The sequence below is a fragment of the Microcoleus sp. PH2017_09_SFU_O_A genome, assembly GCF_020738625.1.
Classification (GTDB): Bacteria; Cyanobacteriota; Cyanobacteriia; order Cyanobacteriales; family Microcoleaceae; genus Microcoleus.
Genome location: NZ_JAEQCF010000048.1, coordinates 1 through 57,671, shown reverse-complemented (window position 1 = coordinate 57,671; position 57,671 = coordinate 1). Strand labels below are relative to the sequence as shown.

Genomic DNA, 57,671 nt, shown 5'->3' with positions numbered 1-57,671 from the left:
CGGATGCTGCTTCGGGTGCTGGCTGGGTTTCAGTTTTAGGTTCTGGAATGGGGTACTCAGAGATCTGCGCTTCGGGATCGGGAGTTGGGGATGCTGAAGGTTCAGGATCTGGGGCGGGAGTCTCCGGGCTTGGGGAGGCAGAAGGTTGGGCGCTAGCTGTTGAGTTGTCGATCGGTTCTGGTATGCTGCTGTCTGACGTGGGTTTGGGGCGCTTGTTGAGTTGGAGTGGAACCAGAGGGCTGCTTTCGACAGACGGCTGCCCGAACATCGGCCCTGACAAATCACGGGATTTGAGCAAATCTTCCAAAGATGGGAAGGATTGAGTTGTGGATCTGTTGTTGCTGGCACTGATGCTGTGGTAGCGCCAGGCCAAGTCAAAACCCATCCAGCCAGCAATTGCAGCCGTGACGACAAACGCCAGCAAGGTCAACGGCAGGGGGGGAGGTGCTGGCAATCGCAAACTTTGCTTGTCTGTTCTCTGTGCGGGTAATCGCTCTGTTTCTTGCAGCATAGTAAGCCAATTTTCCACTGTCTGGGGGCGTTTCTGGGGGTCGGTTTCGAGTCCCTGAAGGATTGCTCGCTCAATGCCGGGGCTGAGGTTGGGCTGAAATTGCCGCAAAGAAGCCAGGGGAATGCGATCGCGCAGGGGTGCTGCTACGGGTGGTACGCCGGAGAGCAAGTAGTAAAGGGTGGCTGCGATCGCGTAAACATCTGTGGCAGGCGTACATTTACCGTCATAGAGGTATTGTTCGAGCGGCGCGTATCCTGGGGAAAGCAAGTTAGTGTGAGTTTGTTTCGTGTCGGCGATAAAGTCGCGAGCAACACCGAAGTCTATCAACATTACTAGATGAGAATCGGCTCGCCGGATCATATTTTCTGGATTGATGTCTCCGTGTAGCAATCCGCTGTGGTGAACTGTACTTACCGCTGAGGCTATTTGCCGAATGTAGTGCAGGGCCTGGGCTTCTGGTAGCGGCTGACTGGTTTCGACTATTTGGGCGAGAGTTTGGCCCGGAATGTAGTCCATCGCGATAAAAGACTGTCCGGCTTCTTCAAAAAAGTCAATTACCCTGACGATGTTTGAATGCTGGCATCGAGACAGGCGCTGGGCTTCGGCAATAAACTGCTGCTGAAACTGGGCAGAGGCTGGGTGTTGGCGCAGACTTTCGTTGAGGGTTTTGAGTACGACGGTTTGGTTTAATTGGGTGTGGGTAGCTCGGTAAGTGATGCCGAACCCTCCTCTGCCTAAAGTCGCGTTAATTGTGTATTTGCCCTTTTGCAGGACTGTTGCTGGCGCTAAGTTCATCTTTAGTTGATGCCGGTTCCCAAACTATGCTACCGCCTTTGGGTTATGAAAGCAGAGTTAGGGGTGAGGTTCGATCGACGATCGGCGCCCTAGGGCGTCGGTTTTGCTCTGCCAGGTCATCTTTGCCTCTGGCGGTTATTTTATCTGTAGCCGTCGTCTCAAAACTTAACACAATTTTTTGCCAATAAAAATCCCGCTCTTGTGGAACGGGAAAGCCATCAGGGTGCATCTATATGACTATGACTATAGCCCATGGGGGGTATAACCCCTCTTGCCTTTATCAAATCTTTACCAATCGCAGGCTTATGTAAAGATTTAGGTTTTTATTTGACTTGTGGTCACTGTTATGATATATCTTTTCAAAAAGATGAAGTATTGACCAATCAATCCCTCAATCCCCAATCTCAAATCGAAAAATGGAAAATCTCAACTTGTACCTCCAGAAAGCTGAGAAAGTCTATAGAAGGGAGTCCTACTTATACCATTTATCAAAAGTAGTGCTACAAAACAAGTGTTCGGTTTGTTCGATCGACTCTGTAGGTAAGATTCGTTGCCGCTCGAAAAGTGAATTAATTTTAGGGATTGTTGATGTATCCGCACCTTACGAATAATGTTGCCAGAGTTTTGAAAATTCATATTACAAACATGGTTGTTTGGTGAAAGCGCAATGGCACAGGTGCGTCGCTACTTGAAAATAGAAAAGTCTATTTTTTTGACTAATTTTTAATAGCAGTGTACCTTATACTATTTTTCTAAATATCCGAGCTCTCATATTCGCGGACGTTGTTGGGAAGAGAGCCCTCTTGGTTTCAGTGGTTATATAACCTGTCAGTCATACCTCACCTTTTTGAGAAAGGCTATACGACGACAAGAGATTGTAATTTATAGACTTTCCGTATTTTCTAAAGTCTGTTATAAATTTAAAAAAATGGTATTAGGACTCCAGCGTATTGAACTTTAATCTTCCTTACAATAAAAAATTTGTTTAAAGCCTATGGGTTTGGCGTATAAATTAAAATCAGACGATTCATTACCCCAATCCTCGGGCTTCCAGGTAGAAGTTGCTGTCAATTGTCAACTGTCAACTGTCAACTGAATTACCGTGCTTCGGCAAATGGTGCAGCAAATACCAAAACACCGCTATATTTGCGATAAAAACCACCAGCTTAAGTACGGTAAAACCATGAAATAACTCATATATTTCGGGCGGGATACTGATACCTACCAGCGCTAAAACCAAAATAGTCGCCCACCCTTTTTCGTACCACAAACCAACTGCTTCAAGAGCAGTTAAAGCGGCATAAAGTCCTGCTGCAAGTCCGCTAAATAGTAATGTTTTAGGCTTTACACTTAGAACTTTATCTAGTAGAAGCTCAATTATTTTTAATTTACTTTCCAAGAAGTACGATTCCGAAAAATCTTCCAAGGCTTGATGATTCTTCAGCGCTAAAAGTAAAGCGACGGAAGTTACTGTCAAGAGGGCTGCTACAAAAGTTTTGTAAACGACAATTGCGATTAAACCAGGAGGACGCTGTTTTTTCACGTAAATTCTCAAAAAATCTAATAATGTGCGACGATCGGCTTGTGAATAAGGAAGAAAAAAGTTCGGCAACGAATTCGCTGGCGCGAGATTTAACGGATATAAGATGGCTGTGCGGCAACGAGTCAGTGTACCCGATTAACGGATACAAGATGACGGTAAAATTCAGCAATTATTAGCCGATATATTTACAAAAAATAACGTGCTGCTGACATATAGCCTTTCTCACAAAGATGAGGTATGACTGACAGCTTATATAACCTCCCAGACAAAGAGGGCTGAAGCCCAACAACGTACCTCATATGAGAGCTAGAGCCGCTATAGCAGACTAAGATTGAGGGTAACGTTGTGCTAAGAAAGAGATCGCGCTAGCCCGATCGCCCAAATCGCCATCCAACGCAGCCGCCAACAAATCATCCAACATTACCTTAAACCCAGGCCCGGGCTTGTAACCCAAAGCCTTCAAGTCATTGCCGTTTAAAGGCGGCTCAACATTCGCCAACCGGGTGATATATTGCCAAATCTGGCGGCGGGCGCTGCGGGGGCTTTGCAGGGCGATCGCAATTAACAGCGGCAACTCATAATTCCTCAACAGAAACACTAATTGACTGGGTAAATTACACTTCAGTAAACCCTTTGCTAATTCCTGATTTCCAGCTTCCAAAACTTCCAGCCGCTTAATACTGTCAGCAGGTAACTGAAGATTTGTAGCCACTTTAACCCGATATTCCGGTGCTAAATAAGCAATCAAAACTTCCAGCCGCATCAGCCAATCTGGAATATTGATAATTGGGAATTGGGAATTGGGCATTGGGAATTGGGCATTGGGAATTGGGAATTGGGCATCGGGCATTAGGAATTGGGCATTGGGAATAGTTTGTTCCTTCTTCCTTCTTCCTTCTTCCTTCTTTCCTCTTCCTTCTTCCTTCTTCCGACTTCCCTCTTCCTTCTTCCGACTTCCCTCGGATTTCTTCCTTCCATTCAAACATCGATCGAGCAAACGCAGTCGCCGCCACAACGGACGATCCAAATCTAAAGTAGGATGAATACAGCGCAAAGCTTGCAAATCTCCCAACATCTGCAAAGCAACCTGCCAATAAGGAGCTTGCAAAATGTACTTCAATTCACTTTTGAGGCGAGTTTCCAAAGCCGGAGCTCTGCCGTTTTCCCCCTGAATTCGGTAATAAATTCCGCTTTCCAAAGCGTGGCGGATGTATCCTTCAGTCTGCGATTCAATGGAAAATCCCAGCCGTACCGCAAACCGCACCGCCCGATAAATCCGCGTCGGATCTTCGATAAAACTGTTAGCGTGCAAAACTCGAATTTGCCGCGATTCCAAATCTAGCAAACCGCCAAAAAAATCCAACAATTCGCCGCTGCGGGGAACTCCCAACCGCACAGCCAGCGCATTAATAGTAAAATCCCTGCGGTACAAATCTTGGCGGATCGAACTCGCTTCAACTTCAGGATTTGCAGCCGGATAAGGATAAAATTCAGTACGAGCCGTAGCAATATCCAGCCACAGCGAACCGAAAGCAGAGTCTTTGTGCCACAGCAGCGCGGCGGTTTGAAATTGACCGTGAACGTCTAAACGCGAGTCTGGGTATAATTTCTGGAGCGCTGAGGCTAATTCGACACCGGCACCGGAATCGTCGGTACCGCAGTTGCCATCAACTACCAAATCAATATCAGTTAGGGTAACAGGCAAGATGCCTGTTCCACAAGAGTTTAATGTTGTGGGGTGGGCATCTTGCCCGCCCTTGGTGTCATTCAAAGCTAATAATAAATCGCGGACTGCTCCACCGACAATATAAAGTTGCCAGCCGCGCTCTCGTGCAATGTTGGCAGCGATCGACAATAATTGCCATAATTCGCTACTAATGCCCGATCGCAACAACTGCTCAACCGACTCAGATACAGGATAATCGGACAATTGAGAATTACTGCCCCTATCGCGGGCTTTTTGCTGGTGCAATTCCCGCAACACGTCAGTGCGAGTCACAATTCCCACGAGTTGGCCGTTTTCCAACACTGGCAAACGCCCGATATCGTATGTCACCATTAAAGCTTCAATTTCTGGCAGCAAGGTATCCGGGGCGATCGTTTTTAGCTGCGGAGTCATGTAACCCTTAACCGGAGCGTGACTGAAACCGTGGTGGAGGGCGATATCAATGTCGCGGCGCGAGATAATGCCTGCCAGTAGATCGCCCGTATCGACCACTGAAAGTCCAGAATGTCCGTAACGTAGGAGGATACGGTGAGCCTCTCCCACGGAGATTTCCGGGCGAATGCTCCTCACTGGGGATGACATTAATTCGCGGGCGGTGGGAGGGTGCGGGATTTGAGCTTTGAGTTCGTCGGCTAATTGATTTAAAGTCAGCAGGGCGTCAACATCTCGGGTGGCGAGGGATGCGGCGCGGGCGTGGCCTCCGCCGCCGAAAGGTTTGAACAATTCGCTGAGGTTTGTGCCTTCGATACGCGATCGACCGATAATAGCTAAGCGGTTGGAAACTGGCGATTGGGCGATGTTGCGGTTGTCGTTTTCGCTAAATTTATAAACATTGCCTAAAAGTAGAGCATCGGTTTCAGTTAAATCCAACAAGCGAGAAGCTAGCGCCGAAAGTCCGGGCACGTAGGCTTCAGTAGAAAGTAATACCCAAGCTACTGTATAACCGTGCAAGGTTTGCGATCGCAAATTCTCCAATGCTTCTCTGAGCAAATCCTGCAATTGCGGAGACAAACCGGGTTCTACATATTCAGAGATTACCCGCAAACTTGCTCCTTGTTCCATCAACCACGCCAAAGCCATTGCATCTCGCGCGGTTGCGCCGTCGAAGGTGAGGGAACCGGTATCGACGTGGATACCGAGGGCCATGACTGTGGCTTCTGAAGGTAAAAGCCGGGATACTGTATCGCCGTTTTCTGCTGAATTTTTGAGTTTTTCGCGGAGTTTTTCGACAATTAATGTGGTGGTTGCGCCGACAGCTTCGATTTGGGTAACAGTCGCGGGGATGTCCAAATCGGCTTGCAGGTGGTGGTCAAAAACCGCTATTTCGTTGAGGTGTGGCAAATCCAGCCATTCGGCGGCTTTTCCTAAACGATCGCGCCCCGAGGCATCTACTATAGTAATCGATCGAATTTGTTGCGGATTGACCGATCGACGTTCGATCAGCGGGTACTCGTCGCGGTGTAGCGCCAAAAAATCCCGCACTGTCGGGTGACAACCCCCAGTCAGCACAATTCTGCTACCGGGGCGCAGCACGCAAAGTCCCACCGCTGCTCCCAAGCTGTCAAAATCTGCTGTTGTGTGGCACAAAACTAAGTCCATAGCCGAAAATCTCGCATCTCTCACCCTCACATTAGCAATTTCTGGGGCTTTGATACCGGGCGATCGCACTATAGCAAAACTTACGCATGGGGCTAGAAACCGGGTTTAGGTAAAAAAATTGCGACGAGGAACCAGAAATCACCTAATAAACCCGGTTTCCGAGGTTTAATGCGACCTCGACTGCTTAACTCAGCCTTCAGCCTGTCTTGAACCCAGTGTTCTGTCAAGTAGCGAACAATGATAAAATTGATGTAAATCTCAAGAGCCGCTGGCGCCTGTTCGCGCAACGCCCGAATTTGCAAAGTCTCTTTCGTATCAATCAACCGACAATTTCTGGATTAATATCGGGATACAGTCAGTCGATTGTAGATTGTAGATTTTAGATTTACTCCACAGATCGATCTGGGAGATGCAACTTTGGTCTAAGATTTTGAAATCTCCACGACGTAAGTCGGGGAAGTGAACCCGTTTTTAAATGGGTCAAAAACTATAATCTGGAATTTTTATCCAGATTATTACAAACTATTTCTCGTCAACGCACGGCTATATCGAAAGGAGAAAAAATGTTATCAATTCTGTTTCAATTGGTTTTACTGGCTCTCGTACTGCTGTCTTTTGTGATGGTAGTTGGCGTGCCTGTTGCTTATGCCTCTCCCCAAAACTGGAATCAGTCTAAATCCTTGATTTTTGTAGGTTCAGGTCTGTGGTTCTTGCTGGTTATTGCAGTGGCTGTATTGAACTTTTTGGTAGTTTAAGCTCGCCCATCGCTCTCGAATAAAGAAGGTAAAAGATAGAAGGCTGAAGGCATTAACCAGAATTTTGAAGGTATTCGGTATTCGGTACCCACTAAAAAATTTCCAATCCGCGCGATCCTGTATGTTTGTGCACTTGAGATTAAAATCAGATGTTTCTGCTTTCTAAACTTTACCTTCTGGCAAACAAAAATCTAAAATCTAAAACCTAAAATCTAAAATTAGAGCACTATGGCAGTTTTCGAGGGAAATTTTACTCAAACAGAATCTTTGCGATTTGCGATTGTCATCGGTCGTTTTAACGATTTGATTGTCAACAAACTTTTGGAAGGATGTCAAGATTGTTTGAAACGCCACGGCGTTGATATCAATCCTCATGGAAATCAAGTTGATTTTTATTGGGTTCCCGGATGTTTTGAAATTCCTTTGGTGGCCCGCAAAGCTGCTCTTTCTGGCCGCTACGATGCGGTAATCTGTCTGGGTGCGGTAATTCGCGGTCAAACTCCGCATTTCGATTTTGTAGCTGGTGAGGTTTCTAAAGGAATTGCTGCTGCTGCTTTTCAAAGTGGTGTCCCGGTGATTTTTGGCGTGGTGACGACTGACACGATGCAGCAAGCTTTGGAAAGGGCGGGAATTAAGAGCAATTTGGGCTGGAATTATGGGATGAGTGCTCTGGAAATGGGCACTTTGATGCGTCAAGTTAATAGTTTGGGTGGAAGTTCTTACGATCGATTACCGGAGGCTGCTGCTGTTCAAGTGCTCCCGGGCGATCGGGCTTAATATATCTTCTCAGATAACTCGGCGATTGAAATCGCGTCTACAAAAACAAAGTCCGCGCAACGCGAGACTAAGAAATAAAGTAGGTAAGGAAAGCTACGAATAGTGTCACCGCGAAAAGATTCTCGATCGCAGAATATCACCGTTTGGGAAAACTGGGATTTTTCGCTCCCGATGAGCAAGTAGAATTGATTCGCGGAGAAATTATCATCAAAGCTGCTAAAACTACGTTTCATTCTGTTTGTAATTCGCTACTATTAGGAGAGTTGTGCACGCTGGCGATAAAAAAGGCGATCGTGCGCGGTCAAGAGCCGATAATTTTATCTACTACAGATAGCGAACCAGAACCTGATGTGGTTATCGCCCGCAATCGTTCCGATCGTTATTTAGCTTCTCACCCGGAGCCTGCGGATATCTTGTTAGTAATTGAGGTTTCTGATTCTACTTTAAAGTACGATCGCGAAACAAAGCTATCTCTCTATGCCGAATCTGGAATTGCTAATTATTGGATATTTAATTTAGTCGATCGTCAACTCGAAATGCACAGCGAACCTTATCAAAAAAGACAAGGTGATTTCAATTATCGATCGCAAAAAGTCGTTCTGCAAAATGAGGCTGTCGTAATTCCGGGGTTTCCCGATTTGTCTCTGGATTTGTCTTTGGTGTTTCCAGCCTAAGCTGAATTGACTTTAAAACACTCCCTGAATTTTCAGTATAATTTTATACATTTATTGTCAATCGCGATCGCCCTTTTGGCTTACTGAGTATCCTAGAATACATAAACTTCCTCAAATACTGATTTATCTGTAAATTTTTTAACTAAAAATCGCCCATTATCTAATATTCCTCAACAGTTTTATGAGATTTATCTAAATTTGGTTGCACAAATATGAGAAATTCGTTATGTTAAGTTTTGTGTAAGCATTGAGGCCGTCTCAACTCGATCCTAGGATGGCTTTCAGTACAAATGCTGTACAAACAGTATTTAACGTATTCTTAACAAACAGGTTTGAAAGTGAACTTTCAGGTCAATTGTTAACGTAATATTAAATAATTAATTTGTCCAGTTAATACCTAGGAAGCTTACCAACAAAGGGATTGATAATTTTGAGGTTCGCCCGGATACTTACAGTTACTTACCAACATGAAAGTGAAAAAAATTTATGGGTGACATTCAAGCTACGTTTACAGCTACCGATCGCGCTTTTCACATTGAAGGGTACGAAAAAATTGATTTCAGTCTACTCTATGTAGATGGCGCTTTCAAACTCGAAAATCCAGAAATTGCGGATAGCTATCGGCAATTTGGTCGCTGTCTAATGGTTGTAGACCAGACAGTGTATGGTTTGTACGGCAAGCAGATGCACTCTTACTTCCAGTATCACGAGATAGATTTAACCGTCTTTCCAGTGAGTATCAAGGAACCAGATAAAACCTTAACCACCTTTGAAAGCATCATAGATGCCTTTGTTGATTTCGGACTGGTGCGGAAAGAACCTGTATTGGTGGTTGGTGGTGGATTGACTACTGACGTAACAGGTTTTGCCTGCTCCTCCTATCGCCGTCGGACTAACTACATTCGCGTACCAACAACCCTAATTGGGCTGATTGATGCGAGTGTGGCGATCAAGGTAGCTGTGAATCACGGTAAACTAAAAAACCGCCTCGGTGCTTACCATGCTTCGCAGAAAGTAATTTTAGATTTCTCCTTCCTGAAAACTCTGCCGATCGACCAAATACGCAACGGCATGGCAGAGTTAATTAAGATCGCGGTTGTTGGCAACAAAGAAATCTTTGAATTGTTGGAAAACTACGGCGAAGCATTGCTGCACAGCCACTTTGGGTATCTAGATGGCACATCAGAACTGCGAGAAGTGGCGCATCGCTTAACCTACAATGCGATTCAATCAATGCTAGCCTTAGAAGTACCAAACCTGCACGAGCTAGATTTGGATCGAGTGATTGCCTATGGTCACACTTGGAGTCCGACGCTGGAACTAACACCGGAAATTCCGATGTTCCACGGCCATAGTGTCGCCATCGATATGGCTTTTTCAGCGACTATTGCTCAACAACGGGGCTACATTTCGATCGCCTCGCGCGATCGCATCCTAGGATTAATGAGTCGCCTCGGACTAGCAATTGATAGCCCTCATCTTACATCAGAATTGCTCTGGAAAGCAACAACATCCATCGCCCGTACCCGTGACGGTCTCCAACGTGCGGCGGCTCCATGCCCCATTGGTGACTGCTTTTTCATGAATGATTTGACTCGGACTGAGTTAGATGAAGCCCTAGCGGTGCATCAAAAAATCTGTCATGGCTACCCACGCAATGGCGATGGCGAGAATATGTATGTGGTACTGAACAAAGTTGGAACTCCTTCCACCGCAGGGGTATAAAGATGAGACCTGTTACCCCAGTTGGGATTCTAGCGGCTAAACTCGAAAGTCTAGTCCAGCAGGTAGAGTCTCAAGATGCGATCGATTCAGCTTTCAAGGCAGAATTACAACAAGCCTATGAGTTGGCAAATGGTCTCGATCCTTACCTGAACCTTTGTACCACAGCCGAATCTCCGGCATTAGCCACCTTAGTCAAGCGCACCCAATCAGAAGATTGGAGTAAGCGATTCTCCGACGGCGAGACAGTGCGCCACTTGGAACAAGAGATGCTCTCCGGCCATGTGGAAGGGCAAATGCTCAAATTTCTCGTCCATCTGACGAAGGCACAGCGCGTGCTGGAAATCGGGATGTTTACTGGCTACTCAGCACTAGCGATGGCTGAAGCCCTGCCGGTTGATGGAGAAGTGGTAGCCTGCGAAGTCGATGCTTACGTCGCTGAATTTGCCCAGAAGTGTTTCGACGAATCGACTGCTGGCCACAAAATATCAGTGAAGGTGGCACCGGCTTTAGAAACCATGAAACAATTGGCTGCTGCTGGAGAAGTGTTCGATTTAGTGTTTATCGATGCTGACAAAGGTGGATACACTGACTATCTCGACTTACTTCTGACGACTGGTTTGTTGGCGCCCAATGGCTTGATTTGTGCCGATAATACTCTGATGCAGGGACAGCCCTATTTGTCGGGTACTGCTACTGCTAACGGAGTTGCGATCGCTAAATTCAACCAGGCTCTGGTTGACGATCCGCGCGTAGAGCAGGTGTTAGTGCCATTGAGAGATGGGATTACCTTGATTCGGCGCGTTTAGAGCGTGTTTTCTTGTCCCGGATCTCCCCCTAGCCTCCCTTAATCAGGGCAGGGTGGGGGATTTAGGGATTTGATATAATTCATCTGCGTTTATCTGCGTTTATTTACCTGTATCTGCGGTCAAAAAAAAGATAATTTTGCAACCGCAGATGACAATGGATTCACGCGGATTCACGCCGATGAAGAGAAGAGGGATATGAATAATTCCGATCGCGAGTGCAGAGTCTGTCACCAAAATCGATATCACTCATCTGCGTTTATCTGCGTTTATCTACCCGTATCTGCGGTCAAAAAAAAGATAATTTTGCAACCGCAGATGACAATGGATTCACGCGGATTTACGCCGATGAAGAGAAGAGGGATATGAATAATTCCGATGAAGGGCGGATTTGATATTACGTTTAATTAGAGTGCCTACTTACTATAAAATTATGCTCGAAACAATTTCAGTTGCAGCGATGCCATCTGAACAGAAAATAAATGCGGGGAATCGGCGCTTCCAAACAGCACTTAAAACAATAGCAACTCTGACTTTGTTGCTATTAGTAATGCCCCTAAATCTAACTTTGACGATAATAGCCTTACTCAGAGCCATACTTACTAAACCGTTCCAGTCGCGATCGCCTACAGCCACTCCGCAAACGATTTTGATCAGTGGCGGTAAGATGACTAAGGCATTACAGCTAGCGCGATCGTTCCACAAGGCCGGTCATCGGGTAATTTTGGTTGAAACTGAGAAATACTGGCTGACAGGTCATCGTTACTCTTGGGCAGTCGATCGCTTTTATACAGTACCAAATCCCCAGACAGAGGAATACCCGCAAGCACTCTTAAAAATCGTCCAACAAGAGGGAGTTAATGTTTACGTGCCCGTTTGTAGTCCAGTCGCCAGTTACTACGATGCCGAAGTCCAAAGCGTACTTTCTCCCCACTGTACGGTAATGCACGTAGATGTCGAAATGCTGCAAAGATTGGATGATAAATATACATTTGCCGCCGCTGCGATCGCATTAGGGCTGCGAGTCCCGAAGTCTTACCTAATTACAAATCCCCAGCAAGTAATTGATTTTGACTTCACTGGTGCAAAGCGTCCATATATTATCAAAAGTATTCCCTACGATTCTATCCGCAGATTAGATCTCACTAAATTACCCTGCGAAACCCCAGCCGAAACTGCCACTTTTGTCAACTCTTTACCAATTTCCGAGAGTAAACCTTGGATTATGCAAGAGTATATTCCGGGACAAGAGTTCTGCACTCACAGTACCATCCGTGATGGTCATGTTCAGTTGCACTGTTGCTGTGAATCATCAGCATTTCAGGTAAACTACGAAAATGTCGATCGCCCGGATATCGAAAATTGGATTCGTCTGTTTGCCAAAAGTCTCAATTTGACTGGACAAGTTTCCTTTGATTTCATTCAGGCGGCGGATGATGGAGAGATTTATGCGATCGAATGTAATCCCCGCACCCATTCAGCTATCACGATGTTTTACAACCATCCCGATGTCGCCAAGGCTTATTTAGATCGCGACTCTTTACCACAAACTGTGCAGCCCTTGGCATCTAGCCGCCCGACTTACTGGATTTACCACGAAATTTGGCGATTGGTGACTAATTTGTCGTCGCCAAAGCTAGTTTCTGAGCGGTTACAAATTATTGTTCAAGGTAAAGATGCCATCTTCGATTGGAACGATCCATTACCATTTTTGATGGTGCATCATTGGCAAATCCCATTATTGTTATGGGGAAATTTGCAGAAGCCGAAAGAGTGGATTCGGATTGATTTTAATATTGGCAAACTTGTGGAAATAGGAGGAGATTGAGTATGTCAGTATTACGGGTTTTGCATTTAGTTGGATCGGCAGTCAGTGATTTTTACTGTGACTTGTCACGCCTTTACGCCCAAGATTGTTTGGAGAATACGGCTAATTCAGCACTGTATGAATTTCATATTGCCTATGTTTCTCCCGATCGCACCTGGCGTTTTCCGACATCTCTCGATAAAAGTGCGATCGAGGCCGCTCATCCCATGTCTTTAGCGGACGCTGTGCAGGTGCTGACCGACCTCCAGATTGATGTAATGATCCCCCAGATGTTTTGTATCCCAGGCATGACTCAATACCGCAGCTTGTTCGATCTGCTGAGTATTCCTTATGTGGGTAATCCCGCAGAGTTGATGGCGCTGGTGGCTGACAAAGCGAGGACTAAAGCAGTGGTAGCAGCCGCTGGGGTAAGTGTACCGTTGGGAGAAGTTGTCCGTGCGGGCGATCGAACTTTGATTGATTTCCCGATCGTACTTAAGCCAGTGAATAGTGATAATTCCATTGGAGTGGCTTTCGTGAAAAATGCTGCTGACTATGATGCAGCTTTGCAGAAAGCATTGACTCATTCAGATGAAGTGCTAGTAGAAAAATTCATTGAATTGGGTAGAGAAGTTCGCTGTGGAATCATCGTCAAAGCAGGCGAGTTAGTCTGTTTGCCACTAGAAGAATATGCTCTAGATGCCGATACAATGCCGATTCGGAGTTATGCCGATAAGCTGAAACAAAATGACGATGGCAGCTTGGGTTATGCCGCTAAAGATAGTACCAAATCGTGGATAGTTGACATCAGCGATTCGGCAACTGAGAGAGTTTGGGATATGGCCAGAAAATCTCATATAGCTTTGGGTTGTCGCGATTATAGTCTATTTGATTTTCGGATAGATCCGCAGGGAAAACCTTGGTTCTTGGAAGCGGGGCTTTACTGTTCTTTTGCTCAGAAAAGTGTACTTTCTGCGATGACGAAAGCATCGGGAACTTCTCTGGATACTTTTTTTGAAAGTATGTTGCAAAATGCTTTATGTAAAATCCCAAATAACTAAGGAATGATATAGAGGAGACGGCAATGCCGTGTCCCTACAGTATTATTGTGGGTAGGGACACGGCACTGCCGTCTCCTAATTTCTTGAGGTCGATCGACGCGATCGGTATTTTGATATTATGGACGCGAGACTATACCAAACTTCACTTCCTATGTCAAGGATTACGAACAACGTTGTCGTAAATCCTTGTGTAATATTTGAGCTTTCCGCATACTAATCGCTAGACAGAGGAAACCACAACATGATCCAAACCATATCGAAAACAATCACGTTTGATGAGTTCGTTGCCTGGTATCCAGAGAACTCTGTCCATAAGTACGAACTACACAATGGAGTAATTGTTGAAATGCCTTTAGGAACTGGCCGCCATTCCCGCGTTATAGGTTTAACCAGGGACGAAATCAGCGCAGAAATCAGGCGACTGAAATTGCCTTGCTTTATCCCCGGCGACTGCCTGCTCAAACCCGTCCGCAACGAGGCGGGCTACCTGCCAGACGCAGTTGTCCTAGACGAAGCAGCTCTCACAAAAGAACCGCGCTGGGATAGGGAATCCATCATCACGATGGGGTCTTCGGTGCGACTGGCTGTAGAGGTCGTCAGTACCAACTGGCGGGACGATTACCATCTCAAATTCGCCGACTACGAAGAAATGGGCATCCCCGAATACTGGATTGTGGACTACCTCGGTTTGGGCGGCCGCAAGTTCATCGGTACTCCCAAACAACCCACACTATCGGTTTGCCAGTTGGTTGACGGCGAGTATCAGGTAAAACAGTTTAAGGGCGATGACATAGTTGAATCGCTGGCTTTCCCAGAGTTGAGGTTGACTACCGAGGTGATTTTTCGAGCCGGTCTGCCTCCAACCGAGCCGAGCTAGAACGACTGGGGGGCGATCGGATATTAAAAGAATATCAAAAATTGTACTTTGTACATTGTGTAATCTTCTAGCTTTCCGCATACTAATCACCAGACAGAGGAAACCGCAACATGATCCAAACCATATCCAAAACAATCACGTTTGATGAGTTCGTTGCCTGGTATCCAGAGAACTCTGTCCATAAGTACGAACTACACAACGGAGTAATTGTTGAAATGCCTTTAGGAACCGGCGACCATTCGGAAGTTACGGGTTTTCTTTCCAGTGAAATCAATTTTGAAATCAGACGGCTGCAATTGCCTTACTTTATCCCTGGTGATTGCCTAATTAAACCCGTCCGTGACGAAGCAGGTTATCAACCAGACGTAATAGTCCTAGACAGAACCGCACTTGCAAACGAACCACGCTGGAAAAAAGAATCCGTCATCACGATGGGATCTTCGGTGCGATTGGCTGTAGAGGTTGTCAGTACGAACTGGCAAGATGATTACCTGGTTAAAGTAGCTGATTATGAAAGATTGGGTATCCCGGAATATTGGGTTGTGGATTATGCTGCTTTGGGCGGCAGACGCTTTATTGGTAATCCGAAACAACCTACTATCTCGGTTTATCAGTTGGTTGACGGGGAATATCAAATCAGCCAATTTCGGGGAAATGACATAGTTGAATCGCTGGCATTCCCAGAGTTGAAATTAACGGCAGAGAAGATTTTTCTTGCTGGTTTGCCGAACTAACCAAAGCTGTTATTCCTAGACTTTCTGGTGTGATATAATCTGAAAAAGTGCGATCGATATTTATAAAAATTTATACCGTGCCGTAATGACTACGCCGCCGAATCCGCTGACTCCGACTCCGACACCATCCCAATCGAGTCCAACTCCTGTAGTGCCATCTCCTCCAGTAAGTACGAAATTGGGTACATTCACGCAAAAGTTAGTGATGAATGTTTTAGAGGTTGTCGATCAGGTGTTATATGGGTTAATGGGTCAACTTGGGAGAACAGTTTTTGGGTCAATTCAGGATGCGATCGCGATCGGTATTCTTTTAAAACTTCCCGGTTTAATCGGTGAAATTATTATCGGTAAAGATTTTTCAGGTTTCGATATTTGTCTAAAAGAAAGCCCTTGGGGTGTATCTCGTTATGCTTGTTTCATTATTGTAGCTTCTGATTTTTTGTTGTGGATAGTTCTCGCAGGTCGAATTATTGGTAGATTTTGGGCAGATTTAAAAGATTTGAAAAATAATCCCTAGGAGATATTTGATATGACTTTAGTCAACCGGAAACAAATTAGTCTTTATGAAGAAGCTGAAGCTGGATTAAATTCTTTAGTCAAGCAAACGGCTCAAGTTGGTGTTGGTTTGTTGGGGATACTGTTGCTGACAGGAGGAAGTCCGCCAGCTTTGACAGTAGGGTTAAGTGTAGTTGGGGGAATTGCGTTTGTTGCTTGGAGCGAAGAGAAGCGACTGACTAAATTTTATGCGAGGCAGACTCAGCTAATACAGAATTCTGTCATTGCGAGTGAAACGAAGCAATCGCAACTCAAACATCATCCTGTCATTGCGAGTGGAACAAAGCAATCGCAAATTCCTAATACCAGTGAGTCTGAGCCGACTAAATTTGAGGGACGACAATCGCAACTTCCTAACTCTAGTGAGTCTGAATTGCTTGCAAATGACATCAAACAAATCCTTGAAGCAGATACAGATAATTTATCGGAATTGATGAAACAGGCTGGTCTAAATCCAGATAAAGATTTAGCAGGAGCTGATTTAAGTAGTGTTAAAGCAGTTGGCTGCAAATTGAGCCGATTCAATCTCAGTGGCGCTGACTTAGATAATACCGATTTGAGTCGTACCGATCTGAGTTTTGCGAACTTAAGCAATGCTAAACTAACAAACGTAAAACTTTGTCGCGCTGACTTAAGTGGTGCTGACTTGAGAAATGCTTTGCTAATGGATGCCGACTTGAGTTTTGCCGACTTAAGCGATGCGGACTTGAGCGGTGCCGATTTGATTAATGCTGACTTAAGCAATGCCAATTTAAGCAATGCCAATTTGCACAATGCTAATTTGACAGCGACCAACCTGAGTACCGCCAATTTGAGCGATGCTAACTTGAGCAGTGCCAACTTGAGTGATGCCGATTTGAGCAATGCCGATTTGAGCAATGCCGACTTGAGCAATGCCAATCTGAGCACTGCCAAAGTAGAAAGTTCTCGATTTGGTAACAATGCCGGACTATCTGAAGATGCAAAGTATGAACTACAAAACCGAGGTGCAATCTTCCCGCAAGATTTCCCGCAAGACGAACGGATACTTGAATACGAGCTATAATAGTTGGGTAACTTTGGGGTAAGTAAAAAACTAACATGAATCAAACTTCTACAGTTACGATCGCCAATACATCTTATAAAATCCTCGCAGAACTCTCTGCAAACTCTGGAAAATCAATCCAAGCAGTTCTCGAACAAGCGATCGAACAATACCGAAGACAACAGTTTTTAGAAGCAGCAAACCAAGCTTATATTGCTCTACGCAATAACTCCGAAGCTTGGCAAGAAGAACTTGAAGAACGATCGGTCTGGGATATTACTTTAGAGGATGGTTTAGAATGACCTCAGCAGCAAAACCATCACGCGGTGATATATGGCTGATTGACTTGAATCCAATACGAGGACGCGAGCAGTCTGGCAAGCGTCCCTGTCTGATAGTATCTGTAGATTCATTCAATCAGGGTGCTTCGGCATTAGTCGTTGTGCTGCCAGTTACATCTAAGGATAAGGGAATCCCCTGGCACGTTGAAGTTAACCCTCCAGAAGGAGGACTTAGACAGCGAAGTTTCATCAAATGTGAAGATGTACGCTCAATTAGTATAGAAAGACTTTTTGAACTGTGGGGCGCAGTTTCTCCAACAACATTAATGATGGTAGAGGAAAGACTGCGTATTCTTTTAAATTTATAGAGAATCATCATATAAAATAATTCTGTACTGTGATAGATTTCCAGCGCAGAAACTCCCAAAAATCCGGTTTATTTGGTTTTGATGCTGAATTCCCGGTTCAAATTCACGCAACCTTGCAATTTTAGAAATTGTGTGATACCATAAAACGTTCTTGAAAATAGCGCAACAGCAAATATTACTGCATGGCAACGAAGCCAACGATCGCATTTACTCACCTCGGTTGCGAAAAAAATCGCATTGATACCGAACACATGATTGGCTTGCTGGCTCAAGCAGGCTATGAAGTCGATTCTAATGAAGAATTAGCCGATTACGTCGTCGTCAATACTTGCAGTTTTATCCAAGCTGCGCGAGAAGAATCAGTCCGCACCCTGGTAGAATTGGCCGAAGCTAATAAGAAAGTAGTCATCACTGGCTGCATGGCACAGCATTTTCAGCAGCAATTGCTGGATGAATTGCCCGAAGCCGTCGCAATTGTCGGCACTGGTGATTATCATAAAATAGTCGATGTGATGCAAAGGGTCGAAAAGGGCGATCGAGTTTCCCTCGTCTCTAGTGAACCTACTTACATCGCTGACGAAACTACTCCTCGCTATCGCACAACATCGGAAGGTGTCGCTTATCTGCGAATAGCCGAAGGCTGTGACTACCGTTGCGCTTTTTGCATTATCCCGCACTTGCGCGGAAATCAGCGATCGCGCACCATAGAATCTATTGTCGCTGAAGCTAAGCAATTAGCCTCCGAAGGGGTAAAGGAAATTATCCTAATTTCTCAAATTACCACCAACTACGGCAAAGATATTTATGGCGAACCCAAACTAGCCGAATTACTCCGCGCTTTGGGCGAAGTAGATGTACCTTGGATTCGGATGCACTACGCCTATCCTACAGGTTTGACTCCGCAAGTTGTGGCGGCAATCTGCGAAACTCACAACGTTTTGCCATACTTGGATTTACCTCTACAACACTCGCACCCGGAAATTCTGCGGGCGATGAATCGGCCTTTCCAAGCTGGGATCAATGATGCCATAGTCGATCGCCTGAAAGCATCAATTCCTGGTGCCGTGATGCGGACAACTTTTATAGTCGGCTTCCCTGGCGAAACAGACGAACACGCAGCACACTTGCTGGAATTTGTCAAGCGCCACGAATTCGATCACGTCGGAGTATTCACATTTTCCGCCGAAGAAGGCACCCCAGCCTACAGCTTGCCAAATCAACTCCCAGCAGAAAAAATGGAAATTTGGCGAAATGCAGTTATGGCGGCACAACAACCTATATCATTAAAAAAGAATCAAGAATCTGTCGGTCAGGTAGTTGATGTCCTGATAGAACAAGAACAACCAGAGACAGGTGAGTTGATTGGTAGATCCGCCCGGTTCTCCCCAGAAGTAGACGGACTCGTCTATGTGACAGGAGAAGCACGGCTGGGATCGATCGTACCTGTGAAAATTACAGACGCAGATTTCTACGACCTTCATGGTCAAGTAGAAATCGCTCGAACTGTCTCGTTAGCTAAAGCAGTATCAGCCCCCCGCTAGGAGCGTAGCCTCGCGTCGGGATGAGTGCCAGTGAGTTGACGATTCCACTCCCGCGAGTCGAATTCCAAGCCGTGCTGTGGAACAGCGACGGGGTGGATGAGGAAACGAGCAATTCTTCTGATAAAATTGGTACATCTTGACCACCAATGCCGTAAGCGAAAACCAAGCTCATAGGTACGTGTTGCCAGAAAAAGTATGGGTCTTGGAAGGACTCCTGCCCGGGCGAGGCAATGTAAGACCAATAGAATTACGGAGTTCTGGCGGCTGTTGCCAATGAATTGGGAAGCCCGTGCTCTACCGCAGGTCAGCGTCGGGTAGTTCACTGTTTTGTTTCTGAATGTAAAGAGTTATGCTAATATAAAGTCAGAAACCAGCGGGGAGAATTTGAGATTGCTTCGCCGTCCGCCCTACACCACAACGGTATCCCGAAAGAGTGTTGAGATGGATAGGCGGTAACGGTAGTCCAAAAACGGATAGAAGCCGCCGACGCCAGGAGTAGAGAGATTAAAATTTTAGACGCTAGTTCAAGCTGCCAGATTCATCTGTGGAGTAAATCTAAAATCTAAAATCTAAAATCTAAAATCGACTGACGGTCGCTACATACCCTGTTGAATCCCGCAGGCGACGGATTGCGGGATAGCGCCTGAACCAACAAAACTGTAACTACTATATATGTAGTAAAGTGGGGCTGGTCATCATCCTCACTATAAAATGCCCTAGAGAGAAAGCTTGCAAGTACCTCAAAGGAAGTCCAATGTACTGTTTAAAGAATGTTGGAAGCCGATAACCCCACCGCTGGCGGTTGGTATCGGTGATGTCAGAAAATCAAAGACGGCTGTCGAATCGGTAAATTAGTCACCATCGACGGAGCTGCCCTATACTCGATTGCTATTTGAAAAGGTGCGCGCAGGCGCAGCACCATACAGAACTCACAATGAGTTCCTGCCCTAGAGCAGAAATCCGCATCCGAGTTGGGCAACTTAGAAGGCTAAGACTCGTTATTAGGAGAATTAATGAATTTATTGTTTGAAGGTTTGGGTCTTTCCGAAGAACTCGTTCTCCATCTGGAAACACTCGGCTTTACAGAACCTACTCCCATCCAAGTACAAGCAATTCCGCACCTGCTAGCAGGCCGCGACGTTGTGGGTCAAGCTCAAACTGGAACGGGCAAAACGGCAGCATTCTCGTTGCCCATCTTGGAGCGGATTGATTTAGATCTAACTGCGGTGCAAGCATTGGTGCTCACACCGACTCGTGAATTGGCCATGCAGGTAACTGAAGCCATCCGCGATTTGAGCGGTATCAGCAGCGACGGCCCGGTAAAAGTCGGTCGCTCTCTGCAAGTTCTGACCGTGTACGGCGGTCAATCGATCGATCGCCAAATGCAGCGTTTGAAGCGCGGCGTTCACATTGTTGTCGGTACACCCGGACGCATATTGGATATGCTCAGCCGCGGCAGCCTGAAACTCGACAAGGTACAGTGGCTGGTTTTGGATGAAGCTGACGAAATGCTGAGCATGGGCTTTATCCAAGATGTGGAAAGAATCTTGGATGCTGCACCAAAAGACCGTCAAACGGCATTTTTCTCGGCGACGATGGAAGCTTCTATTCGGAAATTGGTAGCGCGGCATTTGCGGAACCCAGTCAACGTCACCGTAGAACAACCAAAAGCAACGCCGAAACGCATCAGCCAAGGCGTGTATATGGTTCCCCGCGGCTGGTCTAAGGCAAGAGCTTTGCAGCCAATCCTAGAAATGGAAGACCCGGAATCGGCGCTGATTTTTGTGCGGACTCGGCAGTCGGCGGCGGAACTTACTAGCCAACTGCAAGCAGCAGGCCACAGCGTTGACGAATATCACGGTAATTTGAATCAGGCACAGCGGGAACGTTTGCTGCATCGGTTCCGCCAATGTCAAGTCCGCTGGGTAGTGGCGACTGATATTGCTGCGCGGGGTTTGGATGTGGATCACTTGACTCACGTTATTAACTACGATTTGCCCGATAGCGTAGAAAGCTACGTTCACCGGATCGGACGCACGGGCCGGGCCGGCCGCGAAGGAACTGCGATCACGCTGATTCAACCAGTGGATCGCCGCAAATTGCGCTTGATTGAACGCCACGTGCGATCGAGCTTGACTGTACGAAACATTCCGACACGGGCACAAATTGAAGCTCGTCAGTTGGAAAAGATGCAGGGTAAAGTTCGCGAAGCTTTGGCTGGCGAACGAATGGCATCTTTCTTGCCTCTGGTGTCTCAGTTGTCCGAGGAATACGACTCCCATGCGATCGCCGCAGCAGCTTTGCAAATGGCCTTCGATCAAAGCCGTCCGGCTTGGATGGGCGCGGATTACGCTCAACAAGAAGATCCCCCTATTGGTGGAGAAAACAGCGTCAAGCCAATCTTGATCAAGAAGCGGGCTAAGACTGGCGCGCCGACTAATTCAGTCGGTTCGAGCGTTCCTGCTCCCGTTCCCCAGAACAGCTAATTAGTAGGGTGCGCGCTGCGCGCCTTATTTTCTAACTGGTAGGGTGCGAAATTCGCACCTTATTTTTTTATGTGTGGAATTAATCTATAGGTACGTTGTTGCGCTTCAGCGCTCTTTCATAGATATAAAGAGCGCTGAAGCGCAACTACGTACCTAGACTGCACGCGATCCTAAATACTTGTTTTGAGCAAACCTGAAAATCCTCTGAAGCAAGAAGGACTCTTCGTCCGAACGATCGAACTTCTAGACGTTGATTTTTGGAAGGTTGTGTAGTATTTTAGTTGAGCTGCGTGCCGACAATAATCTTTTGCACGCGATCGCCCTTCAGTTCCAAAACCAAATTAGAAGCCTTTTGGTCGTTGCTGTAAGTCAACCGACTCACTCCACCCTGCACGGATTGCGAGCTGTAACCGTAAGTTTTAAGGACTTTTTGACTTTTATCTCCTACCTTAATACTACTCGTTGTTACGTACTTGGGATTCGTAGTAGAAATTAAATAAACTTTGCCATTCCAGGCTGCTACCGTCAATTTCGAGTAGGTTAGCGTGCGAATCTTGCCACCCATAGCCTTGCTACCCGGTTTAGTTTCATCCCGCTGCGGTTTGCCCAACTTGCGTTTAGCCTCTTCTACAGACATCCCCAAACGAACTGGGCCAATCCCCAAGCGCGAATAGTCGATCGCCGCCGGCTTTTGTGTGGCGTTCAACATACTTTCTAGAGCCACAACAGTTTGATTCATACCCACAACAGGGCGAATTAAAGCAGCAAATCCGAAGCTCGAAATTGCGATATTGAGCATGATGCCAGCAACGGCTGTTGTCACAAACAATCTTACCATTTTTTTATACCTTTATTTTGCAGTTTATTCCTGCAATACCCTGTTATATCCGGATAAATACTAATGATTGCGGGCGAATACAATTCGCTCCTAAACAGGCAAAGTCCGCCTGCGAGGACTCAAGCAGTAAGGATATTCATCCCCAAAAATATAACATAGAGAAACCCGGTTTCAGCAGGGGGCGTACCCCCGTGTTCGTCTTGATTCGGGGTTTCTGAATACCAACACCATTTTACGTTTAATTAGCGCGAATACTTCATCACCGGAATGGGTGTGATATCCTAACAAAAGCCCTTTCTCCATAAAATTTGCAATTTAGATGACCGCCATAGATTCCACTAAACACCAGAAATCTAAAGCCCTGAAACCGGGCAGCCGCCGCCCCGCTAAAGAACTTTGCAGCGAGTGCGGTTTGTGCGATACATATTATATCCATTATGTCAAGGAAGCTTGCGCTTTCTTAACTCAGCATATCGCAGAACTGGAAGAGGAGATTCACGGGCGATCGCGCAATCTCGACAATCCCGACGATTGGTACTTCGGCGTCAGTCAAAATATGATGGCGGCTAAGAAAAAAGAACCAATAGAAGGCGCTCAGTGGACGGGAATTGTCAGCTCAATTGCGATCGAAATGCTGGAAAAAGGCATTGTTGAAGGTGTTGTCTGCGTTCAAAATACCAAAGAAGACCGCTTTCAACCGATGCCTATAATTGCGAGAAATCGCGAAGAAATTCTCGCTGCAAAAGTCAACAAGCCAACTCTATCTCCCAACCTTTCAGTGTTGGAACAAATCGAGAAGTCGGGGATGAAACGGCTGTTAGTAATTGGCGTCGGCTGTCAAATTCAAGCATTGCGTACAGTCGAGAAACAACTCGGTTTAGAAAAGCTCTACGTTCTCGGAACTCCCTGTGTAGATAATGTTAGCCGCGCGGGCTTACAGAAATTCCTAGACACGACTAGCCGTTCTCCTGAAACGGTGGTATCTTACGAGTTTATGCAAGACTTTAACGTTCACTTCAAACACGAAGATGGTTCTACGGAAAAAGTGCCATTTTTCGGATTGAATACAAAAGAATTGAAAGATGTGTTTGCTCCTTCTTGTTTGAGCTGTTTTGATTACGTTAATTCCTTAGCAGATTTAGTGGTGGGCTACATGGGCGCACCTTTTGGCTGGCAGTGGATTGTGGTACGAAATGATACCGGACAAGAAATGTTAGACTTGGTAATGGATCAGCTAAACACTCAGCCGGTGATGTCTCAGGGAAACAGAAAAGAGGCTGTTCAACAAAGTATTCCGGCTTACGAGAAAGGTGTGACTTTGCCGATGTGGGCGGCGAAGTTGATGGGGGTTTTTATTGAAAGAATTGGGCCGAAGGGTTTGGAATATGCCCGTTTTTCAATTGATTCTCATTTCACTCGCAATTATCTGTATGTGAAGCGGAATCACCCGGAGAAATTGGAGGCTCATGTGCCGGAATATGCTAAGCGAATTGTGGGGCAGTATAAGTTGCCAGAGGTTTAAGCTGGTAGGGTGCATGATATTATGCCCTGTTAATTACTATTAATAAAAAATGTTTGTAGTGAGGACTTTAGTCCTCGGATGGATGCGGACTAAAGTCCTCACTACAAACCAGTTTTTTTGTGGTAGCTAACTGACGCGCACTACTCCTTGGGCGATTGAAATTATGCAACTCCAAAGCCTGTATATTCGCGCGCGTAAGTTGGCTGAAGTCCTAGCACAATATCCTCTTTGGGTATTCCCATTTCTACCAATTCGTCAGCAATCTGCCTGTCTGTTTGATTTCGCTGAATCCAGATTTTGCCATTTTTAATATCCAAATGAAACACACAGTTATACACGCGGCGGTGTGTGTCCCATCCTAAATCGATGACAAGATAGCGATCTTTTTCTTTGTCAAAAATTGTTTCTACTTCAATTTCTCCGTTAATTGGTGCTATCTTGCTGTCTTCAATTAGCAGCTTTTGAATGCACTGACGGTAATGCTCTAGTCGATCCATTTGACTATTGCCTCCTGAGTTGATTTTAAATAGATATGTAAACTTGTAGGGTGCGTCAGCTAGAAGCTGCTGGATGATTCAACAAATAATCCTACTGACGCACCCTACGAGTCTACGCCTGAGCCGTCAGCTCCTTGCAGTAAACTATTTTGTCATGGCCTGCTTTGTAGAAGTCGCGAATCCGCGCTTCTTCGTCGTAACCGCACTTGCGGTAGAACGATCGCACGCGATCGAACTCCGGGAGTCCCGACGTTTCCACCAGCAACACGCGCCCGCTCCGCGCCATCAAGGTTTGTTCCATGTAGCGCAGCAATGTCGCACCGCGTCCTTGTCCCTGGCGATCGGGTAAGATGGCGATTAATTGCAAGTTCCACGTGCGATCGGTCATTGGTTCGAGCTCGCAGTAGGCGACACCCACGGGCCCGCCGTCGTCATCGGTAATCCAGAAGCGATCGCCATCGTTGTTAGTGGCGAAGTAATCGGCTAGCACATTCCTACAAATCAGCAGCGTGTTCCTTCAACTCGTTCAAAGAAACGTATTCCAAAGTTAAGACATGAGTCGCCGACAAAACCACAAGTGGCGCACATCCAGCATCCATTGCTTCCTTCCAGCGCGAAGCACACAAACACCAACAATCCCCTGGCTTCAATCCCGGAAATTTAAAATCGGGAACCGGGGTACTCAAATCGTTTCCCATTCTTTTGGTGTACTTCAAAAACTCTTCTGTCACTTTTGCACAAACGGTGTGAGCCCCTAAATCTCCGCCACCCGTATTGCATTTTCCGTCCCGATAATAGCCTGTCATGGGCGATGTGCAGCAAGTTTCTAATTTTGTTCCCAGCACATTTGTCGCTTCCGTAACCATCGCAACTCCTCCACACAACTCTGCGATCTAATTTTACACAAAAGGTGGTTTTTTATATATCTTTTTCCATTGCAAAGTTAATAAATTTTTGTCCTCTCCGCTCTACTTCTTGTTTTCTAATCAGAATAAATCCCTGGGTTTCAAAAAAAAGTCGAGCTGTAATGCTGGCTTCGGTAAATAACTTTCTAAGTCCTAACTCTTTGGCTTTTAACTCGATTTGTGTTAAAATTAGCGTCCCAACTCCTTGTCTTTGAAAGTCTTTGTGACAGTAAAAGCGATCGATATGGCCGTTGATTTCTAATTCTCCAAAACCTGCGATTGTATCGCCCTCTGCTGCTACGAAGGTAAATTTACTGCTTAAACTTTGCATCCACTTTTGAATGTCGGTATCTGCTGGCGCCCAAGCATCTACTTGGGCTGTTGTGTAATCGCGGATATTTACTTCGTGCACGGTGTCGTAAAATAGTTTGACAATTTTTTCAGTGTCGCCGATTTCGTAGGTTCGTACTTTCATGAGATTTAAGGTGCAGATTCCCACGATCGATTCGGGGCTTTTATGTGGAGATTGATGGCGGGGTGTTTTGGATTTCTGGCTCAAATCGCCGCGACAAATTGACTCCAAAGATAATTTTACTGCACCCCTTGACAAGCTCTGGTAGTCTGTGCAACATTAATTATAACAACTGTTCGATATACTTATATTTTCCAATATCAGCCGTCAAAAGCTTTTTGTGTATTCGTTTATACTATATCGGATGTTCGATATAGGAATATTTGGTCGATCGCCCTTAAATCTCCGATAACCTAGGATCTAGAATCAAAAATCTGAAGATCGATCCATGCCAAAAATAGTTGACCGCGAATTGTACCGCAAAGAATTACTGAACAAAAGTTTTGAGCTTTTTGCCGAAAAAGGCTATTCCTCCGTCACAATGCGAGAAATTGCCTCAGGAATTGGAGTTTCTACAGGAACCCTTTACCACTATTTCCCGAGTAAAGAAAGTTTGTTCGAGCAGTTAATTGTATATTTGAGCTATGAAGATACAAAAGAAGAAGCACTGGCTGAGTTAGGAAATCCACCAACTCTCGGAGAAAAAGTTGAACAACTGATGAATTATCTCAGCGGAATTGAAGATTATATGCTGAAGAATCTGTTAATTACCTTCGAGTTTTGCCACCAAAAGACTCGCAAAGAGATTGATAGCAATCAAGCACTCCAGCTAGCAGGAAAGCGTTATGAAGAGGCACTCATTTGCTACCTGGGTATCTCCGATCCAGCGCTCGCTAAATTTGTCATTTGTTATATTGACGGTTTGGTGGCAAGAAGATTTTATCAAGGCGAAAGGATATCTTTTACAGAACAAGCGAATGTATTAAAAAATATATTACTCGCTTATTTAGAAAAAAAACAATCGCACATTTAGGAGGAATATGAATTTTCAATTTTTCATCAAGCCTAAAAATCCATTGGTAATGGGATTGGTAGTTGCTGGCGCTGCTATTAGCATCGGTACAACTTTTTACGGTATTTCTCAGTTTGGATCTTTAGCTAAAAATGCTGAACCTTTACCCGTAGAAACACCGCCGCCCAGGAAAATCACGGCTTTGGGAAGACTGGAACCGCTGGGGGAAGTGATTCGCTTGGGGGTGTCGCAGGCGTTGGATGGCGATCGCGTGGCGAAGCTTTTAGTCAAAGAGGGCGATCGCGTGAAAGCAGGGCAGTCGATCGCAATTTTGGATGCGGGCGATCGGCTAAAATCTGCTTTAGACGAAGCCAAAGAAAAAGTCAAAGTTGCTGAAGCCAGTTTAGCAAAGGTAAAAGCCGGGGCAAAGTCGGGAGAACTTGCAGCACAATCTGCGACAATTGGCAAGCTAGAAGCCCAATTGCAAGGAAACCAGGCGGCACAACAAGCAACAGTCGATCGCATTCAAGCGCAATGGAAAGGAGAAAAAACCGCACAGCAAGCAACCATCAGCAGAATAACCGCACAATGGCAAGGAGAAAGAAAAGTACAAACAGCCACAATTAGTCGCATAACTGCACAATGGCAAGGAGAAAAAACAGCACAAACAGCAGCAATTAACAAATTAAAAGCCGAGTCAAATAATGCCCAAACCGAATACCTGCGGCACAAAGAACTTGTTACCGAAGGCGCAATTTCTAACTCCGTCATGGACAGCAAACGACTGTCATTAGAAACAAGTCGCCAGGAACTTAAAGAAGCCGAAGCAAATCTCAGCCGCATCAACAGTACGGCCAAGCAGCAGCTTAAAGAAGGCGAAGCAAATCTCACCCGAATTAACAGTACAGGAATCCAGCAACTCAACGAAGCAGAAGCAAATCTTGCCAGAATTAACAGTACAGCAATCCAGCAGTTAGCAGAAGCAGAAGCAACACTTAAGCGCATCAAAAATAGTGGCAGCGAAGAACTAAAAGAAGCCCAAGCAACTCTCGACAAAATAGGCGAAGTGCGCCCGGTAGATATCCAAGCAGCCCAAACCGAAATCAACAGCGCCATCGCCCAAGTCAAGCGCGCCGAAACCGAATTAAATCAAGCTTACATCCGCACTCCCAACGCCGGAAAAATCCTCAAGATTCACACCCGCGCCGGGGAAAAAATTAGTGATGACGGCATTGCAGACGTAGGAGAAACTCAGCAAATGGTAGTCGTTGCCGAAGTTTACCAAACCGACATCAGCAAAATCAAGGTTGGGCAAAAAGCAGGTGTTACCAGCCAAGCATTTTCAGGAGAATTGCCGGGAACTGTTAAAGAAATCGGCTTAAAAGTCAGCAAGCAAAACGTGTTTAGCAACCAGCCAGGAGAAAACTTGGACAGCCGAGTTGTGGAGGTGAAAATTCACCTGAATCCTGAAGCTAGCAAAAAAGTTGCGGGATTGACAAATTTGCAGGTACAAGTAGCAATTCAAAATTAGGGAGATTGAGAAACATGGGAGAATTGGGGCCAGATCCAAACCGACCGTATCCGATGGTAGACCAGCGCCGGGTTTGCTTTATCAAAAACTTTATTAAATCGCCCAATATTATTGTCGGCGATTACTCTTACTACGACGATCCGATCGACCCGGAAAATTTCGATAGAAACGTACTTTACAATTACGGGAGTGATAAATTAATTATTGGTAAATTTTGTGCGATCGCCACCAACGTCAAATTCATCATGAACGGTGCAAATCACAAACTCGATGGCATTTCTACCTATCCATTTCCAGTCTTTGGGAACGGCTGGGAAACAGCTATGAATCTATTAATCGAACTACCAACTAAAGGCGATACAATTATTGGTAATGATGTTTGGATAGGTTACGAATCGGTGATTATGCCGGGAGTTAAAATCGGCGACGGTGCAATTATTGCTGCTAAATCTGTTGTAGTAAAAGATGTTCCCGCTTACACCGTTGTCGGCGGAAATCCCGCTGGTTTAATTAAGCAGCGTTTCAGCGATGCTGAGGTGGCGCAATTATTACAAATGCGCTGGTGGGATTGGGAAGTTGACAAGATTTCGCGCCATATTAACTTAATTATGCAATCCGATATTCAAGCGCTGAGTAATGCCGATCAGACTTAGGCAATCGCCGACAAAGAAACCGGATTTTTTACCGATATTAAAGGCTGCGATGCAATATCTTCGCAAAAAACCCGGTTTCTGCCCACCGGATGAGCCCAATTACCGCACTCGCCGACAAAGAAACCGGGTTTTTACCGAAATTAAAGGCTACGATGCAATATCTTCGTAAAAAACCCGGTTTCTGCCCACCGGATTATCCCAATTCCCAATTCCCAATTCCCAATTCCCAATTCCCAATTCCCCAAATATTATGTTTCGCAAAACACCCCTTGCTTGGTTGCAAGTAACCAGAGAAAAAACCCGCCTCGCTGTTGCTATCGCCGGAATTGCCTTTGCAGATATTCTGATTTTTGTGCAACTCGGCTTTCAAGATGCACTCTTCGATTCTGCTGTTAAGCCGCACGAAAGTTTACAGACAGATTTAGTGTTAATCAATCCTCAATTTGAAACTTTTGCTGCGGTAAAACAGTTCAAAAGAGAGCGACTTTATCAAGCACAAGGAGTCGCGGGAGTCAAGTCTGTCACTTCTTTATATATTGGGATGGGACAGTGGCGAAATCCCACAAACCGCACTACGCGAGGAATTTTAATTTTTGGCATAGATCCTGGCAACACAACATTTATTTTGCCAGATGTCAATCAGAATTTGGCTCAACTTCAAAAGTTCAATAATGTGTTATTTGACCAAGCTTCTAGACCTGAGTATGGGGAAATTGCCAATATTTTTAATACACAATCTACCCTCGAAACTGAACTTAACAAACGAAATATTCAAGTAGGAGGAGTATTTACTCTCGGTACTTCTTTCGTGGCTGATGGCAATGTCATTGCTAGCGATTCTACTTTCATGAATTTATTTCCAGAACGCAAACCAGATGAAATTGATGTGGGTTTAATTCAGTTGCAACCGGGGGCTGACATCCTCAAAGTTCAATCAATGTTGAAAGCTATTTTGCCGGATGATGTGAAAGTTCTGACTTTAGCAGAATTTGCGGAAATTGAAAAGGCTTATTGGGGAAATGCTACTCCGATTGGTTTTATTTTTGGATTTGGTACGATTATCGGATTCATTGTTGGTTTGATTATTGTTTACCAAATTTTGTATTCAGATGTTTCCGATCACTTGGCTGAGTACGCGACTTTAAAAGCTATGGGATATAGCGATCGCTATTTAGTCGGAGTTTTAGTTCAGGAAGCTTTGTTATTAGCTATTTTGGGTTTTATGCCGGGAATTGTTTTGGCTAACGGACTGTATTCCCTAGCGCAGTCTGCTACATTGCTGCCAATTGCAATGACAACAAATCGAGCGACTACTGTGTTGGGTTTGACGATTGTGATGTGTACTGGTTCTGGGGCGCTGGCTTTGCGGAAATTGCGATCGGCCGATCCGGCAGATATTTTCTAAGCTGTTGTGGCATTTTAATTTAATTTTTGGGCGGGCTAGAAGCCCACCCCACAAGAGATGGAAGAAACAGGATTGCCAAAATTAAATGTGTACCAGCTTAGAACCAAACAAAATACCTCCATTAATTGTGGCACGGGCGTCTCGCCCGTGACTTATAGAAAAAACACAAAAAATCACCATGCAAACCCTAAACTCTCCCGCCAACTTCGACGAAACCATAACAAATCAAGCTGTAATATCTGTCAAAAATCTCAACCATTACTTCGGTAAAGGTTCCCTGAAAAAACAAGCTTTATTTGATATTAATCTCGATATCAACTCTGGGGAAATCGTAATTATGACGGGGCCTTCTGGTTCGGGTAAAACAACTTTACTGACGATGTTAGGCGGCCTGCGTTCGGCTCAAGAAGGGAGTCTCAATATTCTGGGGGAAGAAATACGCGGCGCTAGTAAGAATCAGTTAACTAAGTTGAGAAAGCAAATTGGTTATATTTTTCAAGCGCATAACTTGATGACGTTTTTGACGGCTAAGCAAAATGTGCGGATGTCTTTGGAATTACATAAGGAAATGCTAAATCAGAATATGGATGCTTTGTCAATATCCATGTTGGAAGCTGTTGGTTTGGGAGAACGGGCTAATTATTACCCAGAAAATCTGTCGGGAGGACAAAAACAAAGGGTGGCGATCGCCCGGGCGTTAGTCAGTCGGCCTAAAATAGTCTTAGCTGATGAACCTACGGCGGCTTTGGACAAACAATCCGGGCGAGATGTGGTGGAGATCATGCAGACACTAGCAAAGGAACAAGGTTGTACGATTTTGCTAGTGACGCACGACAATCGGATTCTCGATATTGCCGATCGCATTATCTACATGGAAGACGGACGTTTAGTGACAAATTTAGCCGATCGACCTTAATCAGATGTCAACAAATCTCTTACAAAAGTTCTTTTTATCAAATTTTGGGACGGGCAAGATGCCCATCCCACAATATTTTCTTTTATTGTGGGATGGGCATCTTGCCCGTCCTAATTATTTTTGTAAGATATTCGCTACTTGGCCGGGCCCACGGCCTCGATCGCATCTTCAAGCGCGATCGACACATGAGTCCAATGAGTACCCCCTTGACAAAAAGCCACATAGGGTTCCCGCAGAGGCCCGTCTGCTGAAAACTCCGAGGTGCTGCCATCAATAAAAGTACCACCAGCCATCACCAACTGACTTTCGTACCCCGGCATCGGCCCCGGTACCGGGTCTAAATACGAACCGACTGGGGAATTTTGCTGCACCGCCCGACAGAAAGCAATTAACTTATCAGCAGAACCGAATTCGATCGCCTGAATTACATCCCTGCGCCTCGCCAAAGGAATCGGATTCACCCGATAACCCAACTTATAAAAAACATAAGCCGTCAAATGATTACCCTTCATCGCCTCGCCCACAAACCCCGGGGCCATGAACAAACCCTGAAACAGCAAGCGGTTCAAATCAAAAGTCGCGCCCCCGCTGCTGCCGATTCCCGGCGCTGTCAAGCGACAAGTTGCCGCCTCCACCAGATCGGCCCTCCCGGCCACGTAACCACCCGCAGGGACGATCGTACCCCCCGGATTTTTGATTAAAGAACCCGCCATCAGATCTGCACCCACAGCAGTAGGTTCGCAATCATCAACAAACTCGCCGTAACAATTATCAACAAAGCAAATTGTGTTACGATTCTGATGTTTGACTAGATCGACGATTTTTTTAATCTCAGAAATAGACAGACTCGATCGCCAAGAATAACCGCAAGAGCGCTGGATCAAAACCAGGCGAGTTTTTGTTGAAATAGCAGAGCTCAGTGCCCGCCAATCCACAGTTCCTTCGCGAGTTAGAGGCAACTCACGGTAGCTAATGCCGAACTCAATAAGTGAACCTTGACCTTGCCCCCGCAAGCCGATCACTTCTTCTAAAGTATCGTAGGGAGAACCAGCAACTGCCAACATTTCGTCACCAGGACGTAGGATGCCAAACAGAGCACAGGCGATCGCGTGAGTACCCGAAACAAACTGTACCCGCACCGCTGCCGCCTCGGCCCCTACCACTTCGGCAAACACCCCGTCCAAAGTCTCCCGCCCTAAATCATCGTGGCCGTAACCCGTAACACCTGCAAAATGGTGGACTCCAACCCGGTGGCTGCGAAAAGCTTTTAAGACTCGTTGAAGATTTTGCTTGACTGTCGCGTCAATACCAGAAAAAATCTGAAAGAGTGCCTGTTCTGCTTCCTGTAGCCGTGAAACGCTATTCATCTATACCTCGCTCACCATTTGCGTGCGCGCTGCTGATTATCGCGTAAATGCGGCCCCTAGTTTGTAAACATAATATCTTCATGACGATTGCAACTTCCAAAAAAACTTCTCCTGATTGGCCTGTTGTAGGCTTTATGGCCTTTCTGCACACCGGCGCTCTATTTGCTTTGCTGCCGGGTAATTTTAGCTGGTCTGCTGTCGGCCTAGCAGTATTCCTGCACTGGGTAACAGGTGGTTTAGGAATTACTCTCGGATTTCACCGCCTCGTTACCCACCGTAGTTTTCAAACACCGAAATGGCTAGAGTATTTTCTAGTTATTTGCGGTACTCTGTCCTGTGAAGGCGGCCCGATCGACTGGGTAGGAATGCACCGGTTACACCACATCCATTCCGACACCGAAGAAGATCCCCACGATTCTAATCAAGGCTTCTGGTGGAGCCACATGGGTTGGATGATCTCAGATTTGCCGATGAGAGTTCAAATCCCCCGCTTTACAAAAGACATTGGCGACGACCCAGTATACAAGTTTCTCCAAGCATATTTTATCCCCATCCAAGTTGTCTTCGGTGTGTTGCTTTATTTATTAGGTGGCTGGTCTTTCGTGGTTTGGGGAGTGTTTATGCGGATTGTGGTGGTGTTCCACTGCACTTGGCTGGTTAACAGCGCTACCCACAAATTCGGCTACCGCACCTATGAGTCGGGCGATGGCTCTACTAACTGCTGGTGGGTTGCTGTCCTCACCTACGGCGAAGGTTGGCACAACAACCACCACGCCTTCCAATACTCTGCTCGTCACGGTCTCCAATGGTGGGAAATCGACATCACTTGGATGACAATTCAACTGCTGGAATCGCTGGGTTTAGCTACCAAAGTGAAGTTAGCAGAAAAATAGGGCGATCGGCAATTTAGTCATTGGTTGTCGGTCATCAGTTCTGGACTAATGGCTCGTGACCAATGCCTAATCCTGTTTTTGCGATCGCTAAAGGTTGGGTTGAACTGAGATTGAATCATCTTGTGCGATCGACCCAACCAAAACCATAATCAGTTATAATAGATTTGGGAAGAAAAATTTTTGTTTGGCAGCCAAAAGTTTTATTTTCAAAATTAAACCGTAAATTTTTCAAGTTTCATCCTAAATCTATAATTCATTCATTTTTGATTCGTTTGGGCAAGTGTGCACCAAAAAAGTTTACTGCTCAATCCAAACTATTATGCGTGAATCCCGGTCAGCATCTCATCACTAATCAAAAAAAGAATGACAATAGCAACGCAAGAAAAACTCCAATACAATTGGAAGCACGTTATTAGTTTAGCAGGACTGCATATCGGCGCTTTGTTCGCACTGCTACCCAGTAACTTCAACTGGACAGCAGTTGGTTTAACAGTATTCATGCACTGGATCACCGGCGGTTTGGGAATAACTCTCGGATGGCATCGTATGCTCACCCACCGCAGTTTTCAGGCACCAAAATTCGTAGAATACTTTCTAGCATTTTGCGGAGCCCTGGCCTGTCAAGGAGGAATAATTGATTGGGTTGGGCTGCACCGTTTGCACCACACCCACTCTGACCAAAATGCGATCGACCCTCACAATGCCCAAAAGGGTTTTTGGTGGAGTCACCTCGGCTGGATGCTATATAAAGGCCCGGCTCACGCTGAAATTCCCCGCTGTACAAAAGACATTGCCAGCGATCCATTTTACCGATTTTTGCAAAACTACTTTCTCCCGATGCAAATCGTCTTTGGCGTGTTGCTTTACTTCGTAGCAGGCTGGTCATTTGTAGTTTGGGTAATCTTTGCCCGCTTAGTTTTGGTATATCACTGCACTTGGTTTGTGAACAGTGCAACTCACAAATTTGGCTACCGCACTTACGAAACCGAAGATAGTTCTACTAACTGTTGGTGGGTTGCAGTTTTGACTTACGGGGAAGGCTGGCACAACAACCACCACGCTTATCAATACTCTGCCCGTCACGGTATGCAGTGGTGGGAATTTGACTTTACTTGGGTAACAATTCAAGTCTTGGAAGCATTAGGTTTGGCTAGTAAGGTGAAATTACCACCTTCCCGAGCGGAAGGTTAGTTATTGTAGGGTGCGTCAGGTGTGAATTTGACTATACGCAGATTAAGAATTTTCCACGCTAAACACCTGACGGTTAGTTAGCACCCCCCTTAGGAATGAGAATTAAATAACTTACAATTTTTATTGTTCTTGTGGGATGGGCGTCCCGCCCATCCCACAAATATGTGTAAATTATTTAATTTTCATTCCTTAGTAACGTCGTTGCTTGCGATCGTCAATCGGCGTGGTGCACTTTGAAAACTTCTAAGGAAACCGATCCTTAACGCGGATTAACGCAAATATTTTGTAAATGCTATAAGGTGCGTCGCTCGCTCGATTGTCGATATTGAGTTAGAAATTTTCTGTGGCGACACACCCTACGACTACGACTGTCAACTGTCAACTGTCAACTGTCAACTGTCAACTGTCAACTGACTAATGAGCCTGTTTTTGGTCGCCCTTGCCGCGCAAATATTCCGCTAAAAACGCCAATCCTCCCGAACCGACTATCAACAGCACGCTCAGAGCATTAATATCAGGTTTCACCCCAGTCCGAATCCGGCTAAAAATTTCCATTGGTAGAGTTGTAGTCCCGCTACCTGCGGTAAAACTCGCAATCAAAAAATCGTCCATGCTGAGTACAAAAGATAGCAGACAACCAGAAACAATTCCAGGTATTAATTGAGGTAGCAAAACCTGAATAAAAGCTTCAACAGGCGTTGCACCCAAATCCAAGGCAGCTTCTTCTAAATAAGGGTTTAAATCTGCCAATCTAGTAGAAACAGCTAGAGCGATGTAAGCCAGACAAAACACAACGTGGGCAGCGACAATTGTCCACAAACTCAGAGGAATAGCGAGTGCGGCTAAGAATACCAGAGTCGCAACCGCGCTGGCAATATCTGGAATAATAATCGGCAAGTAGGAAACTCCCTGATATAAACTTTTACCGGGAAAGCGATAGCGGGATAAACCAACTGCCATCAAAGTGCCGAGTACAGCGGAGATGGCAACTGCACAAACAGCAACTGTTAAACTGTTTCTCAGGGCAATTAAAATCCGCGTATCGCTAAATAATTTAACGTACCAATCTAAAGTAAATCCTTCCCAGCCGGCGCTAAAACGGGATTTGTTAAAGCTGTAAAATGTGAGTACCAAAATGGGCAGGTACATATAAAAAAACATCAAAACTGTAAATATTGCCTGCCAAGAAATCTTAAATTTAGGTTTTAAGTACATATCGGGTTGTATTTCCTCCTGTGGATTGTCGGCGGTATTTTCCATATCTCGTTAATCGGGAATTGGTAATTGGTAATTGGTAATCGGGGAATTGGGCATCGGGCATCGGCCAAACAGGGCATCGGCCAAACAGGGCATCGATTTGAAGAGAATTTGTAGCGACTAATTAATGACTAATAACTAATGACTGCTGTCAACTGTCAACTGTCAACTGTCAACTGTCAACTGTCAACTGTCAACTGTCAACTGTCAACTGACTAAACTGCATTACGATCGCCATATTTGAGTAAAAGAGCAATTCCGATACTCACTGCAAAAATTAATACCATACTCAGAGCCGAACCTAGCCCCCAATTTTGAGTCGCCCCCAAAAACTGATTGTAAATTAAACGAGCTGCCGTCATGCTCGAAGCTCCACCAAGCAACTCCGGATCGACAAAATCGCCCAAACAGCTAATAAATACTAGCAAAGAACCCGCTGCAATCCCCGGCATTGTCTGGGGTACTGTCACTTTCCAGAAAGTTTCTAGTGGATTCGCGCCCAAATCCTGAGATGCTTCTAGCAATCTGCGATCGAGCTTTTCCAAGGAAGCGTAGAGAATGGTTACGATATAGGGCAAATAGCTGTAAGCCATGCCGATTAGAACGGCGGAACTTTGATTTAACAATTCTAGAGGAGGGATGCCCAAAAGTCCCAGGAGCGAGTTGAGAACGCCCGTAGGACGCAGAATTGTAATCCAAGCATACGATCGCAACAGCGAAGAAGTCCACAGCGGCAACACAAAGCCCAATAACGTTAAATTCCGCCACTTGGGCGAGACATTGAGCGCGATCCAGTAAGCGACGGGAAATCCCAGCAGTAAACACAGAATAGTCGTTCCGGTGGCAAAAAAGAGCGATCGACCCATCACCTGCAAATTCAGCGGCTCAAACACCCGCAGGTAGTTGCCGATTCCCGAAGGATTTACCAAATCTCCCGGCTTAATATTCGGCACCAAGCTAAGTTGAAAAATCACCAGAGTTGGTATTACTAATAATAAAACCAGGAACAAGCCAGAAGGGCCGAGCAATGCCAGCGGGCCTGTCCACTTTGACCATGGGGGGACGCTTTCAGGCTTGACTGGAGCAGTGGGAGGAATCGGAGGGGGAGCTTTGGTAGAAACAGCCATAAATAATAGTTTGGATTTTTGAGCGGTAGGGGCGGGTTCACCAAAATCTTTAATTTCAAAGCCCGAATTCGTATAAACCCGCCCCCACCCAACGGTAAATCTAAATGTACCAGATCGACTTATTGTCGGAAAAATTGATGCGGGCGATCGACTGTGGGGGCGAGAGTCAGAGATTGTTGGTCAAATTTGCTCCTACAGGTTAGGGTTAACCAGCGGTTAATTTAGTCCAATAGCGATCGTACACTTCCATAAATTTCCCTACTGGAGCCACACCTTCGCAATTTTTCAAAACAGCTTCCGAAGGGAAAAGAAGCTCGTTTTCGCGAACTTCCGGCGTCAGCAAACTATAAGCATCTTCCGAAGGAGTTGAAAAACTGAGCCGTTCGACTAAAGAAGCAGCGACATCCGCTTGCAACATAAAGTTAATCCACTTATAAGCTGCATCTGGATTGGGAGCACCTTTGGGAATTACTAAAGTATCAGTCCACAGAGAAGAACCGCTTTTGGGCACGACATACTTCAATTTGTCGTTATCTGAAATGACTTCATTGGCATCAGAAGAATAGCACATGGCTAGCTTCAAATCCCCTGTCAGCATTTGCGGCCGCCAAGCGTCTGTCGTAAAAGATGCGATCGCAGGTTTGAGCTCCACCAGCTTTGCGTAAGCTTGTTTAACTTGATCTTGGTTCGTAGAATTCAGAGAATAGCCCAGCATTCGCAACGCAGCGCCCATGACTTCTCGAACATCGCTCGCTAGCGTCATTCGCCTTGCTAACTCTTTTTTGTGTTCCCACAAATAGCTCCAATCTTCAGGAGCTTCTTTGAGTTGTTCGCTGTTGTAAATCAAGCCTGTGGTTCCCCAGCTCAAAGGAACGCTGTAGCGGTTTCCTGGGTCGTATACAGGGTTTTGGAACTGTTTTTTTAGGCGATCGAGTCCGCCCAAAATCGAGTGGTCTAATTGGCTCAACAGCCCCAGTTCCGTCATCTGAACCACCATGTAGTCAGACGGGTAAATGATGCTGTAGGCGCGGCCGCCACCTGCTTGAACTCTCGCCAGCATCTCTTCGTTAGAGCTAAACACGTCGGCGACTACGCGAATGCCAGTTTTTTCAGCAAAGCGATCGAGCAAAGCTTTATCGGTATGATTGTACGTCTGCAAGCCGCCAGCCGCAACTGGAAAGGGCTAACCCGGAAATTGTCGCCGCCGAATTTTTTAGGAACTGACGGCGTGTAGAATTAGCCGGGAAAATCCTGGAAATTGGTAGATTTGTCGGAGGCACAGTTCTAATTGGGATTTTAGATTTGGGATTTAGGAATTAGCTGATTTTAGATGTTCGAGCAAACGCAGATAAACGCAGATTAATACTGATGCTATTAGATACTGGTTAGTTTTGTCCAGTAACGATCGTAAACATCTGCAAATTTTCCTAGGGGTGCCACGCCTTCGCAGTTTTCTAAAGTAGCCTCAGCAGGAAAAAGAATTTTGTTTTTGCGAACTTTTGGAGTCAGCAAATAAAAAGCATCTTCTAAAGGAGTTGCAAAACCTAATCGTTGGACTAGGGAAGCCGCAACATCAGCTTGCAGTATGAAATTAATCCATTTGTAAGCTGCGTCTGGATTGGGTGCTCCATTAGGAATTACTAAGGTGTCAGTCCACAGGGCAGATCCGCTTTTCGGCACAATATACCGAAATTTAGGGTTGTTTGCAATTACTTCATTGGCATCAGAAGAGTAGCACATTGCTACTTTCAACTCTCCTGTCAGCATTTGCGATCGCCAAGCATCTGTGGTAAAAGAAGCGATCGCCGATTTGAGTTCTTCTAATTTTTCATAGGCTTTTTTAACTTGTTGTTGGCTTGTAGAATTGAGAGAATAACCCAGCATCCGCAGCGTCGCGCCCATTACTTCTCTAACGTCGTTTAGCAGAGTCATTCGCCTTGCCAATTCCTGTTTGCGTTTCCACAAATAACTCCAATCTTCGGGAGGTTCTTTGAACTGTTCGCTGTTGTAAATCAATCCAGTTGTCCCCCAACTAAAAGGCACGCTGTAGCGGTTTCCGGGGTCGTAAACGGGGTTTTGGAACCGCTTTTTGAGCCGATCTAGTCCGCCAACGATCGATCGGTCTAATTGAGTTAGCATCCCGAGTTTTTTCATCTGCATCACCATGTAGTCTGACGGGTAAATGATGCTGTAGACCTGGGGAACACCGACTTTAAGTCTCGCCAGCATTGTTTCCGTGGAGTCTAACACGTCGGCGACTACGCGAATGCCGGTTTTTTCAGCAAAGCGATCGAGCAAAGCTTTATCGGTATAGCCCGCGATTGTACGTCTGCAAGCCGCCAGCCGCAACTGGAAAGGGCTAACCCGGAAATTGTCGCCGCCGAATTTTTTAGGAACTGACGGCGTGTAGAATTAGCCCTGCAAAACCTGGAAATTGGTAGATTAGTCGGAGGCACAGTTTGATTTTAGATTTTAGATTTTAGATTTTAGATTGGGGAATTGAGGATTGGGAATTGGGAATTGGGAATTGGGAATTGGTAATTGGGAATTCTTCCGATACTTTTTTGCTAACGTTTACTAACAAACACATAAGTTAAATCGCTAAACAGCTTTTCAACCAAGGCGTATCAACCAATGCCCGAAGGAAGATCCCACGAGCACCATTTAGATCTCGGTTCATCTGATTTCCATCAGAATCTTTGATCATTCTGCTACCACCAATCTTTTTGACTTCTCCAGTCCATGAAACAGTCTTTGAAGTGTAAGCTTCGTTGATAGAAGTTAAAGCAACTTTGCCTTGCTCCCAAGCTTTCCACTCTAGATGTTTTTTAAACTGGTAATGACTCAGAGTCAGCATTTGACGAACAGTTTTAGAGCGAATCTTGCGACGTGACTTGCTCACCATCTGAGACGACTCAAAGGATGGAATTAATATCACGTCAAAATTATCAACTAAAAACTTAGCAGTCTTGTGATGCAACTCTTTGACAAGATGTTGAATCTTAGACTTTAATCTGTCCGCTGCTTTCTTGAATCTTTTGCGTTGCGGGCTATTCGTTTTACTCATCCTTGAGATCAACTTGTCTAACCTGAAACACAACTTTTGGATCAAAAGATTAGAATCATTCCCAACCCATCCATAAGATGACTCAGAAAAGAAAGTCATGAACGTTCTAACACCGGGGTCTAAGGCAACCACGCGACCTTGGTTATCGGTCTGACGTGGTTGCACTTCTTCAGATACAACAATGTAATACTCGCCATAGGCAAGGGTCAATCGTCCATCACTGAAGCCTTTGGGTAATGCCTCTTTCAGCTTTGACTGACCCAATTTTGTCGGATAAATTCCTTTCGTCCCAATAGCAGACTTCGGAATATAAACAGACTGTTTTGTATCTTTTCGACTGCGAAACTTGCAGCTACAAATCTTGCCAGTTTTCTTGAAATCTACTTTGGCTTTTTTGACGGCACCACAAGCATCTTTAATGGCAATAGATTTAATTTGAAACGGTACAGGTTTTGCCCAATCAGGCAGCCCATTGAGTATTTCCGTTTTAATTGACATCCAATTGGCTTTAGTGCCTGGTTGCTGCAAGTATTTGATAGTTGCGTTGTAGACAAAACGACTAACTCCAAACCATTGTTTGAGCATTGCCTTTTGTTCAGGGCTTAGGAATAGTCGGATCTTCTTTGATTTTCTGGCTGTAGCTTCTAAGACCGTGCATTCGGCAACTAAACACGTGAAGGATGGCAAGAAGATCGGCTGTAAGTTCGGATTCGCTCGCGTGAACAGGATTTGAGAGAACCACGATTTCTCCACCGTTTTGTTTTGCCATGAACTCGAATAGTTCAAATCCGAATCTACACAATCTGTCTCTACAGGCAACAACAATCGTGAGCTGATCTGGGCGCATAAATCTGACCAGTAAGGCTTGCAGTCCTTTTCTTTTGAAATTGAGTCCAGAGCCGATGTCTTGGATGATTTCCGAGTCGGGGTATCGCTGTCGCATGAATTCGACTTGTCTAGCAAGATCGTCTTTTTGTTTGGTACTACTGACTCGGCAGTAGCAGATGATTGAGCAGATGCTTCCATCTTTTTGGTATGAGTCAACGTCGTAAAGGCGTTGCCCTGCTCCATTTTTGATTGATTTAATCTGCCCTTCATCTGCGTACTTCCTTAACGTGTTTGGATGCAGACCTAGAAATTCGACAGCCTTTCTAAGTGGTATGTATGCCATTCACCAAATATCACCCATCTAGTAGTGTATGTGAATGATTGTTAGAAAAATTGATACTGTGCGTCAACCCCTCTCCCCTCTCCCTTTCTCCCTTTCTCCCTTTCTCCCCCTCTCCATCGTTAGGATCGATCGCCCAAAGCGAGACAATCAGTAGTTCCCCAGTAAGCATAAATCGGCGTCTGCGGGTCTGGGAAAGAACCGCCCGTATTGGGTTGGCGCACCGTAATTTTATCGCCCGACGCCAATTCAACCACGTAATGAACGTGAGTGCCCATGTACATGATATTTTTGAGCCGCCCTTCAAAACAGTTAACCGACAATTCCGGCTGGTAGAGATTCAAATATACTTTTTCAGGCCGGACGCTAACCACCACAGAGTCACCGATGACACCATTCCACATATCCGACTGCTGAACGACTATTTTCAGATTGGCTGATGTGCGAACTGTAATAGTCGATCGGTCGATCGCCTCCACCGTACCAGAAAACAAATTCGTATCCCCAATAAAATCCGCCACAAAAGCCGTCTGCGGGCACTCATAAATTTCTTCAGGCGAACCAATTTGCTCAATCCTGCCCTCGTGCATCACCGCAATCCGGTTAGAAAGACTCATCGCCTCTTCTTGGTCGTGAGTCACCATCACAAAAGTCAAACCCAACTCTTGATGCAAATTCGACAATTCCAACTGCATCTGCTTCCGCAACTTCAAATCCAGAGCTCCCAGCGGTTCGTCCAGCAGCAGAACCGCCGGTCGATTTACCAGAGCTCTCGCCAAAGCCACCCGCTGCTGCTGGCCGCCCGACATTTGACCCGGAAACCTGTTGGCGAAAGATTCCATTTTCACCAATTGCAAAGCTTCCCGTACCCGTTCTTCTACTTCCGATTTCCCCAGCTTTTTAATCCGCAATCCAAAAGCGATATTGTCCCAGACATTCATGTGTCCGAACAGGGCGTAGCTTTGAAACACAGTATTTACCGGACGGCGGTAAGCTGGAGTATTGGTCATCGACTGGCCGCGAATCATCAATTCGCCCGCCGAGGGAGTCTCGAACCCAGCGATTAAGCGCAGCGTGGTAGTCTTACCGCAGCCGGAGGGCCCGAGAATGCTAAAAAATTCTCCTTGACGAATGCTGAGGTCAACTCCGCGGACTGCGGTTTCGCCATTAAATACCTTAAAGACCTTGCGGAGTTCAACGTCAAGCGCTGTATCCTTTGCTGTCGTACCTTGGTTGAGTGCTGTCTGAAACATATTCGCCCGTTCCTGGGGTAATGCACGCTATTTTAATACAGTTTAACTTTAGACTTTTCTGTATTTTAGGCGAGGAATGTTGGAATTGAGAGGTTTTAGAATTTGTTCTTTAGATTCTATCTCAGAGTGTTGCTGGGCAAGACCAAATCTGCTGTGTCCCGCACCAAATTCAATCCACCGATCATCTATTGATTTTCAGGATTTGGCGTGGGAGATGGCGTGGGAGAGGGTGTTTGCGGTTTCTCTGGTTTGGGCGCTTCTGCTTTTTTCCATTCAGACAAAGGTCGTTGGACGGCATTTTTAAAGTCAAACGGTACTAGCAGCACGGGCAAAGTTTCTGCCCCATTTTGAGGTGGGGCTTCCGCCGGGTTGGCTTGGGCGTACAAGAAGCGGCCGCTAAAGTCTGTTTTGCCTAAAACTAGGCGGTGAGTTTCCTGGTTGTCCAGCTTGACTGTGACTGTGGCTTGCGGTTGGTCGAGACCGAATTCTGGCAGTTGAGCGGCAGTAATATCTATTGTGCGATCGCTCTTTCCTGTTCCCAGCCTATCTAGCAAAAAATCCACCGATGCCTGACTCGCGTGTGCTTGCACCGGCAATTTCATTTCCCAGCTAGACTTACCTCCTTTACGAGCATAAACTCGTTCAAAAGTCAATATCTTTTCCGGAGTTTTGACTGTAAAGAATTGTACGCGATCGGACTTGAAAGTAAAAATTTTATGTTTTTCGTCCTTAGCCGCCTCCTGTTTTGGGGACACTTGCGTCTCGTACAAAGAAACCAACCCCGCCATGGTCAACGCAACAGCTATCAATATAAATGTATTTTTCTGCAATTTCATAATAATGAGGAATTCGGCATGGTCAGCAGTCATTAGTCATTAGTCAGCAGTCATTAGTCATTAGATTGTAGGGTGCGTCAGGCTTGAATATTTTGACACCGACTAATAATTTTTCCTCTGACGCACCTACGGGAATTAGTATCAGATTGTAGGGTGCGTCAGGCTTGAATATTTTGACACCGACTAATAATTTTTCCTCTGACGCACCTACGGGAATTAGCAATTGGTGGAAAAACAAGCAAGAAGCAAAGTAGTTATTGTAGGGTGCGTCAGGGTTAAATATTTTGATTTCAGACTAATAATTCCCCCCTGACGCACCCTACGGGAATTATGGATTAGGAATTGGAAATTGGGAATGGGTTGAAAAACAAGAAACAGGCAAATAAATCCGTTACATCCGTTAAATCCCGTACATTGCTCGTTGCCGAACTTGCTTCATAATTATCTTCTTTTCCACCAAATAGCGCCACCAACGCCCAGTCCCAGTAAAGGCCAAATCAGCCAAGCTAAAACCAACAATCCTACTTGGACATCATTCATGTTAATGCGGCGGTTGGTAGCTTTTTTCGGGCTGATAGAAAAGCTTTGCTGGTCTGGTTTGCTCAACCAACTCACTGAATTGAGAAACACGTCGCTATTGAGTTGTTGGTCAAACCAACCGTTAGTCACAAATTGAGATGTACCAATTACTACCATGCGCGATGTTTTTGTAGGAGTAGAAGGCACAGAAGGAGTTGTGCTTGGACTGGGAGATGCTGTGGGAGATGTTGTTGGTGTTGGTGTGGAAGATGTTGTTGGTGTTGGCGTGGGCGAACTTTCAGGAGATGCTGTGGGAGATGTTGTGGGTGTTGGTGTTGAGGAACTCTCCGGCGATGCTGTGGAAGATGCTGCCGGTATTGGCGAAATTGTCGGTACTGCTGGAGGGGTAGCTTCCTGGGAGACAATCACCGAGTAGCTGATTGGGGAAGCTGTCGGCGAGGTTGTTGGAGATGGAGAAGTTGTTGGTGATGGAGAAGTTGTTGGTAATGGGGAAGTTTTCGGCGATGGTGTCGGCGATGACGAAGTTGTCGGCGAAGTTGTCGGCGATGCTTGGGGTGAAGGCGATGTTGTCGGGGAAGTGGTCGGAGATGGCGATGTTTTCGGCGATGGCGATGTTTTCGGCGATGGCGATGTTGTTGGCGATGGCGAAGTTGTAGGAGATGGTGAAGTTGTCGCCGATGGCGAAGTTGTCGCCGATGGTTGGGGTGAAGGCGTGACTGGTGTTGGTGAGGCTGAGGGGTTTAACGGAGTGCTCTCAGAACCCGATCGCACCAAAGCCACACCTAATAATAACGGGCCTTGTCGATCGGTCTTCGGATCGAACTCCAATTTTTTAGTCGTCAAATCGCTTTCCGCCCAACTTTCCTGACTCGTCCAAATCAGCGGTTTTTCCTCTATCCCTACTACAGGCGAAGTTTCCAAAGCGCGTGCAAACGGATAAAATGAAATACCGCTACCGAAACTTTGAGTAATCGGATGTTCCCCGTAACGCCTGACTGTGGGAACCGTCGCGCCCAGGCCGAATCTTTGACCACTACCCGAAGCATCGATGGCCAAACGGGAGTCTAGTTTTACACCCCATTCTTGCAAAAATTTGTCTAATCCCGTATTAATTGCCGGGTCTACCATTAAGAATAAACTGCCACCGCGATCGAGATAAGCTTTTAGTGCTTTAATTTCTACATCCGAAAAAGGTTTATCCTGTCCAGGAACAATTAAAGCATCTGCATCTTCTGGAACTTCTTTGCGTTCGCTCAAATTCAGCGTTTGAGAGTTATAGTATTTATCTTTCAGAGCTTTTTCAGCTTGCTGAATTCCGCCTTGACCTTCTTTCAGCGGGCGAGCTCCTTTGCCTTGCAAAAAGTAAACTGTAGGAGTACGAGTGCTGAGAATTTCTTCTAAGCCATTTGTAAGTTTTATCTCCGAAAGACCTTGATTCGGGTCACTACCAAAAGCAGTACCACCTTTTTGCAGCACTTGTTTTTTTTCACCGGATTGCAAGTAAATTTCTCCGATGCTGGTAATACTAAACTCCCGGATTTTTCCCGGTTGGGCCTGGGGGTCAACAAACTCGTATTGAAACTTTTCGCCTCCCTCGCGTTTGTAACTTTGCAGCAATTCTTTAATTTGCGGATTTTGGATGGGGTCAAATACCCAAACCTTGACTGTTTGTTGCAGGTTTCGCAGGATTTGTTGAGTCTGGGGGGCGAGGGTAAATTGTTGGCTTTCGGTTAAGTCGATGCGGAGGGGATAGCGAAAGGCTATGAAGTTAATTACTCCCAGAATCACAAAGACAGCGAGGGTAGCAATCAGGGCGTTGGTACTCGCTTGAGTGGAACGTCGCCCCCAAAAGCCTTGTTCGTAAGTCAAGGATAGCAGCCAAAGTGCGATCGTCACTATTCCGGCAATAACTAAACCGACTGTCAGGGGTTCCCACGCTGCGGATACAAGTGCTGCTGTTACCCCCGCTGCGGTGAGGAGAGGGCCCAGCCAAAAAACGTATTTCCAATTTGTTTTGGTAATTTTCATAAGCTAAATATTGTTTGTGTGAGCAAATTCCGGTTCAAGAATGTTATTCTATATTGAATTAGTCTGCTCCAACCAGGCTGTTAAATCTGAGAGACTATTGAAATCCAGGACGGCATCTCCTAATTCTTCTAATTCCTGTAATCCTAATTGACGGATAGAGTTTTCTAGTTCCGGTTGGATTGTGCCTAAGCGTCGCACAAGTTGACGCAATATTAATGAGAGTTGAGCAGTTTTTGTCAGTTGTTCTCTTGCTACTTCTATCGCAATCTGCTGGTCTTGAATCCACTGTTCTTGGTTCTGCAACTCTTTTAATTCTTCTTGACTAAAATTGTCCTTCTTGGCAATTTTAAAAGCTTTCTGAATTTCGGGAACAGCACTCAGTGTTTCGGGGACTGTCTCCAGAATACTGGTATTTTGGAGAAAGTAAATCCATTGGTCGGCTCCTGTTTCTAATTGTGCTAATTCTTTACTGAATTTTGGCAGCTCCACAAATACTAATTCTATTTCAGTATCTGGACAATCAAATTTTTGCTCTTTTTCTTTGAAAACAAACCTAGTCATAAATTCAGGCTGATTTTCAAACATTTCAAAGTCGGCAATTTTCAAGGAAGTTACTGTTTTTAGTCTTTCATAGCGTTCTTCTCCTGTTAATTGCCCGCTGTAGGCTTTGGCAGCATTGTACAACACTCTTTTCTCGAAGGAAGGCACGTTGAGCAGTTGGATTTCAATCAGGGCGATTCTGCCACCGTTAATTGTGGCTTTGACATCTAGGTGTGTGTCTGGGACTCCAAAAGTTTTATTTCCCGGTTGGGAGTCGATTATTTCTAAGTCTTTAATGACAGGCTGTGCTTCATAAAGGATGGCGTTTAAAAAATTAATGAGGATGTATTTGCTGTCGCTGGAACCGAAGATCTTTTTGAACGCAAAGTCGATTTTGGGATTGATAAATCTCATTGTTTGATTTATTTGGTAGAATCATTTACCCTGAAAATATAACCGAATGTTGAAGGAAGAAGGAAGAGAGAAGAAGGAAGAGGGAAGAGGGAAGAAGGAAGAAGGAAGAGGGAAGAAGAAGGAATAAGTCAGTAGGCAGATTAATGCCCGATGCCCGATGCCCGATGCCCCATGCCCCATGCCCCATGCCCCATGCCCCATGCCCCATGCCCGTTGTTTTTAAGAACGCTGATATCGCAAAGCGTCGATCGACTGTGCTGTGAGAAATACTCCTAGAATGATGTAACTGGCAAAGATAATTATACTGCTAGTATCAAAAACTCCCTTGACAAGATTAGTGTAATGTGTTAGGAGTGAAAGCTGTCCTAATGCTGCTCCGAAGGGCCCGCCGATACCGACGGCGGCTGCATCGATTACCCACAGAAATAAGACTAGAGCGAAGGTGAGGATGGCGGATAAAATCGTGCTGTCTGTAAGGGATGAAATAAACATTCCGAGGGACAATATTCCGGCTGCTAGTAAGATTAGGCCGCCGTGTCCTAGCAGCACGACGCCGGGGGGTACGGGTGGGGTTGAGGAACTTAGGGCGATCGCCTCGCAGAAGAGCAGTGGCAGCAACATTGTGGTATAAAATGTTAAAACGCCGAGGAGTTTGCCGGTAGCAACGACCCAGTTGGTTAAGGGGGATGTGGCTAAAAGTTCTAAGGTGCCGCGCTTGCGTTCTTCTGCGTAAAGTCCCATGGAGAGTGCTGGTAATACGAACAGTGAAAGGGAACCCATGATTCGCAGAAAAAGTTGCAGGAATTCATAGGCTATGTCGATCGCAGGTTCGGTAATTCCCATTCTATCTCGCTGGGTGATTTGAGGAATTAGGCCGTCGGGGGCGAGGAGAATGGCGATTAAAAAGTAGCCGGTGATCAGCCAAAAGACTGCTGCGATAGCATAGGCAAATGGTGATGCAAAATAGCTTTGCAGTTCCTTGCGGTAAATGGCGATGATATTACTAATCATTACTAACATTTAGGAATTGGGAATGGTTCAACAGTTGACAGTTGACAGTTGACAGTTGACAGTTTGAAAGCTACTTCTACCTAGAAGGATGAGGATTGGAGTAATGAATAGTCTGATTTTAATTCCTCCGTCACTCGTGTTCCGGCTTTCAACCAATTATTTCTGGTAATTGGGTATTGGTAATTGCTTCATTCTGAGTCGCCTCCGGGTCGTGTTTCGCTGTCGTTGCTCTCTTGTTGCTTTCTTTCTATTTTTCGCTTTCTGTTGACAGGTGGTTGTTCTCCTTGAGAATCGCTACTCGGTTGTGCCCTTTTTTTAACTTGCCGATTTTTGACAACAGGTTCGGCTTTAGGTTCGCTCGACTCCAGGATTTCTGCAACAGGTTCTGCAACAGGTTCGGATTTTGGTTGAGGAAGCTCGATCGACTCTGCAATTTGGGTCACAGGTTCGCGAACAGGTTGGCTCGACTCTAGGATTTCTGCAACAGGTTCGGCTTTAGGTTCGATCGACTCTACGATTTCTGCAACAGGTTCTGCAACAGGTTCGCTCAACTCTACGATTTCTGCAACAGGTTCTGCAACAGGTTCGGATTTTGGTTGAGGAAGCTCCCTCGATTCTACGATTTGGGCCACAGGTTCGGATTTTGGTTCGCTCAACTCTACGATTTCTGCAACAGGTTCTGCAACAGGTTCGATCGACTCTACGATTTCTGCAACAGGTTCCAGTTGAGAAAGCTCGATCGACTCTACGATTTGGGCCACAGGTTCGGATTTTGGTTCGATCGACTCTACGATTTCTGCAACAGGTTCTGCAACAGGTTCGCTCAACTCTACGATTTCTGCAACAGGTTCGGATTTTGGTTGAGAAAGCTCGCTCGACTCTTGTCTTTCGACAATTTGCAGAAATTCTGCAACAGGTTGCATTTCTGGTTCTATATCATTGATTGTCTCTGATGTTTCTGCAAGTGTTTCGGATGCTGAGTGAGAATCATAAAGCGACTCTACTGTTTCCGCTTCTGGTTCTGATGCTGGCTCAGCAAGCTCGATCGACTCTGGGATTTGGGCCACTTCCCGATTGTCTACAATCGGTTCTGGTTGAGAATGTGCGATCGACTCCACTGTTTCTACAACTGGTTCTGATCCTGAATGAGAAGGTGCGATCGACTCTGGGATTTGGGCCACTTCCAGATTGTCTACAATCGGTTCTGGTTGAGAATGTGCGATCGACTCCACAGTTTCTACAACTGGTGATTCAGAATGTGCGATCGACTCTACAGTTTCTACAACTGGTTCTGATCCTGAATCAGAATGTGCGATCGACTCCACTGTTTCTACAACTGGTTCTGATCCTGAATCAGAATGTGCGATCGACTCCACTGTTTCTACAACTGGTTCTGATCCTGAATCAGAATGTGCGATCGACTCTACAGTTTCTACAACTGGTTCTGATACTGATTCAGCATCATAGAGCGACTCTTGCCTATCTGACTCTAGTGTTTCTAAAACTGGTTCGTCCGATACTGGATGAGCATCATAGAGAGATTCTAGTGTTTCTAAAACTGGTTCGTCGGATACTGGATGAGCATCATAGACAGATTCTTGCCTATCTGAAACTAGATTTTCCACAATCGGTGCTGATTCCGATTGATGAGAGTCGGCGATCGAGTCTTGAATTTCTGTCGCTGCTTGTAGATTGCGATCGACCTCGGGTTCGCTGTGAACCAGACTTTCTTCCGGTTTCTTTTGGGCCGCTGTCAGCCGTAAAAACACATCTTCCAAAGTAGCGCGATTGCGGCGCATTTCGCAGAGTCCGAATCCTGAGGCGATAATAGCTGCGGCGATTTCTCGTCCTGGTTCCACCTCCGATTCGCATTCTGCCCGCAGGCGGTAGCGACTGGCTAAAAATTGCTGGCTGGGAATCAATTCGATCGATCGAACTCCCCGCACATTTTCCAAAGAAGGCAACAGCAGACTGTTGAGCAAATCCGCCTCACCTTCGACTTCGACTTCGTAACCTTCCCCGGTGGCCAACTCTCCCATCAAACGTTCGGGAGTACCAGCGGCGACGATTTGACCGCGATTGATGATGGTGACGCGGCTGCAAGTCATGCTGACTTCCGGCAGAATGTGGGTAGAAAGGATAATAGTGTGTTCGCCTGCAAGACTTTTGATTAAGTTGCGGACTTCGATGATTTGTCGCGGGTCGAGGCCGACGGTTGGTTCGTCCAGGATAATGACGGGGGGATCGTGGACGATCGCCTGTGCAATACCAACTCGTTGCCGAAATCCTTTAGAAAGTTTGCGGATTAAAACTTTGCGTTTATCAACCAGGCCGCAGCGTTCGATCGCGGATGTGACACGTCGGGCGCGATCGCCTGCAGGGACTTGCTTGATCCGCGCCACAAAAAATAGAAACCCTTCCACGCTCATTTCTGGATAAAGCGGCGGGTTTTCCGGAAGATAGCCGATCCGCTGTCTGACAGCCATCGAATTTTCGTGAACGTCGAGGCCAGCGATCCGGGCGGTACCGCTGGATGCCGGCAAATATCCCGACAAAATCCGCATGGTTGTGGTTTTGCCGGCGCCGTTGGGCCCCAAAAACCCGAGTATTTCTCCTGCTTCGACCGAAAAAGACACGTCCGCGATCGCTGCGGTCGAACCGTAAGTTTTGCTTAAGTGTTCTACTTCAATCATTTGTCAAAGTCATGTCGATTTTAGGTTTGAGATTTGAGATTTGAGATTGACTCCGCCAACCACAGGTCGGACGCCTGTTCCACAACCACAGGTGGGTTAGAGCCGATTTCTCACATTAGCCTGCCAGAAACCCAATCTATCACAACTGATGATTGTACTTGGAAGCGGGACACTTGTTTTAGGTCGATCGTCTGGCGCCGGCTAGCGTTGAGCTTGCTGTTGCTGGTTGGAAAATTCTCACATAAAAACAGGCAAGATGCTTGTTCCACAAAGAAAAAAGTGAATTTTGTTGTGGTCATTCTCCCCGCTTTGGATCGTATGGCGGGCGATCGCGTTACAAGAGAACCGAAAAATCTGTCAAAGTACCGTCTTATGAATGATCGAAGCCAAGCATAATTTCACTTTAAAAAACCCATGCTACGAACAGTTAGTAAGCGATGCCTTCTTCTGCCCCGTCTTCTTCCACAGACTTCTTTCCAACCCCCAGCCTGCTAAACCCGACTTTTTCCAACTCAAGGGGGCTACAAAAGTGCCGACTTTTCTATACTGAAAAATTTGGGCTTCCCTGACATCATATGAATAGGTTAAGTTAATCAAGTGAAAAAGGGAGTTAATCAATGCGTTTTGGATTTTTGAGTTTTGGTTTGCTGGTTCTCTCAGGAGCGATAATTGCCGTAGATGTCGCACCTTCTTTAGCAGCAGCAAGCGCCCAAACAAACAGAGAGTTGTCACAGTCGCAGGCACAAGAGCGATCGCAGCAGCTAATTGCCTGTGGTTGCACTAGCAGAGGTTGTAGTAGCTGTAGCCGTCCTACTCGCGGTGGTCGTAGATAGGATAATTAGCAGCTATCGAGTGACTGCTGTTTTTAGATAGTTGAGGATTGGGCATAAAAGAATAGTCTTTTTTCAGTCCAATCCTCTGTTTGTAGAACTTAATTGGTAGATCGATTCACCAACAAACTTGCTTGCTGCTACTAAGGAACGAAAATTTAATAACTTACACATATTTGTGGGATGGGCCAGAAGAACCCGTCTTTTCTGGACGGGCTCTTCTGGCCCATCCCACAAGAACAATAAAAATTGTAAGTTATTTAATTCTCATTCCTAAGCTTTATTAACGGGGAATACTCCAAATCCTAACAGAACTATCTGGACTGCCACTGGCAAGAGTCTGCCCATCGGGGCTAAAAGCAACAGAATAAACCGAATTTGAATGTCCGGTGAGAGTTTGCAATAATTCGCCAGTATGCAGGTTCCAAAGTCTAATGGAGCTATCATAACTGCCGCTTGCCAGAGTTTTCCCATCCGGGCTGATAGCCAGACACCAAACCCAACTTAGATGTCCAGTAAGAGTGCGCTGCAATTCCCCTGTTTTCGGATTCCACAGTTTAATACTATTTTCAGCAATACGGCTAACTTCGTTCCAGCCACTACTGCTAACAAGGGTTTGACCGTCAGGACTAAAAGCGACAGACAAAACTTGCGCTGAATGTCCTTTAAGAGTGCGAATTAATTTCCTACTATTCAGACTCCACAACTTAATAGTCAGATCGTCACTGCCGCTAGCAAGGGTTTTGCCATCAGGATTAAAAGCGACCGAAGTAACGTTGTTAGTGTGTCCGTAAAAAGTATAAAGCAGCTCTCCTGTGTTAACACGCCACAGTTTGATTGTTTTGTCATGGCTGCTGCTAGCGATGGTCAGACCATCCGGGCTAAAAGCAATCGATCTAACATCGCTAGAATGACCTTTGAGAGCGCCCAAAAGCATCCCAGTATCTAGATTCCACAACTTAATTGTTGTGTCCTTCTCATTTTTCGCATCCTCCTCCAGTAGCGGCCCCGTAGCTAGCAATTTTCCATCCGGACTGATTGCAACCGACCAAAGCTTTGATGAAGCTCTAGATAGTTTTTTAATGACTTTCCCTGTACGCCAATTGTAAAGTTCGATCGGTTCATCGTAACTACCTCTGACAAGGGTCTGTCCGTCAGGGCTAAAAGCAACTGAGGTGACTGCATCAAATACTTCCGAACCTCCTTTCAAGGTGTTGATTAGAGAAAGATTTTTTAAAGGTGCAGGAGGTTGACCTTGTAAAGGAACAAATTTAGGTAAAATTAATACACTGACGCAGGCAAATGCTGTTATTCCAATTCCGACTAATGCTTTCTTAGTTTTAGCAAATGACTTCAGCCACTTTCTTTCAGTATTCAGCGGGCTAATTCCCTGTAACTCAGTCGGAGGAACTGCCGACAACCCTTCTTCACTAGGGCATTCAATCTTAGCTATAGCCTGTAAAATTGCTTCGGGATTTTTCGGTCTATTCTTCGGATAGAAAGCCATCAGCTCATCAATTAAATCTGCCAGCAATCCCGAAATTTGTGGTGCTTGATCTCGCCAAATCACCTCTTGATATAGCTCGTCTTCAAGGTCAGTTGGATTTTTTCCGGTTAAAAGAAAGACAAAAGTGCGTCCCAAGGCATAGAAATCGGATTGAGGCAGCGCTTTGCCTTTTATTTGCTCGAACGGAGCGTAGCCTTTGGTATATATCTTTGTAACTTCCCCCTCATTCTCGTCCGCAATTTTTGAAAGGTAAGTGTTTGTGATTATCCGCACTGCTCCAAAGTCGATTAACACCAGTTGACCGTCAGGTTTTAATATGATATTTGCTGGCTTAATATCTCGGTGAAAATAATGCTGCTGATGCAAGTAAGCTAGAATATTTACCAGTTGCTTTAACCAATTAATTGCTTGTTGTTGGCTGATGGGTTGATAATCTATCTGCTTTAGCCACTGCTGCAAATTATGACCGTAAATTTTATCCATCACTAGACAGTAAAGCGTGTTTCCTCCTTCTTGATAGAGAAAATATCCGTCGGGTTCTACTTTAGGAATTCCTGGATGATCTAGTCGTATTAAGACATGAGCCTCTCGCTCAAACAGGGATACTGCTATTTGTTTTTCCTGCAAGTTTGAACAATTCTCAAAATGCAGAACTTTGAGAATTTTTGGCATCCCTTGATCCTCAACAATATCAAAGATTTTGCCAAATCCTCCGCGAGTATCCAAATCTAACTCTTGCACAATACGATAGCGATTTTGAAGTATCAATCCAGGCTGAAGCATGGCAAATAAAATATGCTTTATTTCAACTCTTCGGACAGTTTTCGATCGCCAACCGTAGAATCAGGGTTTCAGGGCGATCGAGAACGAGGGGAACGCTAACAAAGCACACTATAGGCTTTCGGGAAAATCAAGGATTTCAGACTACGACCTAAAAATTGTTATTTGTTACATACAATAATGATTAATAACATATTTCCTAATTACAGGCTGTAGCCTAAACAAGTCTTGACCGATTTCGGTTTCGATCAGCGATCGCCAACTTAATGACTCCAAAGCATTCATTAATGTTGAGCTAGATATATCTGACGAAATCTCCGATCGCAATTGATTAAAGTCAACAGATTTGTTAAGTATAGCTAATTGACACATTACTTTTATTTCTAAATCAGTTACACGTTCAAACATCTGGGATAAAACTACCTCTATTTGACCTCCTATAAAAATCGTACCTGTTCTGAGAAAATCAGAAGTTTTACCAGCAAATAAAGTGATAATTGTTGCTGAAATCATCCATAGTGCTAAAGGATTTCCTTCGTACCTTTCAATAAAATCATTCCATTCTTTTTCTTTTACTAACCCTCGTTCGAGAAGAATTTGCTGTGCGGGTTCATTTTTCAAGCCACTCACTTTATGAGAGCGAACAAGGCGAGTTCGATTTTCTAATAATGAAATGTCGATAGATTTTTCTGAAGTTGTCAATACCAAGCAGCTTTTATGGTTCAATTCACCTACTTTTTTGAAAAATCTACCGTAATCCTGATATCCGTCTCGATATCTGCCAGCCAACAAACCTGTTTCCATAATTGTCTCGACTCCATCAATTATTACCAAACATCGGTGCGCGTTTAAACACTCGATCGCTCGCGAGATGGCATCAGAGGGTGTTTCTGGTAAATTTGTTTCCTCTTGGCTACAGATAAATCGGATGATGTCTTTGAGGACGGTATGTATGGGTGGAGTGCGATCGAGACTTCGCCAGATAATGAAATCAAAATCATTTTGAATTTCTTGTGCCAGTTTGACAGACAGAGACGTTTTGCCAATTCCCCCCATGCCCAACAGTGCCACCAGCCGACAGCGGTCTGTTACAATCCACTGCTTCAGTGCGGTCAATTCTTCTGTACGTCCGTAGAAAACAGAGACATCAGGGGCTTCCCCCCAATCTTGTCGAGAACGGGCGATCGCTGATTCTGGCAATTTTTCGGGCAGCGGAAGAGTTGGTGAGGAGCGATCGTCTTCTGCAAGTATATTCTTAAAGCTTTTTTTCCTAACCTCTTTCCCCAGTGCAGATGACAGCAGTTGCCAGAATTCGGAACCTAACTCCTTAGCATAACTCAGGTTGCAGTTACATTCACTGGAAATTTGCTCGTAAGTCTTATCTTCTAATACCTTACGAAATATGTTTTTTTGCAGATCGGTTGGGGATCTCCCCGTCCGAGCATGAAAAGACGCCTCTGCAAGTTCTAACGCAGTGTCAACGTTCATATTTGGGAGTTATGCAAAAATCATACTTCAGTATAACCCATTTTCCGATCGTCCTACTTTTTCCAACTCTTGCCGACCAACTCAGCCAAAAGCGACTTTTATCGACAAAATTGAGCTGTGAAACAACCCACTTTACCAGACTGAAAAATTATTGGTTTTGAAACAACATAGTAAATGTCAAGTCAATCGATGAAAACAGGAGTAACGATTGTGCCTTTACCGACAACCGACCAACAGTGGGATTTACAAAGTGGAGATGGCTGGCAATTTGACGATAATTCCAGTACAGGTGGTAAGCTTACCAATATCAAAGAAGCCTCACCAGAAGTGAAACAACTCTCTAGGGAATTGTCTCAAAAACTGGTTGGATTCTCCGCCCCAATGAGTGCTGGTTATGCCTACGAATACAGCGGTGCTAATGGCAATCCCTACAATGGTAATAATGTCTCCCACGCTGGGATTGATTATGCAGTTGGTGCGAACATAAATGTCTCAGCGGTAGTTCCGGGAAAAATCATTAATGTTGTATCTTATGGTGCAACTGGGCAATTTGTGACTGTAGAAGGTAATGATGGAAAGCGCTGGATATATGGTCACATCCAAACCAGCAAGAGACCTGGAGATTCTGTGAATATTGGAGATCCGATCGTCGGTACAGTCAAAAACCAAGGTCGGAACACTCATCTCCACATAGAGGTTCAAACTGCACCTTTTGATTCCAGTATTATTGGTGGAATTCCCTATCAAACAAAAGGAAGTCGGAATTTTGTTCTAACCAATACAATGAGTCCACTTCAAGCCTACTCGGAGTCGAAAAATGGTGGCGGTGTTCCTGTAAACACAAAAAGGGGCACAGAAGGGGACGATCGCATTAGTGGAGGAGCCGGCAACGATACTTTAATCGGTTTGGGTGGCAATGATAGCCTGTACGGCGAAGCGGGCAATGATTCCCTCATTGGCGGCAATGGAAATGATTACCTTGACGGCTATGCCAGTTATGTCAGTCGCGAATTTGACACTTTAACGGGTGGAGCTGGTGCAGATACTTTTGTACTTGGCAATGCACGACAAGGAGTTTTCTATCAAGGTGACGGTAATGCAATTATTACAGATTATTCAACTCGAGATGACTACATCCAACTCAAAGGAAGCGCTAACGACTATCAGTTAATCCGTCAGGGTTCTGATACCATAATTTCCTTGAAAAACGCAGATAGGATTGGTATTGTTCAGGGGGTAACAGACTTGAGCTTAACTGCCCGAACGGGAAGAGTTGATTTCAAATTTGTCTGATGTTGAGTTTCTTGATTTCTTCTCACCATTAATATCGAAGGTAAAAGAGCGATCGCCCAAGATTTCATACAAGCGATCGCTTGTATGAAATCATCTTAAATCCTTGGCAACTTAGCCCTGATTTTTGACAACCTTAAATAGAGGTTCGTTTACTAGGAGGACTGTGATGGAGCGCATAAGTAAATTGACAGCAGCACTAGAACAATATTCCGATCGCACTCCCCAAGATGAACAACTATGTCAACTCATTTTAACTATTTGCTCGCAACCTCGCGATAGTTTGCAGCGTCGAAAATCAATGGAGCGATTGTTGCTGAAAGTGCAACGCTTGCCAAAATTGTCAAAAAGTTCTCATCCCTATTATTTAGAAGCGGTAAATAAAACTTGGGAATGGTTAGACAATAACCTTCACAATTTTCATCCCCGCAGTTCTCCGATTCGAGACAGTTTCGTGACTTGGATTAACGGTAATCTCCGGTATCGAATTAGAGATTTATACGCTGCAAAACCCAAAAATATGGTTTCCCTAGATGTTAGAGAACGCAGCCAATTTTACCACCCATGTTTGGGCAGTATTGACGCTTATATCGAACCGCTTGAAGCTGAGGAAAACAAAAGTTTAGCACGAAAGATCGCGCAATACATTAATCGAGATCCCGAAGCTAAACTGCGAAAGTGTTATCCTAAAAATCGTCCCGACTGCAACTGTCAAATTATTGCTAAAAAAATGTTTTTGCACCAGTCGCCAGAAAAACTAAGCGAGATCGCGCGACAGTTGAATATCAATACCCAAACCATTCACTCTTTTTGGAGGAGGAAGGGATTCCCAACAGTGCGATCGCTCGCCAGAGAAATTGCTCAAATAAACTCTGATATTATGTCCGGATAATTGGTTTTTGTCTGTGATAGTGACCTTCATTCTCTCTCTTTCCGAATGCGCACGGCCCCTTAACACTACAAAAAAACACAAGCCCCAATCTGGTATTCAGAAAGGATCTGGAGTTATGTAAAATAAACCAGGCATCGAGCTATTTTCTCAGGCAGTGACCCGCCAAATATCTTCGCCACCGCAGCGTTTAACAACCGAGTTCGGGATGGAATCGGAGTGGTGCCAC

48 protein-coding genes, 1 rRNA gene and 3 pseudogenes (1 of these 52 running past the window's edge) are annotated in these 57,671 nt (G+C 45.4%); 26 read left to right on the top strand and 26 right to left on the bottom strand.

The annotated features are described in order from the left end of the window. From JGK16_RS18630 to JGK16_RS18615, 4 genes are all read right to left on the bottom strand, one after another. A protein-coding gene (locus tag JGK16_RS18630; RefSeq protein ID WP_293184906.1) for a protein kinase crosses the window boundary here: on the bottom strand, window positions 1–1,306 show its 5' portion. It extends 266 nt beyond the left edge of the window; only the first 1,306 of its 1,572 coding nucleotides appear in the window; it begins with the start codon at window positions 1,304–1,306; its stop codon lies off the left edge, out of view. Window positions 1,307–2,387: 1,081 nt separating this feature from the next. Beyond that, window positions 2,388–2,918, bottom strand: coding sequence for a DUF2127 domain-containing protein (locus tag JGK16_RS18625; protein ID WP_293184907.1), 531 nt, complete (start codon window positions 2,916–2,918; stop codon window positions 2,388–2,390). Window positions 2,919–3,174: 256 nt separating this feature from the next. Then, entirely contained in the window at window positions 3,175–6,174 is a 3,000-nt protein-coding gene (locus tag JGK16_RS18620; RefSeq protein WP_293191748.1) for a CBS domain-containing protein, read from the bottom strand. Window positions 6,175–6,266: 92 nt separating this feature from the next. Next, a complete protein-coding gene (locus tag JGK16_RS18615) occupies window positions 6,267–6,497 on the bottom strand; it encodes a hypothetical protein (RefSeq protein ID WP_293184908.1) in 231 nt (76 codons plus the stop codon). A gap of 240 nt (window positions 6,498–6,737) precedes the next feature. Here JGK16_RS18615 and psbZ point away from each other — a divergent pair, with 240 nt between their 5' ends. The 14 genes from psbZ (at window position 6,738) to rimO (ending at window position 19,156) form a co-directional block, all read left to right on the top strand. After that, window positions 6,738–6,929: a photosystem II reaction center protein PsbZ gene (psbZ, locus tag JGK16_RS18610; protein ID WP_293184909.1), complete on the top strand. Its 192-nt coding sequence runs from the start codon at window positions 6,738–6,740 to the stop codon at window positions 6,927–6,929. A 228-nt stretch (window positions 6,930–7,157) separates the two neighbouring features. Further along, window positions 7,158–7,706, top strand: a complete 549-nt coding sequence (ribH, locus tag JGK16_RS18605) for a 6,7-dimethyl-8-ribityllumazine synthase (RefSeq protein ID WP_293184911.1) — start codon at window positions 7,158–7,160, stop codon at window positions 7,704–7,706. A 125-nt stretch (window positions 7,707–7,831) separates the two neighbouring features. Then, window positions 7,832–8,380 carry a Uma2 family endonuclease gene (locus JGK16_RS18600; protein ID WP_293184977.1) on the top strand — a complete coding sequence of 183 codons (549 nt, stop codon included), beginning with the start codon at window positions 7,832–7,834 and terminating at the stop codon, window positions 8,378–8,380. Between the two features lie 486 nt (window positions 8,381–8,866). After that, entirely contained in the window at window positions 8,867–10,105 is a 1,239-nt protein-coding gene (locus tag JGK16_RS18595) for a sedoheptulose 7-phosphate cyclase (protein ID WP_293191712.1), read from the top strand. A gap of 2 nt (window positions 10,106–10,107) precedes the next feature. Continuing rightward, window positions 10,108–10,911 carry a class I SAM-dependent methyltransferase gene (locus tag JGK16_RS18590; RefSeq protein WP_293191714.1) on the top strand — a complete coding sequence of 268 codons (804 nt, stop codon included), beginning with the start codon at window positions 10,108–10,110 and terminating at the stop codon, window positions 10,909–10,911. A gap of 430 nt (window positions 10,912–11,341) precedes the next feature. Beyond that, window positions 11,342–12,736, top strand: coding sequence for an ATP-grasp enzyme (locus JGK16_RS18585; protein WP_293191716.1), 1,395 nt, complete (start codon window positions 11,342–11,344; stop codon window positions 12,734–12,736). 2 nt (window positions 12,737–12,738) lie between these two features. Beyond that, the gene (locus JGK16_RS18580) at window positions 12,739–13,776 is read left to right on the top strand and encodes an ATP-grasp domain-containing protein (protein WP_293191718.1); all 1,038 of its coding nucleotides are present in this window, start codon (window positions 12,739–12,741) and stop codon (window positions 13,774–13,776) included. Window positions 13,777–14,017: 241 nt separating this feature from the next. Further along, window positions 14,018–14,653: a Uma2 family endonuclease gene (locus JGK16_RS18575; RefSeq protein ID WP_293191720.1), complete on the top strand. Its 636-nt coding sequence runs from the start codon at window positions 14,018–14,020 to the stop codon at window positions 14,651–14,653. Between the two features lie 110 nt (window positions 14,654–14,763). After that, window positions 14,764–15,387, top strand: a complete 624-nt coding sequence (locus JGK16_RS18570; protein ID WP_293184919.1) for a Uma2 family endonuclease — start codon at window positions 14,764–14,766, stop codon at window positions 15,385–15,387. An 85-nt stretch (window positions 15,388–15,472) separates the two neighbouring features. Then, window positions 15,473–15,904: a hypothetical protein gene (locus JGK16_RS18565; protein WP_293184920.1), complete on the top strand. Its 432-nt coding sequence runs from the start codon at window positions 15,473–15,475 to the stop codon at window positions 15,902–15,904. 12 nt (window positions 15,905–15,916) lie between these two features. Beyond that, on the top strand, window positions 15,917–16,987 hold the full coding sequence (locus JGK16_RS18560; RefSeq protein ID WP_293184921.1) for a pentapeptide repeat-containing protein: 1,071 nt from the start codon (window positions 15,917–15,919) through the stop codon (window positions 16,985–16,987). A gap of 35 nt (window positions 16,988–17,022) precedes the next feature. Beyond that, entirely contained in the window at window positions 17,023–17,268 is a 246-nt protein-coding gene (locus JGK16_RS18555) for a hypothetical protein (RefSeq protein ID WP_293184923.1), read from the top strand. After that, a complete protein-coding gene (locus JGK16_RS18550; protein ID WP_293184925.1) occupies window positions 17,265–17,615 on the top strand; it encodes a type II toxin-antitoxin system PemK/MazF family toxin in 351 nt (116 codons plus the stop codon). Before JGK16_RS18555 ends, JGK16_RS18550 begins: the two co-directional genes overlap by 4 nt. Before the next feature lie 182 nt (window positions 17,616–17,797). After that, entirely contained in the window at window positions 17,798–19,156 is a 1,359-nt protein-coding gene (gene rimO / locus JGK16_RS18545) for a 30S ribosomal protein S12 methylthiotransferase RimO (RefSeq protein WP_293184926.1), read from the top strand. Here rimO and JGK16_RS18540 read toward each other — a convergent pair. After that, window positions 19,131–19,328 (bottom strand): hypothetical protein, encoded by a 198-nt coding sequence (locus tag JGK16_RS18540; RefSeq protein ID WP_293184928.1) that lies wholly within the window; start codon window positions 19,326–19,328, stop codon window positions 19,131–19,133. The genes rimO and JGK16_RS18540 overlap by 26 nt on opposite strands. Window positions 19,329–20,169: 841 nt before the next feature. On the opposite strand from JGK16_RS18540, the gene JGK16_RS18535 reads away from it, so the two are divergent. Further along, window positions 20,170–21,642, top strand: a complete 1,473-nt coding sequence (locus tag JGK16_RS18535) for a DEAD/DEAH box helicase (protein WP_293184930.1) — start codon at window positions 20,170–20,172, stop codon at window positions 21,640–21,642. Window positions 21,643–21,919: 277 nt separating this feature from the next. On the opposite strand, the gene JGK16_RS18530 is transcribed toward JGK16_RS18535, so the two are convergent. Continuing rightward, a complete protein-coding gene (locus tag JGK16_RS18530) occupies window positions 21,920–22,480 on the bottom strand; it encodes a hypothetical protein (RefSeq protein WP_293191722.1) in 561 nt (186 codons plus the stop codon). Between the two features lie 319 nt (window positions 22,481–22,799). On the opposite strand from JGK16_RS18530, the gene JGK16_RS18525 reads away from it, so the two are divergent. Further along, window positions 22,800–24,002, top strand: a complete 1,203-nt coding sequence (locus JGK16_RS18525) for a Coenzyme F420 hydrogenase/dehydrogenase, beta subunit C-terminal domain (protein WP_293191724.1) — start codon at window positions 22,800–22,802, stop codon at window positions 24,000–24,002. Between the two features lie 161 nt (window positions 24,003–24,163). Here JGK16_RS18525 and JGK16_RS18520 read toward each other — a convergent pair whose 3' ends face one another. The 4 genes from JGK16_RS18520 to JGK16_RS18505 all read right to left on the bottom strand — a co-directional run bounded on the left by JGK16_RS18520 (window position 24,164) and on the right by JGK16_RS18505 (window position 25,879). Continuing rightward, window positions 24,164–24,499, bottom strand: coding sequence for a XisI protein (locus JGK16_RS18520; RefSeq protein ID WP_293184934.1), 336 nt, complete (start codon window positions 24,497–24,499; stop codon window positions 24,164–24,166). Between the two features lie 112 nt (window positions 24,500–24,611). Beyond that, window positions 24,612–24,989 (bottom strand): GNAT family N-acetyltransferase, encoded by a 378-nt coding sequence (locus JGK16_RS18515; RefSeq protein WP_293184936.1) that lies wholly within the window; start codon window positions 24,987–24,989, stop codon window positions 24,612–24,614. A 4-nt stretch (window positions 24,990–24,993) separates the two neighbouring features. Continuing rightward, on the bottom strand, window positions 24,994–25,365 hold the full coding sequence (locus tag JGK16_RS18510; RefSeq protein ID WP_293184938.1) for a DUF2237 domain-containing protein: 372 nt from the start codon (window positions 25,363–25,365) through the stop codon (window positions 24,994–24,996). Between the two features lie 52 nt (window positions 25,366–25,417). Further along, window positions 25,418–25,879, bottom strand: coding sequence for a GNAT family N-acetyltransferase (locus JGK16_RS18505; protein WP_293184939.1), 462 nt, complete (start codon window positions 25,877–25,879; stop codon window positions 25,418–25,420). 325 nt (window positions 25,880–26,204) lie between these two features. On the opposite strand from JGK16_RS18505, the gene JGK16_RS18500 reads away from it, so the two are divergent. The 5 genes from JGK16_RS18500 to JGK16_RS18480 all read left to right on the top strand — a co-directional run bounded on the left by JGK16_RS18500 (window position 26,205) and on the right by JGK16_RS18480 (window position 31,273). After that, window positions 26,205–26,789 carry a TetR/AcrR family transcriptional regulator gene (locus JGK16_RS18500; protein WP_293191726.1) on the top strand — a complete coding sequence of 195 codons (585 nt, stop codon included), beginning with the start codon at window positions 26,205–26,207 and terminating at the stop codon, window positions 26,787–26,789. A 7-nt stretch (window positions 26,790–26,796) separates the two neighbouring features. Continuing rightward, a complete protein-coding gene (locus JGK16_RS18495) occupies window positions 26,797–28,299 on the top strand; it encodes an efflux RND transporter periplasmic adaptor subunit (RefSeq protein ID WP_293191728.1) in 1,503 nt (500 codons plus the stop codon). A gap of 14 nt (window positions 28,300–28,313) precedes the next feature. Beyond that, on the top strand, window positions 28,314–28,952 hold the full coding sequence (locus JGK16_RS18490) for a Vat family streptogramin A O-acetyltransferase (RefSeq protein ID WP_293184942.1): 639 nt from the start codon (window positions 28,314–28,316) through the stop codon (window positions 28,950–28,952). A gap of 250 nt (window positions 28,953–29,202) precedes the next feature. Continuing rightward, the gene (devC, locus tag JGK16_RS18485; protein WP_293184944.1) at window positions 29,203–30,357 is read left to right on the top strand and encodes an ABC transporter permease DevC; all 1,155 of its coding nucleotides are present in this window, start codon (window positions 29,203–29,205) and stop codon (window positions 30,355–30,357) included. 178 nt (window positions 30,358–30,535) lie between these two features. Continuing rightward, window positions 30,536–31,273, top strand: a complete 738-nt coding sequence (locus JGK16_RS18480; protein ID WP_293184946.1) for a DevA family ABC transporter ATP-binding protein — start codon at window positions 30,536–30,538, stop codon at window positions 31,271–31,273. Between the two features lie 134 nt (window positions 31,274–31,407). Here the strand turns inward: JGK16_RS18480 and JGK16_RS18475 are convergent, their stop codons facing one another. Beyond that, window positions 31,408–32,640, bottom strand: a complete 1,233-nt coding sequence (locus JGK16_RS18475; RefSeq protein WP_293191730.1) for a methionine gamma-lyase family protein — start codon at window positions 32,638–32,640, stop codon at window positions 31,408–31,410. 80 nt (window positions 32,641–32,720) lie between these two features. Here JGK16_RS18475 and JGK16_RS18470 point away from each other — a divergent pair, with 80 nt between their 5' ends. Continuing rightward, the gene (locus tag JGK16_RS18470) at window positions 32,721–33,533 is read left to right on the top strand and encodes an acyl-CoA desaturase (RefSeq protein ID WP_293184949.1); all 813 of its coding nucleotides are present in this window, start codon (window positions 32,721–32,723) and stop codon (window positions 33,531–33,533) included. A 363-nt stretch (window positions 33,534–33,896) separates the two neighbouring features. Next, on the top strand, window positions 33,897–34,724 hold the full coding sequence (locus JGK16_RS18465; RefSeq protein WP_293184950.1) for a fatty acid desaturase: 828 nt from the start codon (window positions 33,897–33,899) through the stop codon (window positions 34,722–34,724). 414 nt (window positions 34,725–35,138) lie between these two features. Here JGK16_RS18465 and JGK16_RS18460 read toward each other — a convergent pair whose 3' ends face one another. The 12 genes and pseudogenes from JGK16_RS18460 to JGK16_RS18405 form a co-directional block, all read right to left on the bottom strand. Further along, window positions 35,139–35,984, bottom strand: a complete 846-nt coding sequence (locus JGK16_RS18460) for an ABC transporter permease (protein ID WP_293191732.1) — start codon at window positions 35,982–35,984, stop codon at window positions 35,139–35,141. 212 nt (window positions 35,985–36,196) lie between these two features. Further along, window positions 36,197–37,108, bottom strand: a complete 912-nt coding sequence (locus tag JGK16_RS18455; protein WP_293184952.1) for an ABC transporter permease — start codon at window positions 37,106–37,108, stop codon at window positions 36,197–36,199. A 205-nt stretch (window positions 37,109–37,313) separates the two neighbouring features. Beyond that, a pseudogene (locus tag JGK16_RS18450) lies at window positions 37,314–38,388 on the bottom strand (extracellular solute-binding protein). A gap of 94 nt (window positions 38,389–38,482) precedes the next feature. Beyond that, window positions 38,483–39,564: pseudogene (locus tag JGK16_RS18445) on the bottom strand (spermidine/putrescine ABC transporter substrate-binding protein). 137 nt (window positions 39,565–39,701) lie between these two features. Then, window positions 39,702–40,760, bottom strand: coding sequence for a transposase (locus JGK16_RS18440; protein ID WP_293184956.1), 1,059 nt, complete (start codon window positions 40,758–40,760; stop codon window positions 39,702–39,704). Window positions 40,761–40,770: 10 nt separating this feature from the next. Next, window positions 40,771–41,346, bottom strand: coding sequence for an IS607 family transposase (locus tag JGK16_RS18435; protein ID WP_293184957.1), 576 nt, complete (start codon window positions 41,344–41,346; stop codon window positions 40,771–40,773). A 119-nt stretch (window positions 41,347–41,465) separates the two neighbouring features. Then, window positions 41,466–42,596, bottom strand: coding sequence for an ABC transporter ATP-binding protein (locus JGK16_RS18430; protein WP_293184958.1), 1,131 nt, complete (start codon window positions 42,594–42,596; stop codon window positions 41,466–41,468). Between the two features lie 185 nt (window positions 42,597–42,781). Beyond that, entirely contained in the window at window positions 42,782–43,465 is a 684-nt protein-coding gene (locus tag JGK16_RS18425; RefSeq protein WP_293184959.1) for a DUF4340 domain-containing protein, read from the bottom strand. A 408-nt stretch (window positions 43,466–43,873) separates the two neighbouring features. Continuing rightward, window positions 43,874–46,000: a Gldg family protein gene (locus JGK16_RS18420; protein ID WP_293184960.1), complete on the bottom strand. Its 2,127-nt coding sequence runs from the start codon at window positions 45,998–46,000 to the stop codon at window positions 43,874–43,876. A gap of 48 nt (window positions 46,001–46,048) precedes the next feature. Beyond that, the gene (locus JGK16_RS18415) at window positions 46,049–46,954 is read right to left on the bottom strand and encodes an Rpn family recombination-promoting nuclease/putative transposase (protein WP_293184962.1); all 906 of its coding nucleotides are present in this window, start codon (window positions 46,952–46,954) and stop codon (window positions 46,049–46,051) included. 219 nt (window positions 46,955–47,173) lie between these two features. Continuing rightward, window positions 47,174–47,974, bottom strand: coding sequence for an ABC transporter permease (locus tag JGK16_RS18410; protein WP_293184963.1), 801 nt, complete (start codon window positions 47,972–47,974; stop codon window positions 47,174–47,176). 1,733 nt (window positions 47,975–49,707) lie between these two features. Then, window positions 49,708–50,658, bottom strand: a pseudogene (locus tag JGK16_RS18405) (ABC transporter ATP-binding protein); the annotation flags it as partial. 617 nt (window positions 50,659–51,275) lie between these two features. Here JGK16_RS18405 and JGK16_RS18400 point away from each other — a divergent pair. Then, window positions 51,276–51,491, top strand: coding sequence for a hypothetical protein (locus tag JGK16_RS18400; protein WP_293184968.1), 216 nt, complete (start codon window positions 51,276–51,278; stop codon window positions 51,489–51,491). Between the two features lie 280 nt (window positions 51,492–51,771). Here the strand turns inward: JGK16_RS18400 and JGK16_RS18395 are convergent, their stop codons facing one another. Together JGK16_RS18395 and JGK16_RS18390 are read right to left on the bottom strand one after the other, a co-directional pair. Further along, window positions 51,772–53,778: a serine/threonine-protein kinase gene (locus JGK16_RS18395; protein ID WP_293184970.1), complete on the bottom strand. Its 2,007-nt coding sequence runs from the start codon at window positions 53,776–53,778 to the stop codon at window positions 51,772–51,774. Between the two features lie 165 nt (window positions 53,779–53,943). Next, window positions 53,944–55,263, bottom strand: a complete 1,320-nt coding sequence (locus JGK16_RS18390; RefSeq protein WP_293191739.1) for an NB-ARC domain-containing protein — start codon at window positions 55,261–55,263, stop codon at window positions 53,944–53,946. Between the two features lie 174 nt (window positions 55,264–55,437). Here JGK16_RS18390 and JGK16_RS18385 point away from each other — a divergent pair, with 174 nt between their 5' ends. Both JGK16_RS18385 and JGK16_RS18380 read left to right on the top strand, forming a co-directional pair. Further along, a complete protein-coding gene (locus JGK16_RS18385) occupies window positions 55,438–56,556 on the top strand; it encodes a peptidoglycan DD-metalloendopeptidase family protein (RefSeq protein WP_293191742.1) in 1,119 nt (372 codons plus the stop codon). 166 nt (window positions 56,557–56,722) lie between these two features. Next, complete coding sequence (locus JGK16_RS18380; protein ID WP_293191745.1) at window positions 56,723–57,445, top strand: hypothetical protein; 723 nt, start codon at window positions 56,723–56,725, stop codon at window positions 57,443–57,445. A gap of 126 nt (window positions 57,446–57,571) precedes the next feature. Here the strand turns inward: JGK16_RS18380 and rrf are convergent. Beyond that, window positions 57,572–57,671: ribosomal RNA gene (gene rrf, locus JGK16_RS18375) — 5S ribosomal RNA — on the bottom strand; the annotation flags it as partial.

Excerpts from the sequence above, each read along its gene's own strand:
- JGK16_RS18620 (WP_293191748.1), bottom strand. The coding sequence starts at position 6,174 with ATGGACTTAGTTTTGTGCCACACAACAGCAGATTTTGACAGCTTGGGA.
- psbZ (WP_293184909.1), top strand. The coding sequence starts at position 6,738 with ATGTTATCAATTCTGTTTCAATTGGTTTTACTGGCTCTCGTACTGCTG.
- ribH (WP_293184911.1), top strand. The coding sequence starts at position 7,158 with ATGGCAGTTTTCGAGGGAAATTTTACTCAAACAGAATCTTTGCGATTT.
- JGK16_RS18595 (WP_293191712.1), top strand. The coding sequence starts at position 8,867 with ATGGGTGACATTCAAGCTACGTTTACAGCTACCGATCGCGCTTTTCAC.
- JGK16_RS18590 (WP_293191714.1), top strand. The coding sequence starts at position 10,108 with ATGAGACCTGTTACCCCAGTTGGGATTCTAGCGGCTAAACTCGAAAGT.
- JGK16_RS18585 (WP_293191716.1), top strand. The coding sequence starts at position 11,342 with ATGCTCGAAACAATTTCAGTTGCAGCGATGCCATCTGAACAGAAAATA.
- JGK16_RS18580 (WP_293191718.1), top strand. The coding sequence starts at position 12,739 with ATGTCAGTATTACGGGTTTTGCATTTAGTTGGATCGGCAGTCAGTGAT.
- JGK16_RS18575 (WP_293191720.1), top strand. The coding sequence starts at position 14,018 with ATGATCCAAACCATATCGAAAACAATCACGTTTGATGAGTTCGTTGCC.
- JGK16_RS18570 (WP_293184919.1), top strand. The coding sequence starts at position 14,764 with ATGATCCAAACCATATCCAAAACAATCACGTTTGATGAGTTCGTTGCC.
- JGK16_RS18565 (WP_293184920.1), top strand. The coding sequence starts at position 15,473 with ATGACTACGCCGCCGAATCCGCTGACTCCGACTCCGACACCATCCCAA.
- JGK16_RS18560 (WP_293184921.1), top strand. The coding sequence starts at position 15,917 with ATGACTTTAGTCAACCGGAAACAAATTAGTCTTTATGAAGAAGCTGAA.
- JGK16_RS18555 (WP_293184923.1), top strand. The coding sequence starts at position 17,023 with ATGAATCAAACTTCTACAGTTACGATCGCCAATACATCTTATAAAATC.
- JGK16_RS18550 (WP_293184925.1), top strand. The coding sequence starts at position 17,265 with ATGACCTCAGCAGCAAAACCATCACGCGGTGATATATGGCTGATTGAC.
- rimO (WP_293184926.1), top strand. The coding sequence starts at position 17,798 with ATGGCAACGAAGCCAACGATCGCATTTACTCACCTCGGTTGCGAAAAA.
- JGK16_RS18540 (WP_293184928.1), bottom strand. The coding sequence starts at position 19,328 with ATGAGCTTGGTTTTCGCTTACGGCATTGGTGGTCAAGATGTACCAATT.
- JGK16_RS18535 (WP_293184930.1), top strand. The coding sequence starts at position 20,170 with ATGAATTTATTGTTTGAAGGTTTGGGTCTTTCCGAAGAACTCGTTCTC.
- JGK16_RS18530 (WP_293191722.1), bottom strand. The coding sequence starts at position 22,480 with ATGGTAAGATTGTTTGTGACAACAGCCGTTGCTGGCATCATGCTCAAT.
- JGK16_RS18525 (WP_293191724.1), top strand. The coding sequence starts at position 22,800 with ATGACCGCCATAGATTCCACTAAACACCAGAAATCTAAAGCCCTGAAA.
- JGK16_RS18520 (WP_293184934.1), bottom strand. The coding sequence starts at position 24,499 with ATGGATCGACTAGAGCATTACCGTCAGTGCATTCAAAAGCTGCTAATT.
- JGK16_RS18510 (WP_293184938.1), bottom strand. The coding sequence starts at position 25,365 with ATGGTTACGGAAGCGACAAATGTGCTGGGAACAAAATTAGAAACTTGC.
- JGK16_RS18505 (WP_293184939.1), bottom strand. The coding sequence starts at position 25,879 with ATGAAAGTACGAACCTACGAAATCGGCGACACTGAAAAAATTGTCAAA.
- JGK16_RS18500 (WP_293191726.1), top strand. The coding sequence starts at position 26,205 with ATGCCAAAAATAGTTGACCGCGAATTGTACCGCAAAGAATTACTGAAC.
- JGK16_RS18495 (WP_293191728.1), top strand. The coding sequence starts at position 26,797 with ATGAATTTTCAATTTTTCATCAAGCCTAAAAATCCATTGGTAATGGGA.
- JGK16_RS18490 (WP_293184942.1), top strand. The coding sequence starts at position 28,314 with ATGGGAGAATTGGGGCCAGATCCAAACCGACCGTATCCGATGGTAGAC.
- devC (WP_293184944.1), top strand. The coding sequence starts at position 29,203 with ATGTTTCGCAAAACACCCCTTGCTTGGTTGCAAGTAACCAGAGAAAAA.
- JGK16_RS18480 (WP_293184946.1), top strand. The coding sequence starts at position 30,536 with ATGCAAACCCTAAACTCTCCCGCCAACTTCGACGAAACCATAACAAAT.
- JGK16_RS18475 (WP_293191730.1), bottom strand. The coding sequence starts at position 32,640 with ATGAATAGCGTTTCACGGCTACAGGAAGCAGAACAGGCACTCTTTCAG.
- JGK16_RS18470 (WP_293184949.1), top strand. The coding sequence starts at position 32,721 with ATGACGATTGCAACTTCCAAAAAAACTTCTCCTGATTGGCCTGTTGTA.
- JGK16_RS18465 (WP_293184950.1), top strand. The coding sequence starts at position 33,897 with ATGACAATAGCAACGCAAGAAAAACTCCAATACAATTGGAAGCACGTT.
- JGK16_RS18460 (WP_293191732.1), bottom strand. The coding sequence starts at position 35,984 with ATGGAAAATACCGCCGACAATCCACAGGAGGAAATACAACCCGATATG.
- JGK16_RS18455 (WP_293184952.1), bottom strand. The coding sequence starts at position 37,108 with ATGGCTGTTTCTACCAAAGCTCCCCCTCCGATTCCTCCCACTGCTCCA.
- JGK16_RS18440 (WP_293184956.1), bottom strand. The coding sequence starts at position 40,760 with ATGCTCAAACAATGGTTTGGAGTTAGTCGTTTTGTCTACAACGCAACT.
- JGK16_RS18435 (WP_293184957.1), bottom strand. The coding sequence starts at position 41,346 with ATGGCATACATACCACTTAGAAAGGCTGTCGAATTTCTAGGTCTGCAT.
- JGK16_RS18430 (WP_293184958.1), bottom strand. The coding sequence starts at position 42,596 with ATGTTTCAGACAGCACTCAACCAAGGTACGACAGCAAAGGATACAGCG.
- JGK16_RS18425 (WP_293184959.1), bottom strand. The coding sequence starts at position 43,465 with ATGACTGCTGACCATGCCGAATTCCTCATTATTATGAAATTGCAGAAA.
- JGK16_RS18420 (WP_293184960.1), bottom strand. The coding sequence starts at position 46,000 with ATGAAAATTACCAAAACAAATTGGAAATACGTTTTTTGGCTGGGCCCT.
- JGK16_RS18415 (WP_293184962.1), bottom strand. The coding sequence starts at position 46,954 with ATGAGATTTATCAATCCCAAAATCGACTTTGCGTTCAAAAAGATCTTC.
- JGK16_RS18410 (WP_293184963.1), bottom strand. The coding sequence starts at position 47,974 with ATGTTAGTAATGATTAGTAATATCATCGCCATTTACCGCAAGGAACTG.
- JGK16_RS18400 (WP_293184968.1), top strand. The coding sequence starts at position 51,276 with ATGCGTTTTGGATTTTTGAGTTTTGGTTTGCTGGTTCTCTCAGGAGCG.
- JGK16_RS18395 (WP_293184970.1), bottom strand. The coding sequence starts at position 53,778 with ATGCTTCAGCCTGGATTGATACTTCAAAATCGCTATCGTATTGTGCAA.
- JGK16_RS18390 (WP_293191739.1), bottom strand. The coding sequence starts at position 55,263 with ATGAACGTTGACACTGCGTTAGAACTTGCAGAGGCGTCTTTTCATGCT.
- JGK16_RS18385 (WP_293191742.1), top strand. The coding sequence starts at position 55,438 with ATGTCAAGTCAATCGATGAAAACAGGAGTAACGATTGTGCCTTTACCG.
- JGK16_RS18380 (WP_293191745.1), top strand. The coding sequence starts at position 56,723 with ATGGAGCGCATAAGTAAATTGACAGCAGCACTAGAACAATATTCCGAT.